Annotated in this window: 54 protein-coding genes and 3 pseudogenes (2 of these 57 only partly in view); 32 read left to right on the forward strand and 25 right to left on the reverse strand. The window is 73.0% G+C overall.

From position 1 onward, the window contains the following. The 6 genes and pseudogenes from ACIODU_RS06830 to ACIODU_RS06855 all read left to right on the forward strand — a co-directional run. Positions 1–461 carry the end of an LLM class flavin-dependent oxidoreductase gene (locus tag ACIODU_RS06830; RefSeq protein ID WP_401764732.1) on the forward strand. The gene continues 673 nt to the left of window position 1, outside the view, so 461 of the gene's 1,134 nt are visible here — the last part of the coding sequence; its start codon lies off the left edge, out of view; it ends in the stop codon at positions 459–461. Continuing rightward, complete coding sequence (locus ACIODU_RS06835; RefSeq protein WP_401764735.1) at positions 458–997, forward strand: flavin reductase family protein; 540 nt, start codon at positions 458–460, stop codon at positions 995–997. The genes ACIODU_RS06830 and ACIODU_RS06835 overlap by 4 nt, the downstream gene beginning before the upstream one ends. Beyond that, positions 994–1,824, forward strand: a complete 831-nt coding sequence (locus tag ACIODU_RS06840; RefSeq protein WP_401764738.1) for a DUF1684 domain-containing protein — start codon at positions 994–996, stop codon at positions 1,822–1,824. Before ACIODU_RS06835 ends, ACIODU_RS06840 begins: the two co-directional genes overlap by 4 nt. A 204-nt stretch (positions 1,825–2,028) precedes the next feature. After that, positions 2,029–2,298, forward strand: coding sequence for a DUF6059 family protein (locus tag ACIODU_RS06845; RefSeq protein WP_356419868.1), 270 nt, complete (start codon positions 2,029–2,031; stop codon positions 2,296–2,298). A 121-nt stretch (positions 2,299–2,419) separates the two neighbouring features. Beyond that, positions 2,420–2,884, forward strand: coding sequence for a MarR family transcriptional regulator (locus ACIODU_RS06850; RefSeq protein ID WP_356419865.1), 465 nt, complete (start codon positions 2,420–2,422; stop codon positions 2,882–2,884). 18 nt (positions 2,885–2,902) lie between these two features. After that, a pseudogene (locus ACIODU_RS06855) lies at positions 2,903–3,775 on the forward strand (haloalkane dehalogenase); the annotation flags it as partial. A gap of 29 nt (positions 3,776–3,804) precedes the next feature. Here the strand turns inward: ACIODU_RS06855 and ACIODU_RS06860 are convergent. The 4 genes from ACIODU_RS06860 to ACIODU_RS06875 are packed head-to-tail and all read right to left on the reverse strand — an operon-like array spanning position 3,805 to position 7,663. Then, positions 3,805–4,614, reverse strand: a complete 810-nt coding sequence (locus tag ACIODU_RS06860) for a succinate dehydrogenase/fumarate reductase iron-sulfur subunit (RefSeq protein WP_401764742.1) — start codon at positions 4,612–4,614, stop codon at positions 3,805–3,807. Next, positions 4,611–6,536 carry a fumarate reductase/succinate dehydrogenase flavoprotein subunit gene (locus tag ACIODU_RS06865; RefSeq protein WP_401764745.1) on the reverse strand — a complete coding sequence of 642 codons (1,926 nt, stop codon included), beginning with the start codon at positions 6,534–6,536 and terminating at the stop codon, positions 4,611–4,613. Before ACIODU_RS06865 ends, ACIODU_RS06860 begins: the two co-directional genes overlap by 4 nt. 22 nt (positions 6,537–6,558) lie before the next feature. Next, complete coding sequence (locus ACIODU_RS06870) at positions 6,559–7,380, reverse strand: hypothetical protein (protein ID WP_356419858.1); 822 nt, start codon at positions 7,378–7,380, stop codon at positions 6,559–6,561. Positions 7,381–7,432: 52 nt separating this feature from the next. Further along, positions 7,433–7,663: a hypothetical protein gene (locus ACIODU_RS06875; protein ID WP_356419855.1), complete on the reverse strand. Its 231-nt coding sequence runs from the start codon at positions 7,661–7,663 to the stop codon at positions 7,433–7,435. A gap of 209 nt (positions 7,664–7,872) precedes the next feature. Here ACIODU_RS06875 and ACIODU_RS06880 point away from each other — a divergent pair, with 209 nt between their 5' ends. After that, positions 7,873–8,625, forward strand: a complete 753-nt coding sequence (locus ACIODU_RS06880) for a GNAT family N-acetyltransferase (RefSeq protein ID WP_401764750.1) — start codon at positions 7,873–7,875, stop codon at positions 8,623–8,625. Between the two features lie 64 nt (positions 8,626–8,689). On the opposite strand, the pseudogene ACIODU_RS06885 reads toward ACIODU_RS06880, so the two are convergent. From ACIODU_RS06885 to ACIODU_RS06895, 3 genes and pseudogenes are all read right to left on the reverse strand, one after another. Then, positions 8,690–9,469 (reverse strand): annotated as a pseudogene (locus ACIODU_RS06885) (ABC transporter permease); the annotation flags it as partial. 166 nt (positions 9,470–9,635) lie between these two features. Further along, complete coding sequence (locus tag ACIODU_RS06890; protein WP_401764753.1) at positions 9,636–10,562, reverse strand: M56 family metallopeptidase; 927 nt, start codon at positions 10,560–10,562, stop codon at positions 9,636–9,638. 67 nt (positions 10,563–10,629) lie between these two features. Continuing rightward, positions 10,630–11,601: an acetylxylan esterase gene (locus tag ACIODU_RS06895; RefSeq protein WP_356419845.1), complete on the reverse strand. Its 972-nt coding sequence runs from the start codon at positions 11,599–11,601 to the stop codon at positions 10,630–10,632. A gap of 204 nt (positions 11,602–11,805) precedes the next feature. Here ACIODU_RS06895 and ACIODU_RS06900 point away from each other — a divergent pair, with 204 nt between their 5' ends. Further along, positions 11,806–13,107 (forward strand): alpha/beta fold hydrolase, encoded by a 1,302-nt coding sequence (locus ACIODU_RS06900; protein WP_401764756.1) that lies wholly within the window; start codon positions 11,806–11,808, stop codon positions 13,105–13,107. Positions 13,108–13,140: 33 nt separating this feature from the next. Here the strand turns inward: ACIODU_RS06900 and ACIODU_RS06905 are convergent, their stop codons facing one another. Beyond that, on the reverse strand, positions 13,141–13,839 hold the full coding sequence (locus ACIODU_RS06905; RefSeq protein ID WP_401764759.1) for an NADPH-dependent F420 reductase: 699 nt from the start codon (positions 13,837–13,839) through the stop codon (positions 13,141–13,143). A gap of 166 nt (positions 13,840–14,005) precedes the next feature. Here ACIODU_RS06905 and ACIODU_RS06910 point away from each other — a divergent pair, with 166 nt between their 5' ends. The 7 genes from ACIODU_RS06910 (at position 14,006) to ACIODU_RS06940 (ending at position 19,759) form a co-directional block, all read left to right on the forward strand. Next, positions 14,006–14,299, forward strand: coding sequence for a DUF5133 domain-containing protein (locus ACIODU_RS06910; protein ID WP_401764762.1), 294 nt, complete (start codon positions 14,006–14,008; stop codon positions 14,297–14,299). A gap of 66 nt (positions 14,300–14,365) precedes the next feature. After that, on the forward strand, positions 14,366–14,950 hold the full coding sequence (locus ACIODU_RS06915; RefSeq protein WP_356419836.1) for an XRE family transcriptional regulator: 585 nt from the start codon (positions 14,366–14,368) through the stop codon (positions 14,948–14,950). Between the two features lie 104 nt (positions 14,951–15,054). Beyond that, positions 15,055–16,029 (forward strand): NADPH:quinone oxidoreductase family protein, encoded by a 975-nt coding sequence (locus ACIODU_RS06920; RefSeq protein WP_356419833.1) that lies wholly within the window; start codon positions 15,055–15,057, stop codon positions 16,027–16,029. Further along, positions 16,026–17,210 carry an acyl-CoA dehydrogenase family protein gene (locus tag ACIODU_RS06925; protein WP_401764766.1) on the forward strand — a complete coding sequence of 395 codons (1,185 nt, stop codon included), beginning with the start codon at positions 16,026–16,028 and terminating at the stop codon, positions 17,208–17,210. The genes ACIODU_RS06920 and ACIODU_RS06925 overlap by 4 nt, the downstream gene beginning before the upstream one ends. Next, positions 17,207–18,364 carry an acyl-CoA dehydrogenase family protein gene (locus tag ACIODU_RS06930; protein ID WP_356419829.1) on the forward strand — a complete coding sequence of 386 codons (1,158 nt, stop codon included), beginning with the start codon at positions 17,207–17,209 and terminating at the stop codon, positions 18,362–18,364. The genes ACIODU_RS06925 and ACIODU_RS06930 overlap by 4 nt, the downstream gene beginning before the upstream one ends. A 186-nt stretch (positions 18,365–18,550) precedes the next feature. Further along, positions 18,551–19,444, forward strand: coding sequence for a phosphatidylinositol-specific phospholipase C/glycerophosphodiester phosphodiesterase family protein (locus ACIODU_RS06935; RefSeq protein ID WP_401764768.1), 894 nt, complete (start codon positions 18,551–18,553; stop codon positions 19,442–19,444). 120 nt (positions 19,445–19,564) lie between these two features. Further along, on the forward strand, positions 19,565–19,759 hold the full coding sequence (locus ACIODU_RS06940; protein WP_356419824.1) for a hypothetical protein: 195 nt from the start codon (positions 19,565–19,567) through the stop codon (positions 19,757–19,759). Between the two features lie 74 nt (positions 19,760–19,833). Here ACIODU_RS06940 and ACIODU_RS06945 read toward each other — a convergent pair whose 3' ends face one another. From ACIODU_RS06945 to ACIODU_RS06955, 3 genes are all read right to left on the reverse strand, one after another. Continuing rightward, complete coding sequence (locus tag ACIODU_RS06945) at positions 19,834–20,850, reverse strand: acetamidase/formamidase family protein (RefSeq protein ID WP_401764771.1); 1,017 nt, start codon at positions 20,848–20,850, stop codon at positions 19,834–19,836. A 204-nt stretch (positions 20,851–21,054) separates the two neighbouring features. After that, complete coding sequence (locus ACIODU_RS06950; protein WP_401764774.1) at positions 21,055–22,407, reverse strand: SWF or SNF family helicase; 1,353 nt, start codon at positions 22,405–22,407, stop codon at positions 21,055–21,057. After that, entirely contained in the window at positions 22,404–25,370 is a 2,967-nt protein-coding gene (locus tag ACIODU_RS06955; protein WP_401764777.1) for a DEAD/DEAH box helicase, read from the reverse strand. Before ACIODU_RS06955 ends, ACIODU_RS06950 begins: the two co-directional genes overlap by 4 nt. A gap of 274 nt (positions 25,371–25,644) precedes the next feature. Here ACIODU_RS06955 and ACIODU_RS06960 point away from each other — a divergent pair, with 274 nt between their 5' ends. Next, on the forward strand, positions 25,645–26,730 hold the full coding sequence (locus ACIODU_RS06960) for a fatty acid desaturase family protein (protein ID WP_401764779.1): 1,086 nt from the start codon (positions 25,645–25,647) through the stop codon (positions 26,728–26,730). A 70-nt stretch (positions 26,731–26,800) separates the two neighbouring features. Then, positions 26,801–26,983, forward strand: coding sequence for a hypothetical protein (locus ACIODU_RS06965; RefSeq protein ID WP_167022577.1), 183 nt, complete (start codon positions 26,801–26,803; stop codon positions 26,981–26,983). A 108-nt stretch (positions 26,984–27,091) separates the two neighbouring features. On the opposite strand, the gene ACIODU_RS06970 is transcribed toward ACIODU_RS06965, so the two are convergent. From ACIODU_RS06970 to ACIODU_RS06980, 3 genes are all read right to left on the reverse strand, one after another. After that, positions 27,092–27,976 (reverse strand): hypothetical protein, encoded by an 885-nt coding sequence (locus ACIODU_RS06970; RefSeq protein WP_401764782.1) that lies wholly within the window; start codon positions 27,974–27,976, stop codon positions 27,092–27,094. Positions 27,977–28,100: 124 nt separating this feature from the next. Further along, a complete protein-coding gene (locus ACIODU_RS06975; RefSeq protein ID WP_401764784.1) occupies positions 28,101–28,391 on the reverse strand; it encodes a hypothetical protein in 291 nt (96 codons plus the stop codon). Positions 28,392–28,468: 77 nt separating this feature from the next. Further along, positions 28,469–29,098, reverse strand: a complete 630-nt coding sequence (locus ACIODU_RS06980) for a class I SAM-dependent methyltransferase (RefSeq protein WP_401764786.1) — start codon at positions 29,096–29,098, stop codon at positions 28,469–28,471. Positions 29,099–29,308: 210 nt separating this feature from the next. On the opposite strand from ACIODU_RS06980, the gene ACIODU_RS06985 reads away from it, so the two are divergent. Next, entirely contained in the window at positions 29,309–30,040 is a 732-nt protein-coding gene (locus ACIODU_RS06985; RefSeq protein WP_401764789.1) for a 4'-phosphopantetheinyl transferase family protein, read from the forward strand. A gap of 12 nt (positions 30,041–30,052) precedes the next feature. On the opposite strand, the gene ACIODU_RS06990 is transcribed toward ACIODU_RS06985, so the two are convergent. Beyond that, positions 30,053–30,481 carry a PPOX class F420-dependent oxidoreductase gene (locus tag ACIODU_RS06990; protein WP_356419806.1) on the reverse strand — a complete coding sequence of 143 codons (429 nt, stop codon included), beginning with the start codon at positions 30,479–30,481 and terminating at the stop codon, positions 30,053–30,055. A gap of 140 nt (positions 30,482–30,621) precedes the next feature. Between ACIODU_RS06990 and ACIODU_RS06995 the strand changes: the two genes are divergently transcribed. Then, positions 30,622–31,035 (forward strand): roadblock/LC7 domain-containing protein, encoded by a 414-nt coding sequence (locus ACIODU_RS06995; RefSeq protein WP_356419803.1) that lies wholly within the window; start codon positions 30,622–30,624, stop codon positions 31,033–31,035. 99 nt (positions 31,036–31,134) lie between these two features. After that, a complete protein-coding gene (locus tag ACIODU_RS07000; protein ID WP_401764793.1) occupies positions 31,135–32,244 on the forward strand; it encodes a DUF6397 family protein in 1,110 nt (369 codons plus the stop codon). Positions 32,245–32,303: 59 nt separating this feature from the next. On the opposite strand, the gene ACIODU_RS07005 is transcribed toward ACIODU_RS07000, so the two are convergent. Next, positions 32,304–33,275 (reverse strand): NADP-dependent oxidoreductase, encoded by a 972-nt coding sequence (locus ACIODU_RS07005; protein WP_401764796.1) that lies wholly within the window; start codon positions 33,273–33,275, stop codon positions 32,304–32,306. Between the two features lie 162 nt (positions 33,276–33,437). After that, on the reverse strand, positions 33,438–34,415 hold the full coding sequence (locus tag ACIODU_RS07010) for a fibronectin type III domain-containing protein (RefSeq protein ID WP_401764799.1): 978 nt from the start codon (positions 34,413–34,415) through the stop codon (positions 33,438–33,440). Between the two features lie 210 nt (positions 34,416–34,625). On the opposite strand from ACIODU_RS07010, the gene ACIODU_RS07015 reads away from it, so the two are divergent. After that, positions 34,626–35,420, forward strand: a complete 795-nt coding sequence (locus tag ACIODU_RS07015) for an SDR family NAD(P)-dependent oxidoreductase (RefSeq protein WP_401764802.1) — start codon at positions 34,626–34,628, stop codon at positions 35,418–35,420. Between the two features lie 66 nt (positions 35,421–35,486). Here the strand turns inward: ACIODU_RS07015 and ACIODU_RS07020 are convergent, their stop codons facing one another. Further along, complete coding sequence (locus tag ACIODU_RS07020) at positions 35,487–36,242, reverse strand: carbonic anhydrase (protein ID WP_356420395.1); 756 nt, start codon at positions 36,240–36,242, stop codon at positions 35,487–35,489. 255 nt (positions 36,243–36,497) lie between these two features. Here ACIODU_RS07020 and ACIODU_RS07025 point away from each other — a divergent pair, with 255 nt between their 5' ends. After that, complete coding sequence (locus ACIODU_RS07025) at positions 36,498–37,352, forward strand: glycoside hydrolase family 19 protein (RefSeq protein WP_401764969.1); 855 nt, start codon at positions 36,498–36,500, stop codon at positions 37,350–37,352. Here the strand turns inward: ACIODU_RS07025 and ACIODU_RS07030 are convergent. Next, positions 37,295–38,287, reverse strand: a complete 993-nt coding sequence (locus tag ACIODU_RS07030) for a YihY/virulence factor BrkB family protein (protein WP_401764805.1) — start codon at positions 38,285–38,287, stop codon at positions 37,295–37,297. The genes ACIODU_RS07025 and ACIODU_RS07030 overlap by 58 nt on opposite strands. 349 nt (positions 38,288–38,636) lie before the next feature. Here ACIODU_RS07030 and ACIODU_RS07035 point away from each other — a divergent pair, with 349 nt between their 5' ends. Together ACIODU_RS07035 and ACIODU_RS07040 are read left to right on the forward strand one after the other, a co-directional pair. Next, positions 38,637–39,164 carry a tyrosinase family oxidase copper chaperone gene (locus ACIODU_RS07035; RefSeq protein WP_401764807.1) on the forward strand — a complete coding sequence of 176 codons (528 nt, stop codon included), beginning with the start codon at positions 38,637–38,639 and terminating at the stop codon, positions 39,162–39,164. Positions 39,165–39,218: 54 nt separating this feature from the next. Then, a complete protein-coding gene (locus ACIODU_RS07040) occupies positions 39,219–40,082 on the forward strand; it encodes a tyrosinase family protein (RefSeq protein ID WP_356419784.1) in 864 nt (287 codons plus the stop codon). A gap of 128 nt (positions 40,083–40,210) precedes the next feature. Here ACIODU_RS07040 and ACIODU_RS07045 read toward each other — a convergent pair whose 3' ends face one another. Further along, positions 40,211–40,480, reverse strand: coding sequence for a chaplin (locus ACIODU_RS07045; protein ID WP_356419781.1), 270 nt, complete (start codon positions 40,478–40,480; stop codon positions 40,211–40,213). A 130-nt stretch (positions 40,481–40,610) separates the two neighbouring features. Further along, positions 40,611–41,075: a DUF2000 domain-containing protein gene (locus ACIODU_RS07050; RefSeq protein WP_356419778.1), complete on the reverse strand. Its 465-nt coding sequence runs from the start codon at positions 41,073–41,075 to the stop codon at positions 40,611–40,613. A gap of 103 nt (positions 41,076–41,178) precedes the next feature. Between ACIODU_RS07050 and ACIODU_RS07055 the strand changes: the two genes are divergently transcribed. The 3 genes from ACIODU_RS07055 (at position 41,179) to ACIODU_RS07065 (ending at position 43,376) form a co-directional block, all read left to right on the forward strand. After that, positions 41,179–41,664, forward strand: a complete 486-nt coding sequence (locus tag ACIODU_RS07055) for an Lrp/AsnC family transcriptional regulator (RefSeq protein ID WP_401764812.1) — start codon at positions 41,179–41,181, stop codon at positions 41,662–41,664. 84 nt (positions 41,665–41,748) lie between these two features. Then, positions 41,749–42,600 (forward strand): oxidoreductase, encoded by an 852-nt coding sequence (locus tag ACIODU_RS07060; RefSeq protein ID WP_401764815.1) that lies wholly within the window; start codon positions 41,749–41,751, stop codon positions 42,598–42,600. Further along, complete coding sequence (locus ACIODU_RS07065; RefSeq protein WP_401764817.1) at positions 42,597–43,376, forward strand: TetR/AcrR family transcriptional regulator; 780 nt, start codon at positions 42,597–42,599, stop codon at positions 43,374–43,376. Before ACIODU_RS07060 ends, ACIODU_RS07065 begins: the two co-directional genes overlap by 4 nt. A gap of 67 nt (positions 43,377–43,443) precedes the next feature. Here ACIODU_RS07065 and ACIODU_RS07070 read toward each other — a convergent pair whose 3' ends face one another. After that, positions 43,444–45,231: an ABC transporter ATP-binding protein gene (locus ACIODU_RS07070; RefSeq protein ID WP_401764820.1), complete on the reverse strand. Its 1,788-nt coding sequence runs from the start codon at positions 45,229–45,231 to the stop codon at positions 43,444–43,446. 210 nt (positions 45,232–45,441) lie between these two features. Here ACIODU_RS07070 and ACIODU_RS07075 point away from each other — a divergent pair. After that, positions 45,442–47,139, forward strand: a pseudogene (locus ACIODU_RS07075) (SpoIIE family protein phosphatase); the annotation flags it as partial. A 94-nt stretch (positions 47,140–47,233) separates the two neighbouring features. Here the strand turns inward: ACIODU_RS07075 and ACIODU_RS07080 are convergent. Then, positions 47,234–47,590 carry a YciI family protein gene (locus tag ACIODU_RS07080; protein WP_356419761.1) on the reverse strand — a complete coding sequence of 119 codons (357 nt, stop codon included), beginning with the start codon at positions 47,588–47,590 and terminating at the stop codon, positions 47,234–47,236. A gap of 288 nt (positions 47,591–47,878) precedes the next feature. Here ACIODU_RS07080 and ACIODU_RS07085 point away from each other — a divergent pair, with 288 nt between their 5' ends. Both ACIODU_RS07085 and ACIODU_RS07090 read left to right on the forward strand, forming a co-directional pair. Continuing rightward, positions 47,879–51,496 (forward strand): phosphodiester glycosidase family protein, encoded by a 3,618-nt coding sequence (locus tag ACIODU_RS07085; protein ID WP_401764823.1) that lies wholly within the window; start codon positions 47,879–47,881, stop codon positions 51,494–51,496. A 112-nt stretch (positions 51,497–51,608) separates the two neighbouring features. Further along, positions 51,609–51,857 (forward strand): hypothetical protein, encoded by a 249-nt coding sequence (locus ACIODU_RS07090; RefSeq protein WP_401764826.1) that lies wholly within the window; start codon positions 51,609–51,611, stop codon positions 51,855–51,857. Here ACIODU_RS07090 and ACIODU_RS07095 read toward each other — a convergent pair. After that, positions 51,828–52,730, reverse strand: a complete 903-nt coding sequence (locus tag ACIODU_RS07095; protein WP_401764829.1) for an oxidoreductase — start codon at positions 52,728–52,730, stop codon at positions 51,828–51,830. The two genes, ACIODU_RS07090 and ACIODU_RS07095, sit on opposite strands and share 30 nt — an antisense overlap. Before the next feature lie 61 nt (positions 52,731–52,791). Between ACIODU_RS07095 and ACIODU_RS07100 the strand changes: the two genes are divergently transcribed. After that, positions 52,792–53,415: a TetR/AcrR family transcriptional regulator gene (locus ACIODU_RS07100; protein WP_401764831.1), complete on the forward strand. Its 624-nt coding sequence runs from the start codon at positions 52,792–52,794 to the stop codon at positions 53,413–53,415. 296 nt (positions 53,416–53,711) lie between these two features. On the opposite strand, the gene ACIODU_RS07105 is transcribed toward ACIODU_RS07100, so the two are convergent. Further along, positions 53,712–54,113 carry a peptidoglycan-binding protein gene (locus ACIODU_RS07105; RefSeq protein ID WP_401764834.1) on the reverse strand — a complete coding sequence of 134 codons (402 nt, stop codon included), beginning with the start codon at positions 54,111–54,113 and terminating at the stop codon, positions 53,712–53,714. 180 nt (positions 54,114–54,293) lie between these two features. On the opposite strand from ACIODU_RS07105, the gene ACIODU_RS07110 reads away from it, so the two are divergent. After that, on the forward strand, positions 54,294–55,037 hold the 5' portion of the coding sequence (locus ACIODU_RS07110; RefSeq protein WP_401764971.1) for an ArsR/SmtB family transcription factor. It continues 237 nt past the right edge of the window; the window shows 744 of its 981 coding nt (coding positions 1–744); it begins with the start codon at positions 54,294–54,296; its stop codon lies beyond the right edge, outside the window.

The raw sequence follows: 55,037 nt of genomic DNA on the forward strand, positions 1-55,037 counted from the left end.
CCAACGGCCTGCGGTTCGCGGCGAATTACCACGTCAGCCCGTCCAGTGTGCTGGAGGCCGCCGCCGGGTACCGCGCGGCGTTCAAGCCCTCCGCCGACCTGGACCGGCCCTACCTCAGCGTCTCCGCCGACGTCGTCGTCGCCGAGGACGAGGCCACCACGCGCGAACGGGCCGCCGGCTACGGCCTGTGGGTGCGCGGCATCCGGAGAGGGGAGGGTGCCATCCCGTTCCCGACACCCGAGGAGGCCAGGGCCCACGTCTGGTCCGACGCGGACCGGACCCTGGTCGCCGACCGTCTGGAAACGCAGTTCGTCGGCTCGCCGGAACAGGTCGCCGACCAGCTGGAGATCCTCCGCGACGCCACGGGCGCCGACGAACTGATCGTCACCACCATCACCCACGACCACGCGGACCGGGTCCGCAGCTACGAGCTGCTGGCCGGCGAATGGAACCGACGATGAGCACCAGCCGTACGCAATGCCTCGAAAAGACGCCCGCACGCCACGGCCTGCGCCCGACCGATCTGCGGAAGGTCTTCGGGACCTTCCCCACCGGGGTCACGGCCGTCGCGGCGCTCGTGGACGGGCGGCCGGTGGGCCTCGCCGCCAGCTCCTTCACGTCCGTGTCCCTCGACCCGCCGCTGATCTCGGTGTGCGTCGCCCACAGCTCGACCACCTGGCCCGTGCTGCGCGACCGGCCGCGGCTCGGGGTCTCCGTGCTCGGCGCCCACCAGGAACGGGCCTGCCGGCGGCTCGCCGCCCGCGAGGGCGACCGGTTCGCCGGCCTCGACTGGCGCGCCACACGCGACGGGGCGGTGCTGATCGAGGCCACGAGCGCGTGGTTCGACTGCACCGTGGAGCGGCACGTCGAAGCCGGTGACCACGACATCGTCCTGCTGCGGATCCACGAGCTGGACGCCGACCACGGGGTGCCCCCGCTGGTCTTCCATGCCGGAGGTTTCCGGCGCCTCGAAGAGAACGTGAGGGAATCACTGTGACGGTCCAGGACATCGACCGGGTCGACCGGGCGGCCTTCGCCGAGGAGTGGCGGCGGTGGCGTGACGCGCATGAGCGGGTGCTCGCGGGTCCGCACGGCTTTCTCGCGGTCACCAGCCTGCGCTGGCTGGACGCCGAGCCGGCCCGGTTCCCCGACGCGCCGGGCGCGTGGTCCAGTACGGCGGACGGCGTACGGGTGGAGCTGGACGAGGGCGAGGAGCTGACCGTCGACGGCGCGGCCGTGCACGGCACGTACAGCTTCGGGATCCTCGCCGAACGCTCCAGCGTGTACGCCGGGGCGGGCGACGCGGTGATCGAGGTCGCCAAGCGCGGCGGGCACGACATCGTGCGCCCGCGCCACCCGGACAACGCACTGCTCACCGCCCACGTCCCCGCCCCCGCGTACGAGCCCGACCCGCGCTGGGTCCGTACGGGCCGCTTCGTGCCGTACGGGACACCGCGCGCGGTGACGGTGGGCGCGGCGGTGGAAGGACTCCAGCACGTGTACGACTCCCCGGGCCAGGTCGAGTTCGAGCTGGACGGCGGGACGCACCGGCTGACCGCGTTCGACGGCCGTGAGCCCGGCAGCCTGTTGGTGCTCTTCACGGACGCCACGTCCGGCGTCACGACCTACGCGGCGAACCGTACGGTCTCCGTCGCGGCACCCGACGCCGGGGGCGGGGTGCGCGTCGACTTCAACCGGGCGGTCAACCTGCCCTGCGCGTACACCGATCTGGCCACGTGCCCGCTCCCCCCGGCGGAGAACCGCCTGCCGTTCGCGGTCGAGGCCGGCGAGAAGATCCCCCACGAACGGCTCGGGGGACAGTAGGCCGCCGGCGCGCGGATGCCTCCTGGACGGCCTCACTCCTCACCCCTCACGCCGGGGCGACGAGTGGGGCCGTCGTCCATGACCGGCGAGAAGCGGCCGGGCCCGTCGTATACAAGTCCCCGCGCATGGACCGGTCCTGAGCGGAACCGGCCAGTCCTGTCAGACCCCTGGCGTGGTAGCGGCGACCGGGGGCATCCTCCCCGTATGCGTCTCCTTCTGGCCCGGTGCCTGCGGTCCGCGGTTAACGCGCTGGTCGCTTTCGGGCACCTCTGGGTCTACATCCCCCCGCTGCCCGCCTCCCCGACCGCACAGACGCTGCCGAGTCCCCCCGCCCCGCCCGGACCGCGGGAGCTGACGGGCCCGGCGCCGGGACATCCCGAGCGGCTGTGCCCCGAAGTCCCGCTCAGCGAGACCGAGATGATGCTGCGCCGCCAGCTGCTCGGGGCCCATGGGGCGGAACTGTCCGGGGACTGACGGCTCACCCGCCGCCCGATCACCCGCCGCCGATCGCCCGCCCCCGATCACCTGTCGCCTGGTCATCCGCTGCCCGAGGAAATCAATAGCCATGGCGATAGTAGCCATGTACGCTAAATCCATGAGCAGTGAGGCACCGCACGGACCCACGCCCGGCTATCTGGTCTGGCGGCTTTCCACCAAGTGGCGCGTCGCCGTCGACCGGGCGCTCGCGCCGCTGGGACTCACGCACGCCCAGTACGCCCTGCTGTCCTCGTTGTACGGGATGCGGCGCGCCGGACTGCACCCCAGCCAGCGCGAGTTGGCCGACCACACGGGCCTGGAGGCCCTGTACGTCTCCAAGCTGGCCCGCGCCCTGGAGGCCGACGGGCTCGTCGGGCGGGTCCGTGACGCCAGGGACTCCCGCGCGGTGCGGCTCACCCTCACCGAGAGCGGGCAGGAGGCCGTGCGCCCCGCCATGGCCACCGTCCAGGACCTGATGGACCGTCTCCTGGCCCCCCTGGGCGGCCGGGACGACTCCCGTACGGCCGCGCTGGTGCGCGACCTCACCGCCCTCCTCGACGCCCCGCTCGAACCTCCGTACTGACCCTCGGCGGAAGGACCAACGACCATGCCCTCGATACCCGTGCTCGACTCGACCCTCCACTACGAGGACTCCGGCAGCGGAACGCCCTTCGTGTTCCTCCACGGCAACCCCGGCTCCTCCCACGTCTGGCGCCACGTCCTGCCCCGCGCCGGCCGGGGACGGCTCCTCGCGCCCGACCTCATCGGGATGGGCCGCTCCGGCAAACCCGACCTCCCCTACCTCTTCGCCGACCACGCCCGCTACCTCGACGCCTGGTTCGACGCCCTCGGGCTCGACCGTGTCGTCCTGATCGGCCACGACTGGGGCGGGGCACTCGCCTTCGACTGGGCCGCCAGACACCCCGAGCGGGTCGCGGGCATCGCGTTCCTGGAGGCCGTCGTCAAGCCGCTGGCCCTGGAGGACCTGACGCCGCAGGCGCGCGAGCGCGTCGAGCGGCTCCGTACCCCCGGCCTCGGCGAGGAACTGGCGCTTGACCAGGACCTCCTGGTCCGGCAGGCGTTCACCGGGGGAGTGCTCACCCCGGTGGCCGAGAAGGACCTCGCCGCGTACCTCGCCCCGTACCCCACACGTGAGAGCCGCCGCCCCCTGCTCGCCTGGGCGCGCCAGATGCCGGTCGGCGGCCGGCCGCCCGAACTGGTCGCCCGTATCGAGGCGTTCGACTCCTGGCTCGCGACCAGCACGCACGTGCCGAAGCTCCTCATGACCTTCGAGGGCTCGCCCACCCTGCTCATCGGCAAGGAACTGGCCGACTGGTGCGCGGACCACATCGCCGCGCTCGAATCCGTCGCCTGCGGCGAGGCGGGACACCACGCCCCGGAGGACCGCCCGGAGGAGATCGCCGCCGCCCTCTCCGCGTGGGCGGACCGGCACGGGCTGCGCCACGCGGCCTGACGGGGGCGGCGGGAACCCGTACCGCCCCCCTACGCGCCCCGCCGCCTGATCCTGCTCCCCAGCCACACCAACGGGTCGTACTTCCGGTCCACCGCCCTCTCCTTGAGCGGGATCAGGGCGTTGTCCGTGATTCTGATGTGCTCGGGGCAGACCTCCGTACAGCACTTGGTGATGTTGCAGTAGCCGAGACCGTGCTCGTCCTGCGCCGTCACACTCCGCTCGACACCCGACTCCCCGGCCGCGTCCAGCGGATGCATGTCCAGCTCCGCCACCCGCATCAGGAACCGCGGGCCCGCGAACGCGGTCTTGTTCTCCTCGTGGTCCCGCACCACATGGCAGGTGTCCTGGCAGAGGAAACACTCGATGCACTTGCGGAACTCCTGCGAGCGGTTCACGTCCACCTGCCGCATCCGGTACTCACCGGCCGCCACCCCCGGCGGCGGCACGAACGACGCGACCTCCCTCGCCTTCGTGTAGTTGAAGGACACGTCCGTCACCAGGTCGCGGATCACCGGGAACGCCCGCAGCGGGGTGATCGTGATCGTCTCCTCGCGCGAGAAGACGGACATCCGCGTCATGCACAGCAGCCGCGGGCGTCCGTTGATCTCGGCGCTGCACGAACCGCACTTGCCCGCCTTGCAGTTCCAGCGCACCGCCAGATCCGTGGCCTGCGTGGCCTGGATACGGTGGACGATGTCGAGGACCACCTCCCCGTCGTGCACCTCGACGGCGAAGTCCGTCAGCTCCCCGCCCGCCGCGTCACCCCGCCAGACCCGGAACCTCGCCTCGTACACCGTCGACACATCAGCGTCCGCCTCGCGGCTCACGTCCGGGCTCATTCGTGCAGCTCCTCTTCGGCCAGGTACTTGACCAGCTCTTCCTTGTCGAACAGGGCGAGCAGATCGGGACGTATGGGCTCGGTCGTGTGCCGCGTGAGCGTGATCTCCCCCGCCGGGGGCCCGGCGGCCGGATCGCCCGCCGGGCCGGTCAGCCGGCAGTGCAGGTTGATCCGGCGCCAGGCGGGATCCATCGCCGGCCAGTCGTCCCGGGTGTGCCCGCCCCGGCTCTCCGTACGCTCCAGGGCCGCCCGCGCGACACACTCGCTGACCAGCAGCATGTTGCGGAGGTCCAGCGCGAGGTGCCAGCCGGGGTTGAACTGCCGGTGCCCCTCGACCCCGGCCCGCCGCGCCCGCACGCGCAGCGCGGCCAGCTTCTCCAGCGCGTCCTCCATCTCGTCCTGGCGCCGGATGATGCCGACCAGGTCGTTCATCGCCTGCTGGAGTTCCTGGTGGAGTGTGTACGGGTTCTCCGGGGGCAGGCCCGCCCCCGCGTCCTCCGCGCTGAACGGGCGCAGCGCCTCGGCCGCCGCCGCGTCGATCTCCCCCTCGTCCACGGCCGGACGCGCGCCGAGCCCGGCGGCGTACTCCGCCGCGTGCAGTCCCGCCCGGCGGCCGAACACCAGCAGGTCGGAGAGGGAGTTGCCGCCGAGCCGGTTGGAGCCGTGCATCCCGCCCGCGACCTCACCGGCGGCGTACAGCCCGGTCACCCCGGGGGCGGCCGCCGTCTCCGAGTCGACGGCGATCCCGCCCATCACGTAGTGGCAGGTCGGGCCGACCTCCATCGCCTCCGTCGTGATGTCCACGTCCGCCAGCTCCTTGAACTGGTGGTACATCGACGGCAGGCGGCGCTTGATCGCCTCCGCGGGCATCCGCGTCGACACGTCGAGGAACACCCCGCCGTGCGGCGAGCCGCGCCCCGCCTTCACCTCGGCGTTGATGGCCCTGGCCACCTCGTCGCGGGGAAGCAGCTCGGGCGGCCGCAGGTTGTGGTCCGGATCGTGGTACCAACGGTCGCCCTCGTCCTCCGAGTTGGCGTACTTCTCCTTGAACACGTCGGGGATGTAGTCGAACATGAACCGCTTGCCCTCGGCGTTGCGCAGCACCCCGCCGTCGCCGCGGACCGACTCGGTGACGAGCAGCCCCTTGACCGACGGCGGCCAGATCATCCCGGTCGGATGGAACTGCACGAACTCCATGTTCAGCAGCGGCGCCCCCGCGAGCAGCGCCAGCGCGTGGCCGTCGCCGGTGTACTCCCAGGAGTTCGAGGTGACCTTGAACGACTTCCCGATGCCTCCCGTGGCGAGCACCACCGCCGGCGCCTCCAGCACGAAGAAGCGCCCGGTCTCCCGGTCGTAGCAGAAGGTGCCCGCGACCCGCTCGCCGTCCTTGAGGATCCGGGTGACCGTGCACTCCTGATAGACCTTCAGCCGCGACTCGTAGTCGCCGGTCTCCCGGAAGTCCTCCTGCTGGAGCGCGACGATCTTCTGCTGGAGGGTACGGATCAGCTCCAGGCCCGTCCGGTCGCCGACGTGCGCGAGGCGGGGGTACTCGTGCCCGCCGAAGTTGCGCTGGGAGATCCTTCCGTCGGGCGTACGGTCGAACAGGGCGCCCCAGGTCTCCAACTCCCAGACCCGGTCCGGTGCTTCCCGGGCGTGCAGCTCGGCCATGCGCCACTGGTTGAGGAACTTGCCGCCGCGCAGTGTGTCGCGGAAGTGCACCTGCCAGTTGTCGCCCGCGTTCACGTTGCCCAGGGAGGCGGCGATCCCGCCCTCGGCCATCACCGTATGGGCCTTGCCGAACAGGGACTTGCAGATGACAGCGGTCCTCGCGCCCCGCTCGCGCGCCTCGACGGCGGCCCGCAGCCCCGCTCCTCCCGCGCCGACCACGACGACGTCCCACTGCCGGCGTTCGAGTTGCGTCATGGGTGAAGGCTCTCCCTGGTCCCTAGAAGAAACGCGGATCGTCGAAGGCTCCGGACGCGAGCAGATAGACGTAGAAATCGGCCGCGGCGACACTGATCAACGAGGCCCAGGCGAGCTGCATATGACGGTGATTCAGCCTGCCGACCCATCCCCACAGCCGATACCGCACGGGATGTTTCGAGAAATTCCGCAGCCGGCCGCCGATGACGTGCCGGCACGAATGGCAGGAGAGGGTGTACGCCCAGATCAGCGCCACATTGACGACAAAGATCACACTTCCGAGCCCCATGTGGCCCCAGGCGTATTCCTCGTCCCGGAAGGAGAGAACGGCGTCGTACGTGAGAATGCCCGCGACCAGCAGGGCGGCGTAGAAGAAGTAGCGGTGGAGGTTCTGGAGGATCAGGGGAAAGCGCGTCTCGCCGCTGTACTTCGCGTGCGGTTCGGCGACCGCGCAGGCCGGGGGAGAGGCCCAGAAACTCCGGTAGTAGGCCTTGCGGTAGTAGTAGCAGGTCATCCGGAAGCCGAGCGGGAAGACCAGGATCAGCAGTGCCGGTGAAAGGCCCCACCAGCTTCCGAACACATCCCAGTTGGGACCCTGACGCATCGACAGGCAGTTGTCCGCGAGGCACGGCGAGTAGAACGGCGAGACGTAAGGAGCCGCGTAGTAGTGGGAATCGGCGAAGGCCCGCCAGGTCGAGTACACGACGAAGAGGAACAGGCCGGCCGCCGTCGCGGCGGGCGCGAGCCACCAGCGGTCCGTGCGCAGGTGCCGCGCGGCGATGGCGGCACGTCCCGCGCCGCGCACGCCCGTACTGAGCGGGGGAGGTTCCGTACCGGTGGCCAACAAGATCTCCTCGGGAGAAGGACGCCGCCGACAACAGGTCCGTGCGCCCCCCTCAGGGGGCCCGGCGGTTGCGTGCGCCCAGTCCCTCGTCGTCCGAATCCGTCCAGAGCGCGCTGTCGTACGGCGTGTCGGGAATCGGGATGAGGTCGGGCACGCGGCCGGGCGCGGGGGGAGGGGAGCGTTGTTCGCGCAGCTCGGCGAGACCGCGCTCCAACCGTTCTACCGTGCGAATGAGGTCGTCCAGACGTTTCCTGACAGCTGCCAACTCGTCCTGCGATGACATCTCACCCTTCCGTCGCACGGCCTGGGGTGGCATGGGATGTACGGTCCCAGCAGTTGAGTATGCGCTTCGCATTGCGGATCGTCACGACCTCGCGCACGCCCTTTTCCGCCGCGGACAGCGGATGGGCGGTGAATCGGACACCGGGTCGGACACCGGATCGGCAGACATTCGGCACCGCACCGGCACTGCCCTGGGCGCACACTTCCCAGGTGACTGCGTACCCGCCCTCCGGTGTGAAACGGACCGTCCCCGCCCACGAGCGGAATTCCGCGATCAGTGATCCGCTGCTCGCGATCCACTTCCTGGGAGGATTCGAGATGCGCCCGCCCGAGATCGAAACGGATCTGTTGCCCGTCGAGGCCGGGGCCGACCGTCATCTCGTCGGTGAACTCACCGCGTTGATCAATGACGTCCACGCGGTGGAGGAAAGCGGTTTGTGGGAGGAGGGCACCGTACGGACGACCACCGGGGAAGTGGCCGGAATGATCGCGGCGGGAGAGATCGCCGTCGCGCGGGTGGACGGCCGGGTCGCCGGATGTGTCCGCGTGCGGCGGATCTCCGGGGAAACAGGTGAATTCGGGATGCTCGCCGCCTCGGCCGACCACCGGGGGATCGGGGTGGGGCGCGCTCTGGTCGCGTTCGCGGAGGATCTGGGCCGGCGCAGCGGCCTCACCGAGATGGGGGTCGAACTGCTCGTCCCCTGGGCGTGGTCCCATCCGTCCAAGGACTTCCTGTTCGACTGGTACACCCGGCGGGGCTACCGCGAGGTCGGCTCCCGCGAGATCGCCACGGACACCCCCGTCGCGTCCCGGTCGCGTCCGGCCTCGCTGCTCGCGACTCCCTGCGACGTCCTGATCCTGCGGAAGGACCTCGGGAAGCACCGGGATCTCACGGGGCGGCCGGATCCCGGGGAGCGGCGGGATCCGGGGGAGCGGCGGGATCCTGGGCGCGCCCGCGCCTGACCGCCCAGGGGCGCGGCCATCCGCCCGCGAGGCCCGGCCGAGCCCCGGGCGGCCCGTCCCCGGCGCCCCGCGCCGGACGGTGGAGGTGGTGGCGGGCGACCAGCTCGATCGTCACCGTGACCGCGAGGGACTGCACGACCATCAGCGCGATCAGGACGAACAGCTGGACCGCCCCGGCGACCAGCGGGCTGGCACCCCCCAGGAGCACGCCGACGAACGCGCCGGGGAGCGTCACGAGACCGACCGTACGGGTCTGGTCGAGCCCCGGCAGCAGCGCGTCCGAGGCCGCCGGGCGGACGACCTCCAGCCGCGCGTCCCGGTCGGGGAGACCCAGCGCCATCGCCGCCTCCACCTCACCGTGGCGCAGGGCCAGCTCGTCCAGCGACCGGCGTCCGGCGAGCACGGTCACGGTGAGCGCGCCCCCGATGAGGATCCCCGTGACCGGGATCAGCGCGATGCCCTTGAGCGGCACGAGCCCCGTCAGCAGGAGAGCCGCGACCACGGGCACCACCCCGGCGGCGAGGGGCGCGGCCGTCAGCCACCACGTGTGGTTGCTGGTGATACGCCGCCCCGCGGTCCGTACGGCCACCGCGAACATGACGGCCAGGAACGCCAGCAGCGCCGGGAGCGACTTCACCACCCAGACGATCACGAACGAGACGGCGGCGAGCTGGACCGTGGCACGCACCCCGGCGACCAGGATCTCCCGGGACCGGCTCCGGCCCGCCTCGGGGGTGAGGTGCGCGACGGCCGCGACACCGGCCGCCACCAGGAGCAGGACGGCGAGCAGGATGCCGAGGGTGAGGTTGACCGGGACGAGGGAGGAAGCCGCGCTCGAAGTCACGTGCTCACCTTAGGAGCGGGCCCGGCACGGGCGGCGGGACCGCCCCCGGGAGCCGGCTCCCGGAGCCGAGCCGGGGGTCCGGCGCTCTGGTCCGGCTCCCGGGGTCCGGCGCCCGTCGCCCGAGATCCGGCGCCCCTGGTCCGGCGCCCGGGGCACGGCCGGAAAATCAGCGCCCGGCCGTCGACAGCGCCGCGTGCCCGGGCGACGCCAGGTCGAAGAGCTGGTCCATGCCCTGGGCGGACAGCGCCAGGCTGACGCAGCAGACCAGCATCAGCACCGCGTGCGCCACCACCAGGTGGTGACGGAGCCGGGGCGGCGGGGCCAGCAGGGCCCGTACCCGCTGGGGCACAGGACCGCCGGTCACCGCCAGCGCGTGCCGGGGCGCGTGTCGCGCCGCGAGCGCGGCCCGCGCCACCGCCCGCGCCACCAGCGGCCGGTCCGCCACCTCCGTGGCGGCGTCCTCGTCGGCCCACCGCTCCAGCGCGAAGGCGCCCGCTCCCGCGACCGGCCGCAGCAGCGGGTTCACGACCGCCGCCAACTGCATGACCAGCAGGAACACATGATGGTGATGGCGCAGATGCGCCCGCTCATGGGCCAGCAGGGCGCTCCTCTCCCGGGCGTCGAGGGCACGCAGCATGCCGGAGGAGACCACGATCCGCCCGGGGGAGCCGGGCACGGTGAACGCGGTGGGCACGGGATCGTCCACGACGGCCAGTTCGCCCCCCGACGGCAGCGCGCGGCTCTCCCGCCGCGCGTCGAGGAGCGTACGGGTCCTGCGGTACGCGGACACCGCGAAGGCCACCGCGCACCCGGCGAGGACCACCCCGCAGGCCAGGGCCACCGACCGGGCGACCGGGGTGTGCGCGGCCACGACACCGGGGGACCACTGCCCCTCGGCGGCCACCACCGGGATCTGTCCGACGAGGGTGAAGGCGAGCATCGCCAGCGCCGCCGCCCAGCCGCCGCCCGCCACCACCGAGGCCGACGTCAGCAGCCAGGCCGCCATCCTCGGGGGCAGCCTGCGCCCGGCCCACGGCGCCGCAGCCCCCAGCACGGCGCTGACGGCGAAAGGCGTGAAGAGAGTGATCCGCACCGCTCGGCCCTTCGTGTGTCACGCGGCCGCTCCGTGAGCGACCGCTTTTCCTCGAACCGCCGTACCGTCAGGCGGTCAGATGCCCCGGCAGCCAGTCCAGCTGGACGGCCTCCTGGAACGGGCCGCCTCCCTCATGGTCGTTGAAGTCGTACTCCTCGATCGTCTTGTCCGCGCCCGCGTAGGCGTTGAACGCACCGAAGACCGTCGAGGGCGGGCACGTACGGTCCTCCAGGGCCACCGAGAACAGCGCCGGCGCCCGTCCGCGCGACGCGAAGTGCACGCCGTCGAAGTAGGCGAGCGTCCGCCCCACCCGTTCGGTCCTGCCCCGATACGTCTTGAGGTAGTTGCCCACCTCACGGTACGGGTCGCGGTCGGTGAGCGTCGTCGCCCGGGGGAAGTCGCAGAGGAACGGCACGTCCGCCGCCACGGCCGCCAGGTCGGGCACCAGCCCGCCGACCGCGAGCGTGATCCCGCCGCCCTGGCTGGTGCCGACCGCCGCCGTGCGCGAGGCGTCCACCAGCGGATGCGAGCGGGCCGCCTCCACGGCGCGCACCGCGTCCGTGTACACGCGACGGTAGTAGAAGGCGTACGGATCCTCGATCCCCCGGGTGAGGAAGCCGGGATACGAGGAAGCGCTGCCCACGGGGTCGGGGGTGTCGCCGCCGTTCCAGCCGCTGCCCTGCCCCCGGGTGTCCATCACGAAGTGCGCGTAGCCGGCCGACGCCCAGAGCAGGTGGACGTGCGGGAGGCCGCGCCCGCCGCCGTACCCGAGGAACTGCACCACGACGGGCAGCGGCTCACGCGTCCCGGCGGGCAGTACGAGCCACCCCTTGACCGGGTGTCCGCCGAAGCCGGCGAAGGTCACGTCGAAGACGTCGAGGGTCCTGAGCGCCGTCGGTACGGGCTCGAAGCGGGCGTCGAGCGCGTGGCCACGCGCCTCGGCGAGGGTCTTCGCCCAGAACGCGTCGAAGTCCTCGGGCTCCGTGGACGCGCTGCGGTAGGCGCGCAGCTCGTCGAGGGGCAGGTCGAACAGGGACATACGGACCACCTTGGTCGGGAAAACCGGTGATCACACCGTACGGCCGCCCGAGCGGCGGTTGAAGACCGGCCACCGATCCGTCCGGCAGCGCGCGGGAGGACGCCGGTACGCGCGGGGACCCGGGCGGTACGCGTACGACCCCGGGCCCGGTACTGTCCCGGGCGTGAGCGTCCCGGCGGGGGCGATCGAGAAACAGGAGCGTCCGTGACCAGCTACACCCAGCCCGGAGTTGTCCTCACCGACCACCGCTTCACGGTCCCGCTGGATCACGGCGACCCGTCGGGCGAGCGGATCGAGCTCTTCGCCCGCGAGGTCGTCGCCGGGGCGAAGGCCGGCGAGAACCTGCCCTGGCTGGTCTACCTGGAGGGCGGCCCCGGCTTCGGCGTCCGCCGGTTCGTGGGCCGGCAGGCGTGGCTCGGCCGGGCGCTCCAGGAGTTCCGGGTGCTCCTCCTCGACCAGCGCGGCACCGGACTCTCCACCCCCGCCAACCGCCAGACCCTTCCCCTGCGCGGCGGCCCCCGCGAACAGGCGGACTATCTGGCCCACTTCCGGGCCGACGCGATCGTCCGTGACTGCGAGGCCATCCGCCCCCGGCTGACCGGCGACGCGCCCTGGACCGTCCTCGGCCAGAGCTTCGGCGGATTCTGCGCCACCCACTACCTCTCCGCGGCGCCCGAGGGCCTGCGCACCGTCCTGATCACCGGCGGCCTGCCCTCCCTGGACGCGACGGCGGACGAGGTCTACCGCGCCGCGTACCCCCGTATCGCGCGCAAGGTCGAGGCCCACTACACCCGCTACCCCCAGGACATCGGCCGGGCCCGCCGGATCGCCGAGCACCTCGCCGAACACAGCCCCGTCGTCCTGCCCACCGGCTACACGCTCACCCCCGAGGCCTTCCAGTCCCTCGGCCACCAGCTCGGCGGCGCGGACGGCAGCCACCAGCTGCACTACCTGCTGGAGAACGCCTTCGTACGGGCGCCGGGCGGCCAGGTGCTCTCCGACGCCTTCCAGGAAGGCGCCGCCTCGGCCCTCTCGTACGCCGCGCACCCGCTGTACGCGCTGATCCACGAGGCCGTCTACGCCCAGGGCGGTGAGCCCACCGGCTGGGCCGCCGAACGGACCCGCGGCGAGTTCGCGCGCTTCGACGCCGCCACCACCCTGGCCGGCGACGGGCCGCTGTACTTCACCGGCGAGAGCGTCCACCCGTGGAACTTCGCGAACGACCCCGCGCTGCGCCCGCTGCGGGAGACCGCCGACCTGCTCGCCGCCCGCACCGACTGGGCGCCGCTGTACGACACCGACCGCCTCGCCGCCAACGAGGTCCCGGTCGCCGCCGCCGTCTACCACGACGACATGTACGTCGACACCGAACACTCGCTGCGGACGGCGCGCTCGATCCGGGGGCTGCGGACCTGGGTCACCGACGAGTACGAGCACGACGGCCTCCGCACCAGCGGCCCGCGTGTGCTCGACCGCCTGCTGGCCCTCACCCGGAACGAGATCTGAGCACGCGCGCCCGCGGTGCCCGTACCTCCGTGATCAGCTGCCCGGCCGCTTCGCCGCGTCCAGGGCCACCTTCAGCCCCGCCACGTCGAACGGCGCGCCCGGGTCGTCCCCGGAGGAGCCGAGCCCCAGCGGGTTCTTCGCGTACGGGATGACATAGGCCGGGGTGTCGCGCTGGAAGCGCCAGCTGTCGGCGAGCACCCCCGTGTCGAACGTGTCGTACCCGAGCTGATCGATCAGCCGCGCCGCCGTCGCCTTGGCGTCGGCGTGGTCACCGGCGATCGGCAGGACCGACCGGTCCGGTGCGCCGGAGGGCCGGGCGAGGGACGCCAGGTGCGTGTACATGATGTTGTTGAACGCCTTGACCACGTACGACTGCGGAAGGTGCCGCTGGAGCAGTTCGCTCGTGGTCGTCCGCTCCTCGTCCAGCTCCGGGATCGCCCCGTCGCGCTGGGGATAGTAGTTGTTGGTGTCGATGACGACCTTCCCGGCCAAGGGCTTCACCGGTACCTGGTCGTAGTGCTTCAACGGGACCGTCACCACCACCCAGTCACCCGCCTCGGCCGCCTCCTTCGCGGTCGCGGCGCGTGCGCGCGGTCCCAGCTCGGCCACCAGATCCGTGAGGGTTTCCGGGCCTCGGGAGTTGCTCAGGACCACATCGAGACCCGCCGCCACGCCGAGCCGGGCGAGGGTGCCTCCGATGTGTCCACTGCCGATCAGTCCAAGAGTGCTCATACAGGTGCGAGCGGACGGGACCCGGGCCGTATTCCCGGAACCGCCTCCCCGGCCGCACCCTCCGCCGTCGCCGAGCGGAAGTGCGGCGGCGGAGGGAGAATGGAGGGCCGGGGCGCGAGATCCCCTGTGCGGAGGCAGGCCCCGCCCACCTCACCACTCCGACTCATTGCCCCACCGGATTCCGCTGCTGGAGGTGGTCGACATGCTGCTGCCGGACAGGCATCTGGTCGCCGATCTGTTGAGCCGTTACCGGGCCTGGGAACGGCTGGTCCTGGCCGACCCGCTGGACACGACCACACGCGGCCGGTTCGAGGACGTCGCGTACACCCTGTGCGTGCTGATGGGCCAGCGCACGGCGCGCGAGGCGATCATCAAGGCGGAGGCGTACCTGCGCCGGATCAAGCCCGTCCCGATCTTCCCGGAGGGCGCGGAGAGCGTCACGCCGGGCGTCCGCGACTGACGGGCGCGCGCCCCTTCGCGCAAGGGCGGAATTGACAAACGCGCTTGCCGTTTCTGCAATGGGGGCATGGACGACGACGCGGGCCTTGAAGCCGTACTGAACGAAGTCGGACCCCGGCTGCGCCGGATCAGGCGCGAGCGCGGGGCCACGCTCAACACCCTCTCCACCGCGACGGGAATCTCCGTGAGCACCCTGTCGCGGCTGGAGTCCGGCCTGCGCCGCCCCAGCCTCGAACTGCTGCTTCCCCTGGCCCGCGCCCACCAGGTCCCGCTGGACGAACTGGTCGGCGCGCCGCGCGTCGGCGACCCCCGGATCCGGGCGGAGGCGATCGTGCGCGGCGGCCGGACGATGCTTCCCCTCACCCGGCGGCCCGGTGGCCTCCAGGCGTACAAGGTGGTGCACCGGCCCGACGGTGAGGTGCCCGAGGCGCGCATCCACGAGGGGTACGAGTGGCTCTACGTCCTCGCGGGCCGGCTGCGGCTGATGCTCGGCGAGCACGACGTGGTGCTGGGGGCGGGGGAGGCGGCCGAGTTCGACACGCGCGTACCGCACTGGTTCGGGCCCGCGGCGGACGAACCGGTCGAATTCCTGAGCCTGTTCGGGCCGCAGGGCGAGCGGATGCACGTACGGGCCAAGCCGAAGGTGTCGTGAGGGAGGGGCGGGGAGAAGGCCGGGGAGAGACGGTTCCCAGGTGGGCAAGCGACCGCTTAGTATGCGGAACGTAGTGCTACTGCCCATCGTGTGGAGGCCCTGGTATGCAGGCATGGCGAGTGCACCGGAACGGTGAGCCGCGCGAGGTGATGCGGCTCGACGAGGTGGAGCGGCCGGTGCCCGGGGAGGGGCAGGTCCTGCTGCGGGTCCTCGCGGCCAACATCAACTTCCCCGACGCGCTGCTCTGCCGGGGCCACTACCAGGTGCGTCCGCCGCTGCCCTTCACCCCCGGCGTCGAGATCTGCGGCGAGACGCAGGACGGCCGCCGGGTGATCGCGACCCCGAGCCCCGGACTGTCGGACGGCGGTTTCGCGGAGTACGTGGCCGTGGACGCGGGGAGCGTCCTGCCCGCGCCCGGGGCGCTGGACGACGCCGAGACCGCCGCCCTCCACATCGGGTACCAGACGGGCTGGTTCGCCCTGCACCGCCGCGCGCGGCTCCAGCCGGGCGAGACCCTGCTGGTCCACGCGGCGGCCGGCGGGGTCGGCAGCGCCGCCGTCCAGCTCGGCAAGGCGGCGGGCGCCACCGTCATCGGCGTCGTCGGCGGCCCCGACAAGGCGCGCGTCGCCCGCGAGCTGGGCTGCGACGTCGTCGTCGACCGCCGTACGGAGGACATCGTCGCCGCCGTCAAGGAAGCCACCGGGGGCCGGGGCGCGGACGTCGTCTTCGACCCGGTGGGGGGTGACGCCTACGCCAAGTCCGTGAAGTGCGTGGCCTTCGAGGGCCGGATCGTCGTGGTGGGCTTCGCGGGCGGGGAGGTCCCCGCTCCCGCCCTCAACCACGCGCTGGTGAAGAACTACGCGATCCTCGGCCTGCACTGGGGCCTCTACACCAGCAAGGACCCGGCCGCGGTCCTGCGCTGCCACGAGGAGCTGACCGCGCTCGCCGCGCGGGGCGCGATCAAGCCGCTCGTCAGCGAGCGGGTGCCGATGAAGGACGCGGCGGACGCCGTCCAGCGGGTCGCCGACGGCGTCACCACCGGACGGCTCGTCGTGATCCCGGAAGGCGGCACCCGATGACCGACGCCGCCGGACTCCTCTCCCGTACCCGCGCGTTGCTCGCCGCGCATCCCCCGGCCACCACGGACAGGACCGACTTCCTCAAGGCCCGCTTCGACGCGGGACTCGCCTGGGTGCACTACCCCGCCGGGCTCGGCGGCGTCGGCGCGCCCCGCTCCCTCCAGGCCGTCGTGGACGCCGAGTTGGCCGCCGCCGGAGCGCCCGACAACGATCCCAGGCGCATCGGCATCGGCCTCGGCATGGCCGCTCCGACGATCCTCCGGTACGGCACCGACGAGCAGAAGCGGCGCTTCCTGCGGCCCCTGTGGGTCGGCGAGGAGGTGTGGTGCCAGCTGTTCAGCGAACCGGGCGCGGGCTCGGACCTCGCGGCGCTCGCCACCCGCGCGGTCCGCGCGGACGACGGCGGGTGGGTGGTCGACGGGCAGAAGGTGTGGACCTCCGGCGCCCACCTCGCCCGTTGGGCCATCCTCATCGCCCGCACCGACCCCGACCTGCCCAAGCACCTGGGCATCACCTACTTCCTCTGCGACATGACCGACCCCGGTGTCGAGGTACGGCCGCTGCGCCAGATCACCGGCGAGGCCGAGTTCAACGAGGTCTTCCTCACGGGCGTACGGATCCCCGACGCGCACCGCCTCGGCGGCGTCGGCGAGGGCTGGGAGGTCGCCAGGACGACCCTGATGAACGAGCGGGTCTCCATCGGCGGCGCCCGGCTGCCCCGCGAGGGCGGCATGATCGGCCCCGTCGCCCGTGCCTGGCGCGAGCGGCCGGAGGCGCGCACCCACGACCTGCACCAGCGCCTCCTGACCCTCTGGGTGGAGGCCGAGGTGGCCCGGCTGACCGGCGAGCGGCTGCGCCAGCGACTCGTCGCGGGCGAACCGGGACCCGAGGGCGCCGGCATGAAGCTCGCCTTCGCCCGGCTCAACCAGGAGATCAGCGGCCTGGAGGTCGAACTCCTCGGCGACGAGGGCCTGTTGTACTCGGACTGGACTCTGCGCAGGCCCGAGCTGGTCGACTTCACCGGGCGCGACGCCGGATACCGCTACCTGCGCTCGAAGGGCAACTCCATCGAGGGCGGCACGAGCGAGGTACTGCTCAACATCGTCGCCGAGCGTGTCCTCGGCCTGCCCGTCGAGCCGCGCAACGACAAGGACGTCGCCTGGAAGGACCTCGCCCGATGACTTCTCCGACTCCTGCTGCTCCGACGACGCCGACGTCACCGACTTCACCGGCCGGGGCGCCCGGCGCCGCACCCGACCTGCTCTACTCCGAGGCCGAGGACGACCTGCGCGCCGCCGTACGGTCCCTGCTCACCGACCGGGCCGACGTCCCGGCGGCGCTCGTACGCGCGGAGGGGGGCGACCCGTACGACAGCGGGCTGTGGACAGCCCTCGCCGGCGGGATCGGCGCGGCCGGCCTGCTGATCCCCGAGAAGCTCGGCGGCCAGGGGGCGAGCCACCGGGAGGCCGCCGTCGTCCTGGAGGAACTGGGCCGGTACGTCACCGCCGCGCCCTTCCTGACCGGTGCGGTGGTGGCCACGGAGACCCTGCTCGCCTGCGACACCGGCAGCCCGGCCGTCGCCGGCCTGCTGGAGTCCCTCGCCACCGGCGGCCGGGTCGCGGTGCTCGCCGTACCCCTCGCCACCGCGCCGGACGCTCCCCTCCCGACCGGCACCGGACCGGTCGCCGGTGTCGCGGAGGCCGCGCGCGCCGACGTTCTGCTGGTCCTGCGGGACGACGGCCTGTACGCGGTCGGTACGGACGAGCCGGGCGTCGCGGTCGCTCCCCTGACGCCCCTCGACCTGACCCGCCCGCTCGCCACCGTCACCGCCGACCCCGGGGCGGGGACACGGATCGCCGACGCGGCGACGGCCGGGGCCGCCGTACGCCGGGGGCTGCTGGCCGGGGCCGGACTGCTCGCCTCCGAACAGCTCGGCATCGCCGAGTGGTGCCTGGAGGAAACCGTCAGGCACACGCGGGAGCGCCACCAGTTCAACCGCCCCATCGGCTCGTTCCAGGCGCTCAAGCACCGGATGGCGCAGCTGTGGCTCCAGGTCGTCTCGGCCCGCGCCGCCGCCCGCAACGCGGCCGACGCCCTCGCCACCGGCAGCCCCGACGCACCGCTCGCCGTGGCCGTCGCGCAGGCGTACGCCGGGCGGGTCGCGGTCCACGCGGCCGAGGAGTGCGTGCAGTTGCACGGCGGTACGGGCATGACGTGGGAGCACCCCGCCCACCTCTCCCTCAAGCGGGCGAAGGCCGACGAGATCGCGCTGGGCACCCCGGGCCACCACAAGCAGACCCTGGCGCGGCTGACGAACCTCCCGGCGCCTCGCTGACCCGCCGGCCCGGAGCGCGGAACCGGCCCCTTCCGGCCCCGCGCTCCGGCGGCGCGCGTCCCTCCACCGCCCGCCACCCAACGGGCAGTTGTCGAGCGGCCGAACACTTCACGCTCCGTGTTTTCCGCCCCGCCGCAGGAGCCGATACTCACCGGGACCGCCCCACCGCGTCCCCACGGAGCCCCCATGCCCCTCACCACGCGCCGCAGAGCCGTCACCACGTTCGCCGCCGCACTCACGGCGGTGGTCGCGGCCCCCGCGTACGCCCACGCCGCGCCCGAAGCAGCAGCCGCCACCGAGAAGGACATCCCCCGGACCGGCGCCGGAGCACGGCCGTTGGCCCACGCCCACGCCCACAACGACTACCTCCACCCCCGTCCCCTCCACGACGCGCTGGACCACGGCTTCACCAGCGTCGAGGCCGACATCTTCCTCGTCGACGGCGAGCTGCTGGTCGCCCACGAGGCGACGGACCTCGACCCGGCCCGTACGCTGCGCTCGCTCTACCTCGACCCGCTGCGCTCCCGGGTCCGCGCCCACCACGGTTCCGTGTACCGGGGCTACCACCGGCCCGTGCAGCTGCTCATCGACATCAAGAACGACGGCGCCGCCGCCTACACCGAACTGCACCGCCAACTCACCGCGTACCGCTCCCTGTTGAGCACCTACGCATACGGTGTGGTGCGCCCCGGCGCCGTCACCCCCGTCATCTCCGGCGACCGGGCCGCCCGGGTGCCGATGGAGGCGCAGCGCGTGCGCCACGCCTTCTACGACGGCCGCCTGGACGACCTCGGGACGGCGGCGGGCGCCGACTTCGTCCCGCTCATCAGCGCCAACTGGACCCAGACGTTCAGCTGGTCGGGCACCGGCCCGATCCCCACCGCCGAACGCGCCACGCTCCGCACCCTCGTGGACACCGCGCACCGGCGCGGCCAGCGGGTCCGCTTCTGGAGCACGCCCGACCTGCCGGGTCCCGCCCGGGACGCCGTATGGACCGAACTGCTGTCCGCCGGCGTCGACCACCTCAACACGGACGACCTGGCGGGCCTTGAACAGTTCCTCAGGAACCACCGTAAGTAATCACGGTCACCCCAGGTCAATCACCCGTTCGGCGGGCACGCCGGTCGGCCGCCGGGACCGTCTCCTCCGCCACACTGGCGGCCGAATGCCGCAATCGCGCTGCGGCGGAGGAGGTTGGCCATGGCTATTTCGATCTCACTGGTGCTGCTGCTGGTGGTCCTCGCGGTGATCTTCGTCCGTACCGGCGGACTGAAGATGTCACACGCCGTGACCTGTATCCTGCTCGGATTCTTCCTGGCGGGCACGAGCATGGCGCCGAGCATCACGGAGGGAATCTCCGCCACCGCGAACGTGGTGGGCGACCTGCGGCCCTGATCGGGCCTGGTCCGGCCCGATCAGGACGCGCGCCCCGCGCGGCGGCGGGTGCCGGGCCACGGCCTTCGCCGCCGTCACGCGGTGGGCAGCACCGCCGCCGTCTCGCGCAGGTGGCGGTGCAGGCCGCGGTGCGGGTCACCCGCGGGCAGCCACTCCTTGCGGATCTTCGCCACGCACGTGTAGTTCGTGTCGCACACGTTGGCCAGCGGCGCCTCACCGGCCTGCGTCACCAGCTGGTACGCGTCCAGCTCGGAGAAGCCGTAGTCGCGGGCCAGCCAACGCACCAGATCCAGCTGGGAGATGCGGAACGCGTCCTCCAACGGGCGCGCCGAGCCGGTCGAGATGAGGTGGGTGTCGGACTCGATACGCGGCCAGGGCGTCGACACGCCCTTGAGCAGCTCCACGATCACCACGGTGTTCATGGCGCACTCGACGGCCACCCCGCACGTCTCGCCCTCCCCCTGCCGGGCGTGCCCGTCGCCGAGGCTCAGCAGCGCGCCCTCCACGTTCACCCCGAGATAGCAGGTCACACCGGCGCGCATCTCGGGCGTGTCCATGTTGCCGCCGTGCGCGTCGGGGACCAGCGCGGACCGTACCTCCAGGTTGGCCGGCGCCACCCCGACCGTGCCGTGCATCGGATCCATCGGCAGCTCGATCCGGATGTCGCTGTCGCGCGCGCTGAACAGACAGGTGCCGCGCTCCCGGTCGAGCTGCCACATCCACACGACCTCCGGCAGCGGCGGCTGGAGCGTCGCCGTCGTGGTGGTGGAGGTCAGCGCGCCGAAGAGCGGCACGGTGGAGGACGCCGCCCAGTCCCGCGCGGGCCGGATCGACACGAAATGCACCGCCAGCGTGTCACCGGGCTCCGCGCCCTCGACGTAGAACGGGCCCGTCTGCGGATTGAGGAACGGGAACTCGCACACCTGGGAGACCAGATCGTCGACGGACCGTACGCGCCCGGCGAAGCAGTCCTCGGTGAACAGGTCCAGGACCGTGCCCGGAGTGATGCGCGCGACGGGCGCGACGCCGCCGAACGTCCAGGCGTACTCGCCGATCTCCGGGCGTACGGTCAGGATCCTCGGGTCACTCATGGGGCGCGCCTCTTCCTCTGTCGGTCGTCTGACGTGCGGACGTGCGGACATGCGTCGGTACGGATGTGCCGGTGCGGCTCCACGGTCGCACCGGCGATCACCGTACGGCGCCGCCCCGGCGGGGCGGAAGACGTGGCCGGGCGGACCACGCGGCCCGGTGGACAACGCGGCCGGGTGTGATGCCGGGCGGAAGGCGCGCCCCGGTCACACCTCGCCCAGCGCACCCGCCAGCGCCGCGGCGGGGTCGTGGTCCCCCGGCCCCGCCGGGGCCCACCGGCCGCGCTCTTTACGGAAGGGCCACCACCGCCCGTCGGGCCCCAGGCGCAGCTGCGCCCCGCCGCCCTCCACCGTCCAGCGCGCGGGCCCGCCGGACCGCAGCCGGGGCCGGTCGCCGTCCTCCCACGCCCCGTCGAGCACCGCCCCGGCGCGGGCGAGCGTCCCGGGCTCCGGTGTCCACTCCTCCTCCAGGGCGGCGAGCGCGGGCGCGCCGCCGTACCGCCACGCCCGTACCGCGAGGTCCAGCTCGGCGCGCCGCCGGCCGGAGCCCTCGGCGAGCCGCGCCAGAAGCGTCTCGTCCCCGGCCGACACCGCCAGCCGTACGGCGTCCTGCCCCAGCGTCAACTCCGCCTCCGGCGGCCGCTGTTCATGACCGGGCGCCAGCGCCTCGGACAGCAGCCGCAGGGCCCGCGCCGCCGCCTCGGCGGCCAGGAACTCCACCGCGCGGGCGTCGGTCCCGGAGGGCGGCGGTGCGTCGGTGTCGAGCGCCGGCGGCTGTCCCGCCCCGGGCGGCGGCGGTGGGGGAGCCGGCAGCGGCGGCAGGATGTCCCGCGCGGCGAAGGCCTCGGCCGCGGACACCCCCTCCGGCGCCCCCGGCCCCGCGGGGGTGCCCTCGGCGGACTCCCCGGCCGCGCCGCCCGGCTCGTCCGCACGAACCGCGCGGGCCGCACTCCGTACCTGCAACTCGTCCAGCAGCCGCCGCTCGCCCCGGCCCCGCATCAGCAGCAGCACGAACGGGTCCTGGTCCAGCAGCCGCGCCATCTGGTAGCAGAGCGCCGCCGTGTGCGGGCAGTGGTCCCACGCCTCGCAGCCGCACCGCGGCTCCAGATCGCCGATGCCGGGGAGCAGTTCGACCCCCGCGCCCGCCGCGTCCTCCACCAGATGCGGCGGCATCTCCCGGTCCAGCAGCGCGGCGATGTGCCCCGCCCGGTCCACCGCCATGTCGAGGAAGCGGTCCCACTCCTCCTCGCTCAACCGCCGCCACAGCACGTCACTGCGCTGCGCCGTGCCGTCCCGGTCCCGTACCACGGCGGTGATCCGGCCCGGCCCGACGGACACCGCCCCGACGGCCCCCTCGCGGGCCTGCCGCCGCCCCTTCTTCAGCTGCCGGCCGTCCAGCGCGGAGTCCTCCAGCGCCTTCAGCCAGGCCAGGCCCCACCAGGACCGGGCGAAGCCACGGCCCTGGGCGGGCGGCAGAGCCGCGAAGACCCGCGCGTCCCCGTCCGTGCCGCCGCCGCCGTCACCATCGCCGCCGTCGTGCGCGCTCGCGTTCCCGGTCATCGGGCACTCCCTCGCAGCTCCACCAGATCCGCCAGTTCGGCGTCGGTCAGTTCGGTCAGCGCGGCCTCGCCCGCGCCGAGCACCGAGTCCGCCAGCTTCCGCTTGCGCGCCAGCATCCCGGCGATGCGGTCCTCGATCGTTCCCTCGGTGATCATCCGGTGCACCTGCACGGGACGGTGCTGCCCGATGCGGTACGCGCGGTCCGTGGCCTGCGCCTCGACGGCGGGGTTCCACCAGCGGTCGTAGTGCACGACGTGTTCCGCCCGGGTGAGGTTGAGCCCGGTGCCCGCCGCCTTCAACGACAGCAGGAACACCGGCACTTCACCGTTCTGGAAGCGGTCGACCATCGCCTCGCGCTCCGGGACCGGTGTGCCGCCGTGCAGGAACTGCGTCGGTGTGCCGCGCGCCGCCAGATGGGCCTCCAGCAACCGCGCCATCCGCACGTACTGCGTGAAGACCAGCACACTCGCGCCCTCCGCGAGGATGGTGTCGAGCAGTTCGTCGAGCAGTTCCAGCTTCCCCGACCGGCCCGCGAGGCGCGGTGTCGTCTCCTTGAGGTACTGCGCCGGGTGGTTGCAGATCTGCTTGAGCCCGGTCAGCAACTTCACCACCAGGCCCCGGCGTTCCATGCCCTGGGCCCCGGCGATCGCCGCGAGGGTCTCCCGTACGACCGCCTCGTACAGTCCCGCCTGCTCCGTGGTGAGGGAGACGGCCCGGTCGGTCTCGGTCTTCGGCGGCAGCTCCGGAGCGATGCCCGGATCGGACTTGCGGCGGCGCAGCAGGAACGGGCGGACCAGCGCGGCGAGCCGGTCGGCCGCCGCCGGGTCGCCCCCGCTCTCGACGGCCCGCGCGTAGCGGGTACGGAACGTCCCGAGGCGGCCGAGCAGGCCCGGGGTGGTCCAGTCCAGAATCGCCCACAGCTCGGAGAGGTTGTTCTCCACGGGCGTGCCGGAGAGCGCCACCCGCGCTTTGGTGCCGATGGTCCGCAGCTGCCGGGCGGTCGCGGAATACGGGTTCTTGACGTGCTGCGCCTCGTCGGCGACCACCAGGCCCCAGCCGGCGCCGGCGAGCCGCGGCGCGTCGAGCCGCATCGTGCCGTAGGTGGTGAGGACGAACTCCCCTGCCCGCAGGCCCTCCAGGGTGCGGGAGGCGCCGTGGAAGCGGCGGACCGGAGTGCCGGGCGCGAACCGCTCCACCTCGCGCTGCCAGTTGCCCATCAGCGAGGCGGGGCAGACCACCAGGGTCGGTCCCGCCGCCGAGGTGTCGGTCTGCCGGTGCAGATGCAGGGCGATGAGGGTGATGGTCTTGCCGAGCCCCATGTCGTCGGCGAGACAGGCGCCGAGACCGAGGGACGTCATGCGGTGCAGCCAGTTGAGGCCGCGCAGTTGGTAGTCCCTGAGCGTCGCGTCGAGCGCGGCGGGCTGGGGGATCCCCCGGCCGTCACCGGTGTCGGCGGTGGATTCGGGGTCCGCGAGCCGGTCGCGCAGTTCGGCGAGCCGGCCCGACGCCGTGACGTCGACCCGGCGCCCGTCGACCTCGGTGGAGCCGGTCAGTACGGCGCCGAGCGCGTCGAGCGGGGTGACGTGGCGGTCCTGGCTCTCCCGGGCGCGCCGCGCCTCGGCGGGGTCGATGAGCACCCACCGGTCGCGCAGCCGGACCACCGGCCGTCCCGCTTCGGCGAGTTGGTCGAGTTCGGCGCGGGTGAGCGGCTGATCCCCCACCGCGAAGCGCCAGTTGAAGGCGAGGAGCGCGTCGGCCGAGAGGAAGGACGGCAGATCGCTCCCGGTCCGCCCCGGGGCGCCGCCGGCGGGGTCCGTACCGCCGGGGCCGTCCTCGTGCGCACCGGAAGCGTGAGACCCGCCCCCCGCCGGCGGCGGGCCGATCACCGCACGGGCGGTGAGCGTCCGCGCCAACTCCTTGGGCCAGTGCACCTGGACACCGGTCGCGGCGAGCGCCCCGGACGCCTCGCCGAGCAACTCGCCGATCTCGTCGTCGTCCAGCTCCACGGCGTCCGGCACGGCGGCCGCGAGCAGCGGCGCCAGCGGCGGCCAGGCCCGGGCCGCCCGGCGCAGCGCGAGCAGGGCGTCCATCCGCGCACGCGGTCCGAAGGCGGCCGCCGAGCCCCCTGCGCCGGCGGGAGCCGCCCAGAACTCCGCCGCGTCGGCGACGACCGCCGGGTCGCCGACACTGTGCATCTGGACCACGGCCCGGAAGACAGGACCCGGCCCCGCGACGCCGCCTCCGTCCACGACGTCCGCGGCGGGCAGGCCCGTCACCTCGACGCGGAGGGAGAGCCGTACCCCCGCGTCATGGCCCGCCGCCACGTCGCCCGCCCAGCCCCGGAGTTCGGGGAAGCGCCGGGCGGGCACGGCGGCGAAGGCGTCGCCACCGGCGGCGAGCGGCGCGGCGGGGGTGCGCGGCAGGGTGTCGGCCACCGCGTCGAGGAAGTCCCTCAACAGCCCTTCCTGCTCGGGCAGAAGAACAGTTCCGGCCAAACCGCCTCCGCCGAGCGGAACCGCGTGCGCGGTGGGAGGCATGGAGGCGGCGAGCGTACGGACCCGCTCCACGTCCTCGGCCGTCAGCGGTCCGGCCCGCCACGCGTCGTGCCCGGTTCCGGTGAGACCGGGCAACATCCGTCCGCAGGCGGCCAGTTGCAGGGCGAGCAGCGCCGCCGCACCCCAGAAGGCCCCGGACGGTGACACATTCTCCGCCACACGGGCCCTGGTCAGCGACGGAAGAGCGTCCCGCAGGGGCACCAGCAACGCCCTGACCATGAGAGGGTGGGCCTCGGTGTCGACGACGGCCAGCTCCTCCACGGAGCCCGGCGCGGACGGCGGTTCCGCGCCGTCGGGATGCCAGTAGGCGATCCGGCCGGTGCGAGCCGGGTCCCCCGGGAGAAAGACCGTGGAACAGCGGGCGAGTTCGGAGACCCGGGAGAGCGTTGCCGCGGGGAGCGTGTGCACAGCGAAGACGCATTCCTCAACTTTGACTACTGCGGGTGAGCCGCCGATGGTACCCGACCGCGAAGCCACGCGGTCCCGGAGCCGCCGTGACTCGACTCATACCGACGCGGCGGGGTGTAGCCAGCACCACTGCCGACCCCCGGGGAGCCTCCCCCGTTTCCGGGGGGGTGGCGTCATGGTCGCCGGCATCGCCGGGCCCGTACGTTTTTTCCCAGGTCAGCGCAGACGGCGCGACCCCCTTTCCCGCACATCGGCCGACAGACCGGAGACCGACATGCCCCAGGCCACCACCGCACCCCCCGCTGTGGAGTCCATACCCGAACCGGCCACCGGCCGCGGCACCGGCAGCGACTTCGCGCCCTTGCTGCGGGTGGTCAGGGAACAGGGACTCCTCGAGCGCCGGGTCGCCTGGTACGCCCGGGGCATCACGGTCAACCTGCTGCTCGTCGCCGCCGTCGTCACCGGCATGGCGCTCCTCGGCCCCTCCTGGTGGGCGATGCTCCTCGCACCCCCGCTGGCGGTCCTGTCGGCCCGGATCGCGTTCATCGGCCACGACGCGGGACACGCCCAGATCACCGGCGACCGCGGCAAGGGCCGCGTCATCCAGCTCGTCCACGCCAACCTGCTGCTCGGGATGAGCCAGGAGTGGTGGAACGACAAGCACAACCGGCACCACGCCAACCCCAATCACATCGACAAGGACCCGGACGTCGCCGCCGACATCTTCGTCTTCAGCCCGGAGCAGACGGCCGGCCGGACCGGATTCCGCGGCTGGCTCACCCGCCACCAGGCGTGGATGTTCTTCCCGCTGACCACCCTGGAGGGCATCGCCCTCAAGGTGTACGGCTTCCAGGCCGTCTTCTCCCGTCAGAAGGACACCCGCATGCCCGGCCGCCGCCGCGCGGTGGAGGGACTGCTGCTGGGCGCGCACGTCGCCGCGTACGTCACCCTGCTGCTCACCACGCTGACCGTCGGCCAGGCCGTCGTCTTCGCGGTGATCCACCAGATGCTCCTCGGCCTGCACCTGGGCATGGCCTTCGCGCCGAACCACAAGGGCATGGAAATGCCCGACCCCGAGAACAGCGCGGGCTGGGGGCACCTGCGCCGCCAGGTCCTGACCTCGCGCAACATCCGCGGCGGTGTGCTCACCGACTGGTTCCTCGGCGGGCTGAACTACCAGATCGAGCACCACCTCTTCCCCAGCATGCCCCGCCCCCACCTGCGGCTCGCCCAGCCCCTGGTGCGCGCGCACTGCCAGGCGCTGGGCGTCTCGTACACCGAGACCGGACTGGTCGACTCGTACCGCCAGGCCCTCGGACACCTCCACGACGTCGGCGAACCGCTCCGTACAGGCGCATAGTGGAACTGGCGGACGCTCCTACGCGTTCACCGAGCAGTGAGCGGCCCTGGGCCGCGAAGGAGGCGTCGGGATGTCGACACAAGCAAAGATCGCTGTCGGGGGAGTGGCCGTCGGCCTGATCCTCTGGGCGTTCGTACCGTTCTGGGTGGCTCTGCTGATCGTGGTGGGTGTGCCGGCGGCCACCTACCTGATGCTGGACCCGTCGCAGCGCCGCAGGCTGCGCCGGATCAACCGCAAGCAGATCGGCCGCTGACCGGGCCGGACAGCTGACCGGAGGGACCACCGGGTCCCGCCGGTCAGCTCTGCCGTGCGCGGGGGCCTGGCGCTGTCACGTGCAGGCCGGGCTCGGTGGTCCGGCGGCTCACGCCGGACGTACGGCCATGGCGTCGAGGGCCGCGAGAAGCGCCGGGAGCTCCGGGCCGCGGGCGATCGGAAGCACTTCGTCGGGCTCGTCGTCCATCAGGACGAAGGCCATGTCGTCGGTCCTGGCGACGAAGGACCAGCCGGGGCCGTCCGCGCGCAGGGTCCGCGCGTCACCGGGGGCGAAGCTGGAGCGAACCCGGCCCGGGGGCGGGGCCGTCTCCACATAGCCGCGCAGCTCGGCGAGGACGCGCAGCAGCTCCGGAGGGGGCGGCTCGGTCCCGGCGGGGCTCGCGGAGGCCTCCGCCGTACCACCGCTCCGCGCGCCCGACCCGCCGTGCGGCTCCTCCGCCGGGGGCGAGTCCTTCACCGCGGCGTCGTACTGCTCCCGCCACGCCGTCCAGTGCGCGGCGACCTCGTCCGCGCCCAGGCGCCGCTGCGCCGGGCCCCAGACCGTGGTGTCCGGCGGCGCGAGCGGCGTCCGCGCGATCCCGCCGGGCTCCCCGTCCTCCGGTACGAGGTCCGGATCCGGGTCGTGCGGGGCGGGCACGCCGGGAGCCGACACGGCCAGGTCGAGCGGCCAGCCGGGCAGCGCGCACACCACGGACCGCTCCTCCGGCGAGAGGTCGTACTCCATGCCGCAGTCCCAGGACGCGATCGCGACGGCCACCAGCGACACGTCGTCCACCGCCACGGTCCAGCGCGCACCGTCGCCGTCCTGGCCCAGGACCAGCCCGTAACCCCGGGTCCACGGTTCCAGCCCGAGGGCGGCGCACGCCTCCGGGTAGTCGTCCCCGAGGACGCCGGGGAACTGCGCCGGGGTCAGCAGAGCGGCAGTGAGCACGTACAGGGTGTCATCATCGATGGAATCGTCCGCTACGGACACGACACCTCCCGATTCGAGCGGTTGTCGGCGCACCCTAGCCAGTGGACCACCCGGACGTCGAGAGTCTGCTACGGCCCGCCCGCCGCGCGGCCGCCACCGGCACCGCCCCTGGCCTGCGGCGTTCTCACGCGGCGGGCAGCCCGAGGAGGCTGCGGGCCACCGTCTGCGGTGACTCGTCCCGCTCCCGCGCCAGCGCGATCACGGCGCGGCACGCCAGCTCGCTGACGCCGAACGAGAGCGCCTCCGGCGAGACCCACCCGGCGGCCTCGTCCCCGCGCTGCTGATCGTCCTCCGCGCACGCCGCCACGTAGGTGGCCGCCGCTTCGAAGAGGTTGTGCTGTCGTGCCCGGGGCTGTGATCCGGACGGTGCGGCGGGGCGGTCCGAGACAAGGATCCTGCGCAGTCGGTCGAACACCGGGTCCACCTTCCCCTGCTGACGGGCGCTGCCTGGCCCTCCAACGTACGGTCCGGGGCGTCCGGGCAGAAGAGGACCTACGCGCTCAGCGGCGGGTTCGGGAGGATTCGGTCCTGACGGGCCGCCAGCGCGAGGAAGCGGGTCTCCTCGTCCACGTACGACTCCAGCCGCCACCCCGAACCGGCCAGCAACCGGCGGAGGTTGGGCTCGGCGCGCAGGTCGTCGTCGGTGAGGTTCCGGCCCTGCCGGGCGGCCAGTGCCGCGCGGCCGATGGGGTGGAACAGCGCCAGCCGCCCGCCGGGCCGCACGACGCGCGCCAACTCCGCCAGACCTTCCGCCGGTTGCGGCAGGTGCGCGATCAGTCCCGCGGCGAACACCGCGTCCAGCGCCCCGTCCCGGACCGGCAGTACGGCGACGTCGGCGCGCACCAGCAGGCCACTGCGGTGACGGCCCGCCCGTACGGCCGCGTCGAGCATCGCGGCCGTCAGGTCGACGCCCAGCACCGTACCCGCAGGTCCCACCGCGTCGCGCAGCGCGGGCAGGGCGCGGCCCGTCCCGCACCCGGCGTCCAGCACCGCGTCCCCGGGGCGTGGCCCGAGGTCCGCCACGGCGGCCGCGTAGGCGGGGCCGTCGTCGGGGAAGCGGCGGTCCCACTCCGCCGCCCTCGCGCCGAAGAACTGCTGCACGTGCGTGTGGTCGTGGGCCATGCCCCCATGATCCCCCAAGGGCCGCTCCGAGGCGCATGGGTGTACGGGACGGTGTACGGGCCGGACGCCGGACGCGCGACCGGGTGTTCGCCCGATGCGGTTACGCTGGTCGTTCCACCGATCCGCACGTCCCGGGAGACCGCCCTGTCCGAGATCCAGCGCCGCGAAGCCCCGCCCGCGGGGCCGCTCGGCGCCCCGCGCCCGGGAGTGGTGGACCTCTGGCTGCTGGACATCTCGCGGCAGGCCGAGGAGACCCTCGACCTCTCCGTACTGAACGCGGAGGAACGCAGGCGGGCGGGGGCCTTCGTGCACGGCCGTGACCGGATCCGGTACGGCGTCGCGCACGCCGCGCTCCGGCGCGTACTCGGGGCGTGTGTGGGGCTCGCGCCGGAGGCGATCGTGCTGGGCAGGGACACCTGCCCGTGCTGCGGAGGCCCGCACGGCAGGCCCGTACTGACCGATCCGCCGTTCCCGGTGCACTTCTCGCTCTCCCACGGCGGCGACGCGGTCATGATCGGTGTCGCGTCCGAGGCCATCGGCGTCGATGTCGAGCCGGTCGCCCTGCGGCGGGCGGTCGGCGATCTCGCCGCCGCGCTGCACCCGGCCGAGCAGGCCGAGCTGGCGGCGCTTCCCGCCGAGGAGCGGCCGGCCGGATTCACCCGCGTGTGGACGCGCAAGGAGGCCTACCTGAAGGGCATCGGTACGGGCCTGGGGCGCGACCTGGCCGCCGACTACCTCGGGACGACGGAGCGGGCGGCGCCGCCCGCCGGCTGGACCGTCGTCGACGTGCCCACGCTCCCGGGCCACGCGGCGGCCTGTGCCGTACGGGGCCCCGCGTTCACGACCCGGACGCGGCAGCTGCCGACGACGGTCCAGCCGGCCGGGGGCGTGTCCTCGCCGCGCCGGGGACGGAACGAGGACACCGCCGGTCCGCTCGTGTGAGTGGTCCTCAGGTCAGCCCGCGATGTCCGCCACGTTCACGACCTTGTCGACCCGTACCCGTACCAGCACTTCCCCGGGCCCGGAGTTGCGCTCACCGACGGCCTGCGCCTGCTCCTCGCCCATGTACCGCGCGCCGAGCCTGACCGCCCACTCCAGCACCTCCCCGGGGTCCTCGCTGAGTTCGGCCCGGCCCTCGATGAGGACGAAGGAGAACGGCGGCCGCTCGTCGTCCACGCACAGCGCGACCCGGTTGTCGCGGCGCAGGTTGCGGCCCTTCACCGTCTCCTTCCCGGTGTTGAAGATCAGGTCGTCGCCGTCCAGGAGGAACCAGACGGGCGCGATGTGCGGCCTGCCGTCCGCCCGTACCGTGGACAGCTTCGCGGTCCGGGTGCCCTCGCTGACGAACGCGTGCCATTGGTCCTTGCTCATGTGTGATGCCATGACGGCATTTTCGGCCTCCGGGGCGGCGGGAGCGCGGCGACGCCCCGGAGGTGTGCCGATCGCTTGCCCACGTGCGGTGGGTGAGGAAGGCTACGGGCGTAGCGGGGCATCGGGGATCACAGGAACGCGGAGGACCGGCAATGCCGCTGGACGAGGGACTCGACGGACTGCTGAGCGAGCTGACCGAGCGGGTGGACCACATACGGCATGCGCTGGTGTTGTCCAACGACGGTCTGGTGACAGGCGTCAGTTCAGGTCTGGCGCGTGAGGACGCGGAGCACCTGGCCGCGGTCTCCTCGGGTTTGCAGAGCCTGGCGAGGGGATCGGGGCGTCACTTCGGCGCGGGCGGGGCCCGGCAGACGATGGTCGAGTTCGACGAGGCGCTGATGGTGGTCTCGGCGGCCGGCGAGGGCAGCTGTCTGTGCGTGCTGGCCACCGCCGACGCGGATGTCGGCCAGGTCGCGTACGAGATGACGCTGCTCGTCAACCGGGTCGGGGACCGCCTCGGCGTCGCCGCCAGGCAGCCGGGTACCGCCACGCTGAGCGGTCTCTGAGCCCCCCTCACCGAGAGTTATCCACAGGCTGAGCGGGAGGGGCGCGGATCGCGCTACGGTCGTCACCGAGAGTAATGAACGCTCACGGGGGAGACCGTCATGGACATCAGGATGTTCGCGAAGCAGGAAGCGGCAGCGGGGGCGGTGGTGACCGCCGCGCCGGCAGCGGTGGCAGAGGAGGGGGCGCGGGGGAGCGGGCCGGACACCGCGCCGGAGACCGTGGCCGTCGCGCGGGCCGCGCGGGAGCTGGAATTGAAGCGGGGCGAGTTCGAACTGGCCGCCCAGCTGGGACACGTCCGCACCACGGTCGTGTCGGGCGCGGGGCGGCGGGTGCCCGGCCGGCGCGAGGTCGAGTGGCGGGAGATCGAGCGGCTGCGGTCCGCCGAGGGGTTCCCGGACGTATTGCGTGAGCGGGTACGGACGGTGGGGACGGCCGAGGGCGCGGGGCTCATGGCCATCAGCACCGGGCGCTTCACCCGGCTCGCGAAGGCCGGATACCTCACGCCGGTGAAGTTCTATCTGAACCGCTACCGCGCGGTGGTGTGGCTGTACCTGGCCGACGAGCTGACGGCGTTCGCCGCCCGGGAGGAGGCCCTCCTGGTCGGCCGGTTCCCGAGGACGCTCACCGCGGGACGGGACCCGGACGACGACGTACGACCGCGCAACTGGCGCGGCCGGCGCATCGGCCACCTCCTGCACCTGAGCGAGGACCCCTGGGAGCGGGCGGCGATCACCGGGTCGGTGCTGGACCCGGTGCAGCGGGCCGAGCTGGTGGCCGATCCGTACGAGCGGGCGTATCTGAGCAGCCTTCAGCCCGACCTCGCCCACGGCCGCTCCGACTCGGAGGCGGCGCTGGCGGCGGTGCGTCCGCTGCTGCTGGCCGACCATCCGGACGAGATCAGCTGGCACCGCGCCAGCCTCACCGCGCTGCTCGACGAGGCCCGACGCACCCGTCCCGCCCCTCGTCCGGACCGGCACGGTGACGTCCCGTCCCGGCCCCTTCCCGAGGCCGTGCGCGACCCCGAGCCCGAACCCGATGCTGGCTTCGGCTTGTTGGCCCCGGGGAGTGACGGCGACCGGGTGTTCCGGCCGGCGGCTGTTCACGAGCCGCTGCGGCGGGGCTCCGGGAAAGGGCTGCTGACACGGCTGCGCCTCAGGAAGGAGAAGGAGAGAGACCCGGGGCGGCCGGCCGGCCGGGAGCGGCCGTGAAGCGCGGTGAACGGCTCGGGGACGGCCGCCGGCCGCCGGCCGGCGGTGGGGCCGCCGTCTCAGGAGGTGACGTGCAGGACCAGCTTGCCGCGGGTTTCGCCGGCCTCGCCCCGGCGGTGCGCCTCGGCCGCCTGTTCCAGGGGGAGGACGTCGTCGAGTCCCACCGTGACCGCTCCGCCGTCGATGAGCCCGGCGATCCGGCTCAGGGTGTGGCCGTCCGGCTCGACCAGGAAGTCGCTGACACGCACCCCTTGCTCGTGTGCCGCCCCGGCGAGGTCGGGGGAGACGCCCGACGGGACGACGACGAGGTGACCGCCGGGGCGCAGGGTCCGGAGCGAGCGGCTGCTGGTGGAGTCGTGTCCGTCCCCGACGAGGTCGATCACGGCGTCCACGTCCTGGACGACGTCCTCGAACCTGACCGTGCGGTAGTCGACGACCTCGTCGGCGCCGAGCGTGCGCAGCCATTCGTGCTTGGCCGCGCTCGCGGTGCCGATGACATACGCGCCGAGGTGCTTGGCGATCTGCACGGCGAAATGGCCCACGCCCCCGGCGGCGGCGTGGACGAGGACCCGCTGTCCCGCCTCGACCTCCGCCGTGTCCACGAGCGACTGCCAGGCGGTGAGACCGGCCAGCGGGACCGCGGCGGCCCGATCGTGGTCGATCGTCGCGGGCTTGCGGGCGAACTGCCGGGAGGGGGCGGTCACATATTCGGCGTAGGCCCCGGCCTGGCGGGGGAACCACGGCATGCCGTACACCGCGTCGCCCACCTGGACGGTGGTGACACCGCCCCCGATCTCCGACACCACCCCGGAGACGTCCCAGCCCAGTACGAAGGGAGGCTCGCCCAGGACGCCGCTCATCCCGCCGCCCGCGCGGGTCTTCCAGTCCACGGGGTTCACCCCGGCGGCGTGGACACGGACCTGGATCTCGGTCGGCAGCGGCCGGGGCCTTGCCACCTCGCCGAGCCGGAGAACCCCGGGGCCGCCGAGGCTGTCCTGGGTGATCGCGCGCATCGTGTCGTCGCTGCTCATGGCTGGTCGCTCCTGTGGGTGCGTGCCGGGGCCCGGGCCGCTGCCCCGCCGGTGGTCGGTCGACACCAAGAAGCTAACTCCGAGGCGCGCTGTCGCCGCCGCGACGTGCGGGATCCGCGCACCGGCAAACGGTCCGGCACCCGCGCCGGTCGCCCGACCGGGTCAGGGGGCCTCGCGGGTGACGACGGGGCGCTCCTCCGAGAACCGGCCCCACGTGCCGTCGGGCAGCTTGGCGCGGAGCTTCACCCGGTAGGCGTCGCCCGCCCGCTTGCCCACGTACACGCTGTACGTGGCCCGGCCCTTCGGGGTTTCGCCGCCCCAGATGAGGGTGGTGGCGAACTTCCCGTCGAGATAGATCTCGTACGTGGTGACCTCGGCCCCCGTCTTCGGGGCCACCCACGACAGGTCGACGTAGTAGGCGCCGTCTGCGGCGTGGCTCGCGGCGCGGAACGCCGTCGGGGCGGTGTCGGGGTCGTCGCCGGGCCCCTTCGGCGTGGTGATCTCGACGGCGCGGCTGACGGGCGAGGTGTTGTCCGCCGCGTCGCGGGCGGCGAGCGTGAAGGAGTAGTGGGTGCCCGGCCGCAGCCAGGTGATCCGCGCGGAGGTCGCGCCCCCGGCGACACTGTGGATCTTCGAGCCGCCCTGGTAGATGTCGTAGGACGTGATGCCCTCGTCCTTGGCGGACCTGGTCCAGTTCAGCTGGGCGCCGCGCGGGCCGGCGCTCTTGCCGGTCAGCCCGGCCGGGCGGGCGGGCGCCTTCTTGTCCTCCGCGACGGCGGCCGGGGTGGTGGCGGACTTCTCGGCGCTGTACGGCGAGTACGTGCCGTCGCCGTCCTTGGCCCGGACGGTGAAGGTGTACGGCGTGGAGGGGGTGAGGCCGGTGATGTCGACCATGCTCTGGTTCGCCGGGACGTCCTTGACCTTGGTCCCGCCCCGGTAGACCTCGTAGCCGGTGATGCCGGAACGCTCCGGCGCCGGCCGCCACATGACATGGACGGAGGTGGCGGTACCCGCCTGGACGGTCACCCCGGCCGGGGCGGCGGGCGGGGCCTCGTCGGAGCCGCACGCGGTGAGCCCGAGGGCGGCCACGGACGCGAGCGCGGCAAGGGGGAAGATCCTTCTCAAGGCCGTGTCCTGCATGCCGTGTCCTCCATCCGGGGGGCAATGGTCTAGACATATATGACACAGGTGTCGGGTTCACATCAAGAGGCAGACGCATACCGGTGGCGGGCTGCCCGGTTCCTCCCCTCGTCGGCCGCGACACACCGCCGGTAATCCTCCCGCCCGGCGGGGGCAGGAGCCTGACGCACAATGACGTGCTCACAGCGGGCGCGAGGAAGGGCGTGGAGCGTGCGGATCGACCTGTCGGGAAAGACAGCTCTGGTGACGGGGTCCACCCAGGGAATCGGCGCGGCCATTGCGGCCGGGCTCGCCGCCTCCGGGGCGCGGGTCGCCGTCAACGGACGCGGTGCGGAGTCCGTGGACCGGGCGCTGGAAGGACTGCGCGCGCGGGTGCCCGGCGCCGAGTTCGTCGCCGCGCCCGGTGACCTCGCCTCCGAGGACGGCGCGGCGCGGGTGCTCGGCGTCCTGCCCTCGGTGGACATCCTCGTCAACAACCTGGGCGTCTACGGGTCGCGGCCCGCGCTGGACATCGGCGACGCCGAATGGCGGAGGTACTTCGAGGTCAACGTCCTGGCCGCGATCCGGCTGACCCGCGCGTACCTGGGCGGCATGATGGAGCGGTCCTGGGGCCGGATCCAGTACATCGGCAGCGACTCCGCGATCGTCACCCCCGCCGAGATGATCCACTACGGAGTCTCGAAGACCTCGCTGCTCGGGGTCTCCCGGGGCTTCGCCAAGGCGGCGGCCGGCAGCGGGGTGACCGTCAACTCCGTGCTGGCGGGGCCGACCCACACGGGTGGCGTCGAGGACTTCGTCTACGAGCTGGTCGATTCCTCGCTGCCCTGGGACGAGGCCCAGCGGGTCTTCATGCGGGAACACCGCCCGCAGTCCCTGCTCCAGCGCCTGATCGAGCCCGAGGAGATCGCGCACATGGTCGTCTACCTCAGCTCGCCGTTCGCGTCGGCGACCACCGGCGCGGCGGTCCGGGTCGACGGCGGGTACATCGACTCGATCGTCCCCTGATCCCCCCCCCGGCCCGGAACGGCACCCGGCCACGGCTGCGACGCCGTGGCCGGTGCGGACGAGGGGTCAGATCTGGTGGACGAGCTGGGTGGTGAGTTCGTAACGGGCACCGACGATGGCCAGCGAGCCGTCGGCTATCTTGGCCGCCAGGTCGGGATCGGCGGCGAGGCGCCCGCGGATGAGCGAGACGTTCGCGTTGATGGTGGAGTCCTTGCGCGCGGCGCCCGTCTTGGTGTGGTCGATCGCGGGCTTGATCTCGTCCGCCAGGTACTGGATGTGGGCGGGGAGCAGCGATCCGGACTCGTCCGCGTCGACGGCCGCGGAGACGGCGCCGCAGGACTGGTGCCCGAGCACGACGACGAGCGGTATGCCCAGCTCCAGTACGCCGTACGCGATGCTTCCGCGGACGGCCTCGTCCAGGACCTGGCCGGCGGTCCGTACGGTCATCAGGTCGCCGAGGCCCTGGTCGAAGACCAGTTCCGGCGCGACCCGCGAGTCGATGCACCCGAGGACGATGGCGAAGGGGTGCTGGCCGTCGACGAGCGTCCGGCGGACGACCTCCGTCTCGTGCGGGTGCTGCTCCCGGAAGGTGCGCCAGCGGCGGTTGCCCGCGTTGAGCGCGAGAAGGGCCTGGGCCGGAGTGGACGGACGGGGCTCCTCGGGACGGGGCCTCGCGCCCGCGGCCGGAGTGGCGCCCGCGACCGGAGCGGCCAGGGCCACCGCGGTGGTGGCCGCGGTGCCCGCGACGGCCGCGCGCAGGACGGAGCGACGCGTGGCGGCGCTGTGAAGGGAAGGGGGTGTTTTTGCAAGTCTGGTGAACATCACGGCCGGAGACTATCCGTGACATCGTTGGCCATTGGTTGGCATTGGTGTTTTGTTGACCTGCTCTTTAATCAGCCATGCCTTTTCGGCCGCGCGGGCGCCCGCCAACTCCCCACCTTGGTCTAGACCTTGACAGGGCGCACGCCCTTCCGCTTTGGTTCCCTCACCCCCCATGACGGCCGGACGGCCTCCGCCGCCCGGCCGTGGACAGGAGTCACTCCCTTGAAACAACGCGTCTTGGCACTGCTCACGGCGATGGTCTCGGCCCTCGCCCTCGCGATATTCCTCCCCGCCACCTCCGCCTCCGCCGCGGCCTGCGCCGCCGGGTGGAACGCCTCCACCGTCTACGTCGGAGGCAACGCCGCCTCGTACAACGGCCACAACTGGTCGGCGAAGTGGTGGACCCAGGGCGAGATCCCCGGTACCACCGATGTCTGGGCCGACCAGGGCACCTGTGGTGGCAACACGACCCCGCCGCCGACCAACCCGTCGGGATTCGTGGTCTCCGAGGCCCAGTTCAACCAGATGTTCCCGAGCCGGAACTCCTTCTACACCTACAGCGGCCTGACCGCCGCGCTGAGCGCCTACCCGGGCTTCGCGAAGACCGGCTCCGACACGGTCAAGCGCCAGGAAGCGGCCGCCTTCCTCGCCAACGTCAGCCACGAGACCGGCGGCCTCGTCTACATCGTGGAACAGAACACCGCGAACTACCCGCACTACTGCGACACCAGCCAGTCCTACGGCTGCCCGGCCGGCACGGCCGCGTACTACGGCCGTGGTCCGATCCAGCTGAGCTGGAACTTCAACTACAAGGCCGCGGGCGACGCCCTCGGCATCGACCTGCTCCGTAACCCCAACCTGGTGCAGACCGACGCGGCCGTGGCCTGGAAGACCGGTCTCTGGTACTGGAACACCCAGAACGGCCCCGGCACGATGACCCCCCACAACGCGATGGTCAACAGCCGCGGCTTCGGCGAGACCATCCGCAGCATCAACGGCAGCATCGAGTGCAACGGCGGCAACCCCGCCCAGGTGCAGAGCCGGATCAACCTCTACCAGCGCTTCGTCGGCATCCTCGGGACCACCGCGGGATCCAACCTGAGCTGCTGAACCCCCGACAGTGCGGGCCGGGTGTCCGCACCCGGTGAACCGGGCCGGTCCGACGAGGTCGTCGGACCGGCCTTCGCACGTGGCCCGGCACCGCCCCGGGCCAGCTCCGCGTTGAACTGCGCCCCCGCCAGGAGCGAGAGGTTGGTGACCCACAGCCAGACGAGGAACACGATGACCCCGGCGAGCGAGCCGTAGAGCCGGTTATACGTCCCCGCGTGGGCCGTGTAGAGCGCGAAGCCCGCCGACGTCAGCAGCCAGAGCACCACCGCCAGGATCCCGCCGGGCAGCGAGCGCCGCAGCCGGCGGGTGCCGGGCGGGCCGGTGCGGAACACCAGCAGCACCAGGACGGCGGCCAGCGCCAGCAGCAGCGGCCACTTCAACCCGCCCCACACCGCGTCCACCGCGCCCTTCATCCCCAGGATCCGGCCGAGCGCGGCCGCGGCCTCCCCGGTCAGCACCAGACTGAAGGCACTGGTCACCAGCAGCGCCAGCAGGGCGCAGGCGGTGAGGGCGATCCGGGGCGCGGTCCGCCACGGCGGCCGGTGGTCCACCGCCCCGTGCATGGCGTGCAGGGCCCGCCGGAACACCCCCAGGTAGCTGGACGCCGACCACAGCGCGCCGACCGTCCCGAAGGACGCGAGCAGCCAGGCCGCGGACCGCTGCCCCGCCATCTCCCGCAGCGCGTCGCTCACCAGGACACGCGACTGCGCGGGTACGAGCGCGGTCACCTGGGCGGCGAGCGTGCCCCCCGCGTCCGGCCCCGCGAGGCCGATCGAACAGACCGTCACGAGCAGGGCGGGGAAGATGGCCAGCACCGCGTAGTAGGTGAGGGCGGCGGCCACGTCCGTCGCGTCGCCGTGCCACATCGCGAGCGGCGTCCGCCGCAGGGCACGGCCGAACCGGCGTGCCGTCGGTGCGGATTCCTCGGCGGACACGCTGCCTCCTGCGTTCGTACGGTACGACCGTCGTCTGCCGGCCCCCGGCCCATCCTGCCCTGTCACCGGACCCGGCTCCGACCGTCGCGACGGTGCGTCGCCCGACCGGGCTCCGTTCCCCTCGTGTACCCCGTTCCGGCGCCCGCAGGGCCCCGTGGGCGGGACACCTGCCGGGGTGACCGCGCAGGGGGCCGAACGGCCGTACGGGCGCGGGGCCAACCCCCGTGCGCGGCAGGGGAGTTCGTCAGGCCCGGGCGACGCCGGATAACTGTTTTGTCCCCGTCTCGTTGTCCGGTCGGGGCCGTGGCCCGTCTTCTGCCGCGCCCTCACCGACGAGCGGAGGTCCTTCATGCCACGTGGAACCCAGGCCGGACGCGGCGCCTTACGGCAGACGGCGCCACCGGACGGGGCCGGCCCGCGCGGCCGCACCCGCCGGAACTTCCTGCGGTCGCTCTTCACGCTGGGAGTGGCCGGCGGCACGGCCACGGTCCTGGCCCCCGTCGTCCGCGCGGGCCGCCGCACGGATGCCCCGGCGACCCCCGGGGCCGAGTCGGCCCGCGCCGTGCGGGACGCGGCGGGCCGGGCCTTCGAGGAGATGTACCAGGGGCGCCGGATCGAACTCGGCGCGGGCACCGGCGCGATGGGCGCGGGCCCCATGGGGGGCGGCGCCGTCACCGCCGCCGCCCCCGGCGGCTCCGCCTTCGACATCCGGATCGACGGCCGCCCCCTGCACGTCATGCGCCGCGCCGACGGCAGCTATCTGAGCGCGGTCAACCACTACGAGTCGTTCCCGACCCTGCTCGACGCCGCCCGCGCGGCCGTCGACGACCTGCGGGGTGCCCAGCTGTCGCTCTCCGGGCCGGTCCACCACGTCTGACGGTCCGGTCCACCACGTCCGACACCACCAGCGACCTCGGGAGGGCCCTCACCGGTGTACACCAGAAAGAACCAGCGGAATCTCAGCGGCGCCGAGAAGAAGAGGTTCGTCGGCGCCGTCCTGGAGCTCAAACGACGCGGGACGTACGAGGAGTTCGTACGGCTGCACACCCGGTACTACGTCTCCGACGCCGAGGGCGGGGTGCGCGCCGGGCACATGGCCCCCTCGTTCCTGCCCTGGCACCGGCGCTACCTGCTGGACTTCGAGCGCGCGCTCCGCCAGATCGACCCCGCGGTGACGATTCCGTACTGGGACTGGACGACCGACAACACCCCCGCCGCCGCCCTCTGGCGCGACGACTTCCTCGGCGGCACGGGACGGGGGAGGGACCAGCAGGTCATGACCGGCCCCTTCGCCTACAGCGCGGGGAACTGGACCATCAAGGGCGGGGTGACCGACGACCGGTTCCTCACCCGGGACCTGGGCCGTCCCTCCGCCCCGATCGCCCTGCCCAGCAAGGCGGAGCTGGCCGCGGCGATGAACGAGAAGGTCTACGACGCGGCGCCCTGGGACTCGACCGTCACCTCCGGTTTCCGCAACCGCCTCGAAGGCTGGACGTCCGGCGGCAGAGAGCGCTGGCGCAACCACAACCGGGTGCACCGCTGGATCGGGGGAGCCATGCTGGGCGCGGCCTCGCCGAACGACCCGGTCTTCTGGCTGCACCACGCCTTCGTCGACCTGCTGTGGGACCGCTGGCAGCAGAAGCACCCGAAGGCGACCTACCTGCCGAAGAAGAAGCTGCCCTCCGGGGACCCCCAGCGCGGCCGGGCGATCAGCCTGGAGGAGCCGCTGCCGCCGTGGAACGTCAAGCCGTCCACGCTGCTCGACCACCGCAAGATCTACCGGTACGAGACCTGAGACGGCGGCCCGGAAGGGCGGCCCGACGCGGCGCCCCGACGGACGACGGCCCCCCGCGCCGAAGCGCGGGGGGCCGTCATTATTCAACGGGAACGTGCGGCCCGGGGGCCGGACACGTCAGTCCGTGTTCAGCCGCCGTAGCCGCCGGTGTGGGGGGCCGAGACGTTGGCGCACGTGTTGCCGAACGCCGGGTTGAGCAGGCCGACCACGTCGATGGTGTTGCCGCAGACGTTGAGCGGGATGTGCACGGGCACCTGGAGCACATTGCCGGACAGGACACCGGGCGAGCCGACGGCCGCGGCCTCGGCACCGGCGTCGGCAGCGGCCATTCCGGCGCCACCGGCCAGCACGGCGCCCGTGCCGGCGAGAACAGCAGCTGCCTTCGCGATACGCGACATCAAGTTTCTCCTTGAACGTTTTGAGCACAGCCGCACGTTGTGCGGCCTTCACGCACGTTCAACGCCGCGCATCACGCCGGGTAACGGATATCGGCCCAATCGATGTGGAATCCACCGGATCACCCCCCGGTCAGCGCAGCAGAGCCAGCCCGCCGACCAGTTTGTCCACCCGGTTCCGGGGCCCGACGAGGCTCACGGCGCAGTAACCGAGGGTGTCCTGCCCGGTCGCGGCGAGCACTCCGAGGTAGTCGTCGTACACCCGTGCGGTCTGGGCCGGTTCGGGCATGTCCACGATCAGGATGTCCTCCTTCGCGGCGGCCCTGGCCCGCAGCGCGCGCAGCGCGTCCGCGTCCGTGGCCAGGACGGTGCAGCCCGCCCACGGCAGGCCCGCGTGGGCGACGCCCGACGCGTCCTCGCCGCCGGGGCCGAGGAGATCGGGCAGGGCCTTGCCGACGGCGGCGGCCATGCAGGCGGCGGCGTTGGCCGCCCGGCCCGCCGGGAGGCTCTCGTCCACGACGACGACCCATTTGAGCCTGGCCTGCCGCGTGGGCCGGTCGGTGGTCACGTCGTCGCCGGTCAGCTGGGGGAGGGACATGGTGCTCCTGCTACTCGTTCGTGTACGGACACCCCGATACGCTAGGCACACGTTCCGAATCTGTCGCCGGGTGCCGTACGTCATGCGGTCCGAGAGGTGTTCCATGAAATTTGATGCGGTCGACCTGGCCCTGCTGCGGGAGTTGCAGAACGACGCACGGCAGACCAACCGCGATCTCGCGGCCAAGACCGGCGTCTCCCCGTCCACCTCGCTGGAGCGCGTGAGGCTGCTCCGCGAGCGCGGAGTGGTCACCGGCTACCACGCGGCCGTCGACCTCGACGCGATCGGCCGCCCCGTCCAGGCACTGATCTCGGTCCGCATCCGGCCGCCGGCCCGTCCGGTCATCGAGGGGTTCCGGGAGTGGGCGGCGCGGCTGCCCGAGGTGATCGGCCTGTTCGTGACCTCCGGCGCCCACGACTTCCTGCTGCACATCGCCGTCCCGGACGTGAACGGCGTCTACGCCTTCGTCATCGACCGGCTCACCGAGCGTCGTGAGGTCGCCGACGTCCAGACGACGATGGCGTACGAACACGTCAGGCCGCGCCGGATCGACCCGGCTGCCGGTGGCGACGGCCAGGGGCCGCGCTGAGAGCCACCGTGTTAGCGTGAAGTGAGAGATGGTCTATCGCTTATCGCTTATCGCTTATCGCTTATCGCTCATCGAGGAGCCGACATGTCACAGACCTGGCTCATCACCGGAAGTTCCCGCGGATTCGGGCGGGAGCTGGCCCTGGCCGCTCTGGAGTCCGGGGACCACGTCGTCGCGACGGCCCGCCGCCCCGAGCAGCTGGACGACCTCGTCCGCACGTACGGGGACCGGGTGCGGGCGACCGCGCTCGACGTCACCGACCCGGTGGCGGCCCGCGCGGCCGTACAACTGGCGCTCGACGTCTTCGGCCGGCTCGACGTGGTCGTGAACAACGCCGGGTACGCCAATTCCGCGCCGATCGAGGAGACGTCCGAGGCGGAGTTCCGCGCCCAGATCGAGACGAACCTGTTCGGCGTCATCAACGTGACGAAGGCGGCGCTGCCCGTGCTGCGGCGGCAGCGGTCCGGCCGCTTCGTCCAGTTCTCGTCCGTCGGCGGCCGTGTCGGCGGTTCCCCCGGGCTGGGCCCGTACCAGACCGCCAAATTCGGCGTCGAAGGCTTCTCCGAGGTGCTCGACAAGGAGGTCAGGCCCTTCGGCGTGCGGGTGATCATCGTCGAGCCGGGCGCCTTCCGCACCGACTGGCAGACCACGACCATGCGGCGCGCCGAGGTCGGCCCGGACTACGAGGCCAGCGTGGGCGCGATCCACCGCTACCGCGACCACACCGACGGGGTGCAGGAGGGCGATCCGGCGCGTGGCGCGCGGGTCATCCTGGACGCCGTACGGCGGGACGAGCCGCCGCTGCGGCTGCTGCTCGGGGCGGACGCGGTGGACGCGGTGGAGAAGTCGACCGAGGCCCGGATCCGCGAGACCCGGGAGTGGGCCGAGGCCAGCAGGTCGACGGCGTTCCCGGCGGAGTCCGGACAGCCGGAATGACGCGCGACCCGGGGACGGGCGCGCCCCACCACGACACAAGCGACACCGTAGAGACCGCAGAGGCAGGCGACACCGCCGAGACCGCCGACACCGCCGAGACAGGCGACAGCCCCGACACCCGAGGCCCCCGAGACCCCACCTCCCCGTCCAAACCGCGCCGCCCGGCGCTGCGCCGCGACGCCGCCGAGAACCGCGCCCGGATCATCGACGCGGCCGGCCGCGCCTTCGCCGCGCGCGGCCCCGCCGCCGGCATGGAGGACATCGCCCGCCTCGCCGGAGTGGGCCCCGCGACGCTCTACCGCCGCTTCCCCACCAAGGAGGCCCTGGTCACGGAACTGGTCGAGGTCTTCTACGACAAGCTGGTCACCCTCGCCGAAGAGGCCGCACGGCAGCCGCCCGGCGACGGCCTCGACCGGTTCCTCCGTACCGTCGGCCGGCTCATCGCCGGCAGCCGGGGCTACCTCCCGGCCGCCTGGGGCGAACTGGCCCGCCCCGCGCAGGTGGCGCACCTGCGCGGGATCACCGACCGCCTGCTGGCCGAGGCGCGGCGGGCCGGCGTGGTCAACGACCAGGTCACCGTCACCGACATCGCGATGGTCGTGTGGGGGATACGCGGGGTGGTGGAGACGACGGGCGCCGCCGCCCCCGACGCCTGGCAGCGCCACCTCGACGTCGTCATGGCCGGGCTCCGCACCCCGCGCATCGCCTTCAGCCGGCCGCCCCTGGACACCGGCCAGGTGGACCGGATGACGTCGGAGCCGCACGACTCCCCCTGAACCCGTACGACTCCCCCTGAACCCGCACGGCGTCACCCGGGGCCGCACGACTGCCCAGGGAGCGAACTCACCCCGACCGCCGGGGCTGGAGCGTCGTCGCGTACGACCCGCCCCGCGCCAGCAACTCGTGGTGGCTGCCCATCTCCACGATCCGGCCGTGCTCCATCACCACGATCCGGTCCGCGTTCTGGATCGTGGACAGCCGGTGCGCCACGACGAACACCGTCCGGCCCGCCACCAGCCGCGCCAGCGCGTCCTGGATCAGCGCCTCCGACCGGTTGTCCAGCGCGGACGTCGCCTCGTCCAGGACCAGGATCCGCGGATCCCTGATCAGCGCCCTGGCGATCGCGAGCCGCTGCTTCTGGCCGCCCGACAGCCGGGCGCCGCGCTGCCCCACCACCGTGTCCAGGCCGTCCGGCAGCCGGTCCACGAACTCCGACGCGTTCGCCGCGTCCAGCGCGTGCCGCAGCGCGCTCTCGTCCTCGCCGCCCGCCAGGCCGTACGTCACGTTCTCCCGGATCGTCCCCTCGAAGAGGATCGACTCCTGCGGTACGACCGACAGGAAACGCCGGTACGTCCGCAGATCGAGCGACGCCATGTCCGCGCCGTCCAGCAGGATCCGCCCCTCGGTCGGCCTGATGAACCCGATCAGCAGGTTCAGCAGGGTCGACTTGCCCGCCCCCGACGCGCCGACCAGGGCTATCGTCTCGCCGGGCCGCACCGACAGGTCGAAGCCGCGCACCGACGGCTCCGCCGCCTCCGGGTAGCGGTATCCCGTCCCCTCGAAGTCGATCCGCCCCTCGACGCGCTCGACGGACGTCTTGCCCTCGTTGCTCTCCAGGTCCGGCGCCTGGAGCACCTCGCCGACCGAGCGCACCGACTCCAGCCCCTTCGCGATGATCGGCGTCAGGTTCATCAGGGTCATCAGGGAGGCGGTCAGCGCGGTGAAGAACGTACTGATCATGACGACGTCGCCCGCCGATATCCCCATCCAGCCGTAGTACGCGACCACCGCCGAGCCCGTCAGACAGCCGACCGCCAGCGTGTTCAGCAGGATCCAGGACAGCGAGCCGAAGCGCCCGTTGAGCACGTCCAGCCGGAACCCGGCGGTCAGTACCCGCTCCAGCGTGTTGTCGACGCGGTGCAGCGCCGTACGCTCCAGGCCGTGGGCGCGGGTGATCGGGATCAGCGTGGTCATCTCGCCGACGCGCGAGGACAGCCGCTCGATCTCCAGCCGGAACTCCTCGTTGTTCGTACGGATCCGCGAGCGCAGCCGCCGTACCAGCAGCGCCGCCAGCGGCACGACCACGAGGAACACCGGCAGCACCACCGGCGTACGGAACCCGATCACCACCAGTCCGCCGAGCAGCGTCATGATGGCGCCCAGCCCCAGGTCACCGCTCTGCTGGGTCATCTGCTCGACGGCCTCGACGTCCCGTACCACCTTGGTCTGGAGGACCCCCGCGCTGACCCGCGCGTGGTAGCCGAGGGACAGGTACTGCATCCGGCGGCAGAGCGCGGACCGCAGCTCACGCCCCATCCGGCGGATGCTGGCGCTCATCAGGCGCGCGTAGAGCAGCGCCATCGGAAAATTGAGGGCGAGGACGAAGACGAGGGCCCCCGCGTTGTACCAGAGCTCGGAGACGGGCCGGTGCTCCACGACCACGTCGATGATGTTGGCCGTGATCAGCGGGAGCAGCCAGACCGGGATGTGCTTGACGGTGAACACCGCGACGACGAGGAGCAGCCTGCCGCGGTCGGGACGGAAGAGGTAGGCGAGGGTACGGAGCGGATGCTCCCCCGAGTAGTGGTGGTCCAGCGGACCGGGACGGTGAGCGGCTTCGGGTTTCTGCATGGAGAGCGGAGTCCTTTTCGGCAGCGGTCGCACGCGCTCGACGTGCGGCCGCAGTCTCCTCCGACCGGCCCCCGGACCGGAAGCGCTTTCCGGAGCGTGGACGGGGGGCCGGGGAAGCGGCGGTCCCCGGCCCCGGAGGCGGACCGCGGACACCGGTCCGTACCGGCCGCTCGGCGCGTGCGGAACGGCGATCGGTGAGAGGGTGGCTGCATGGCTGATCAGGGCGCTCGGCCGGGCGCCGGGTCGCTGCCGGACGACTGGCCCGCCGATCCGGGACTGGGACTCGCCCTCAACCGCATGGGCGGTTTCGACTGGAACCTCGTCAGCGGAGCACTCCATCTGGACGGCCCCGCCCTCGAGGTGTTCGACCTGCGCGAGGACGAGTACGACGGCAGGGGCGAGTCGCTGCTGTCCCGCATCCCGCAGGACGAGGCGGCGCGGGTGAACGCCGTCGTGGGACAGGCCGTGGAGCAGGGCACGGACCGCTACGCCACGTACTTCCAGATCCGCTGCCGCGACGGGTCCATGCGCTGGACCCACACCCAGGCGCGGATCCTGCGCGACGAGCGGACGAACGCCGTCCGGGTCATCGGCATCGTCCGGATCGCCCACCACGACCTCGCCGACGCGGCCGCCAGGAACGAGCTGGACGCGGGCCGGCGGCGGCTGACGGAGATGGTGGAGCGCACGACCACCCTGCTGTCCCACGCCGAGACCGTGCACGACGTCATCAAGGTCCTGGAGGACGAGGAGGCGCTCGGCCACCTCCGGGCGGAGAGCGTGTCGCTGGGGGTGGTCGAGGGGACGCGGATCAGGCTGGTCGCGCAGGGGCGCAACGGCCCCTTCGCGACGGAGCTCCAGTACACCCGGATCGACGAGCCCTACCCGATGAGCGAGGCGGTACGGACCGAGCGGCCGCGCTTTGTCACCTCGCGCGAGGAGTTCCGTAACGCCTACCCGCTGCTCTGGCCGCACATCGAGCCGCTGGTCGTCTCCTCGGGGGCGTATCTGCCGCTGATCGCCCAGGCCAGGCCCATCGGCGTGCTCGCGATGCTCTATCCCCGGCACGGCGACTTCAGCGACTCGGAGCGCGCCCTGCTGGTCGCGCTCGGCAGCAGCATCGCGCAGAGCCTTCAGCGGGCGATGCTCTACGACCAGGAGCACGACCTCGCCGAAGGTCTCCAGCAGGCGATGCTCCCGCGCCACATCCCCGACATCCCGGGCGCGCTGACGGCCGTCCGCTACCGCCCCGCGCGGATCGGGCGGAGCGTCGGCGGTGACTGGTACGACGTGCTCCAGCTGCCCGGCGGCCGGGTGGGCCTCACCATCGGCGACGTCCAGGGCCACGACACGGACGCCGCCGTGGTCATGGGCCAGCTCCGGATGGTGCTCTGGGCGTACGCGGCCGAGGGCCACCCGCCCGCCACCGCCATGGCGCGCGCCGCCGCCTTCCTGCACGAGCTGGACACCGACCGCTTCGCGACCTGCACGTATGTGGAGGTCGACCTGGCGACGGGAGGCTTGCAGATCGTACGGGCCGGGCATCTGGACCCGATGGTGCGGGTCGCCGACGGCACCTGTGGCTGGATCACGACGACCGGCGGGCTGCCGCTCGGCCTCGCCGCCGAGTTCGCCGGCGACGGCGGGATCGACTACCCGGTCACCACCGGGACGCTGGGCCCCGGCGACACGCTGCTGCTCTGCACGGACGGCCTGGTGGAGGAGCCGGGCACGGACCTCGGGGACCGGATGAAGGTGCTGGCGGAGGCGGTCAGGACGGGCCCGGAGGAGCTGCCGGACCTGGCCGACATGCTGTTCGACCGGCTGGGCACCCAAGGCGGCGGTGACGACATGGCGCTGCTGCTCCTGCGCAGGGACGCCCGGGCCGGGGCGTCGCCCCGGTCCCGTACGCGGCCCGGCGCCATCTCGTAGGAGCGGCGCGCGGGGACGAAGCGGGGCGCGGACAGGACGGCGCGTGGTCCTGTCCGCGCGGCCGGTCCGGTCAGCCCTCGGCGATCTCGCGGACCTCGGCCGTGATGCTCCAGTGGGCCGGGTGGATCTCCAGGAAGCGCCTGGCCCACTCCAGCGCCTCGGCCTTGTCCCTGGCCTGGATCAGCGAGTAGCCGCCGATGACCTCCTTGGTCTCGGTGAAGGGGCCGTCCGTGTACCGGACCGCGCCGTCGGCCCAGGTGAGCCGGGTGCCGTCGGAGGTCGGCGTCAGACCGGCCGTGTCGAGCATGACCCCCGCCTTGGTGATCTCCTCCAGCAGCGCGCCCATGCGCGCGTCGAACTCGGGGCCGGGGGGCTCGGTCGGGGGGTTCTGCTCATCGACGCGGATCATCGTCAGGAAGCGCGGCATGGTGACTCCGTACGTGGGTGGGCGGACCGGAGCGGGGTGGTCCCCGCCTCTCATCCTTACGTCGAACGGGAGGCGCCCGGATCGACACCTCCCAGGAAGTTTTTCCGGGATACGTCATGATCGCCGCCCGAGGGCCACGACGAGAGGGGCCGGCCGGTGGCCTTCGGGGCTGTCATCGCGTGTTCTTCCCGGCGTTTCCCCGAACCCCTGGTTCATTGGTGTGCGCACGGCAATGCTGGCGGCAGACAGTCCTCACCCATGCGAATTCACCGTCTTCCAGGAGAAGTTGTGGGCCCAGGCAACGCCTGGCGGTCCGTCGTGCTGTTCACGGCGGCGACCGCCCTGACGGCGGGGGCGGTCTCCCCGTCCTTGGCCGACTCCACCTCCGACCCCGGCCCGCTGACCGCCGCCGAGATCCTGCGGCCGGTCGCGCCCCCGCCGGCGAGCGCGGCCGGCGGGACACCGGGGACGGTGACCGCCGGGGGAGCGGGTGACGGCCTGAGAGGCGAGGCTCCGGACGGCGGAGGACTGGAAACGGCCCGTGCCTCCCGGCCCGTCGCCCCCGGGGTCACCCTCACCTCGTACGACCGGCTCGAAGCCGCCGCGTGGCTGCGGGTCGACGCGCTCTCCGTGGACCTCGACGGTGGTGCCCGCGCCGACTACCTGTCCTCCGGCCAGGTCTCCGACCGGCGTACGGTCTCCGAACTCGCCGCGCTCCACGACCCGGGCGCGGGGCGCCGTACCGTCGCCGCCATCAACGCGGACTTCTTCGACATCAACGAGACGGGCGCGCCGCAGGGCCCCGGTCTCAGGGACGGCCAGGTCGACCACTCCCCGGCGGCCGGCGCCGAACGGGCCGTCGGGATCGGCCCCGGGAACGCGGGCCGGATCCTGCGGCTCTACTTCGAGGGGACGGTGACCCTGCCCTCGGGACCGCGCCCCCTGGCCGCGTACAACGCCGCGAACGTGCCGGCCGGTTCCCTCGGCGTCTACACGGCGGGGTGGGGCCGCGCCGACCGTGCCCTGACCGTGGACCGGGCGACCCCCGTCGCGGAAGCGGTCGTCCGGGACGGCGCGGTCGTCTCCGTGACGGACCGGCCAGGCACCGGGCCCATCGCACCGGGCACCACCGTCCTGGTCGGCCGGGAGGCGGGGGCCGAGGCCCTCGGGGCGCTGCGCCCCGGTGACCCGGTGACGGTCGCGTACCGTCCGCGCACCGACAGCGGGCCGGTGCCCCGTACCGCCGTCGGGGGGCGGGAGTTGCTCGTGGTGGACGGGGTGGCGCAGAACCACGACGGCGAGGGCAACAACACCGCGGCCCCGCGCACCGCCGTCGGTTTCTCGCGCGACGGCTCGACGATGCAGATCGTCACCGTGGACGGGCGGCAGGCCGACAGCGGCGGGGTGACCCTCACCGAACTCGGCGGGATGATGCGGCGCGCCGGGTCGTACAGCGCCCTCAACCTCGACGGCGGCGGTTCCTCGACCCTGCTCGCCCGCGCCCCCGGCAGTGACACGCTGACGGTGGAGAACAGCCCCTCCGACGGCAGCGAACGCGCCGTCCCCAACGGCCTCGCCCTCACCGCCCCGGACGGCAGCGGACGGCTCGACGGCTTCTGGGTCTCGACCCGTACGCCCCCGGCTAGCGCGCCGACCGTCGACCCCGTCAGGGGCGGCCACCCGGAGCGCGTCTTCCCGGGTCTGACCCGGCAGTTGACCGCCGCCGGCCACGACGAGACGTACGGTCCGGCCACCGGTACACCCCACTGGCGGGCGGTACGGTCCTCCGTCGGCCGGGTCGACGCGCGCGGCCTGTTCACCGCACGCGCGAGCGGCACCACCGAGGTGAGGGCCGAGCGCGGCCGGGCGGGCGGTGGCACGGAGGTGACGGTCCTCGACCGGCTCGACCGGCTCGTCCCCACGACCCAGCGGGTCGGACTCGCGGACGCGGCGGCCTCCGGCACCTTCGGCATCGTCGGGCTCGACGCCCACGGCACCAGCGCCCCGGTCGAACCCCGCGACGTCACCCTGGACTTCGACCGCGCGCTCTTCTCCGTCACCGACGACGGCGCCGGGAACTTCACCGTCCGTTCCCTCACGGGCGCGGGAGCCGGCCGGATCACGGCCACCGCCGGCGGGGTCACCACCGCGCTCGCCGTCACCGTCGGCCTGGAGGAGCGTCCGGTCACCGGCTTCGACGACGCGGCGTCCTGGACCTTCTCCCAGGCGCGGGCGAGCGGTTCGGTCGGCGCCGTGCCGGACGGCCGTACCGGCACCGCGCTGCGCCTCGGCTACGACTTCACGCAGTCGACGGCGACCCGCGCCGCGTACGCGCTGCCGCCCGTACCGCTTCCTGTCCCGGGCCGCCCGCAGTCGTTCGCGCTCTGGATCAAGGGCGACGGCCGGGGCGCCTGGCCCACGCTGCACCTCAAGGACGCGGCGGGCTCGGACCAGTTGCTGCGCGGTCCGTACGTCACCTGGACCGGCTGGCGGCAGGTGACCTTCACCGTGCCCGAGGGCGCCGCGGCCCCGCTGAGTGTGTACCGCTTCTACCTCGCCGAGACCGCGGCCACGAAGCAGTACACCGGGGAGGTGGTGCTCGACGACCTGACGGCGCAGCTGCCGCCCACCGTGGACCTGCCCGAACAGCCGCGCCCCGCCGACCCGTTGATCGCCACCGCGGCCCGTACGGAAGGGCGGGACTGGCGGTTCGCGGTGATGTCGGACGCCCAGTTCGTCGCCCGCGACCCGGACAGCGCGATCGTCGTCCAGGCGCGCCGTACCCTGCGCGAGATCAGGGCGGCGAAGCCCGCCTTCCTTGTGATCAACGGGGACTTGGTGGACGAGGGGTCGCCCGAGGACCTGGCGTTCGCGCGCCGGGTGCTGACGGAGGAGCTGGGGGACGCGCTGCCCTGGTACTACGTACCGGGCAACCACGAGGTGATGGGCGGGACGATCGACCACTTCACCGCCCAATTCGGCCCCGCCCACCGGGTGTTCGACCACCGGGGGACCCGCTTTCTCACTCTCGACACGTCGAGTCTGTCGCTGCGCGGCGGCGGTCTCGCCCAGATCGAGGAGGCGCGTGCGCGGTTGGACGCGGCGGCGCAGGACGACCGGGTGGGCTCGGTCGTGGTGATCGAGCACGTACCGCCGCGCGACCCGACCGTGCAGAAGGCCAGTCAGCTGGGCGACCGGAAGGAGGCGGCGCTGCTCGAAGGGTGGCTCGCCGACTTCCGCCGTACGACCGGCAAGGGCGCGGCGCTGATCGGCGGCCACGTCGGGGTCTTCGACGCCTCGCGGGTGGACGGTGTCCCGTATCTCGTCAACGGCAACGCGGGGAAGGCCCCTTCGGCCCCGCCGGACGAGGGCGGCTTCACCGGGTGGTCGGTGGTCGGTGTGGACCGGGTGTCCCCGGGCGCGTGGGCCGCCGCCCGGCGGGCGCCGTGGGCGGGCGGGCCCGACTGGATCTCGGTCCAGACCCGCGCGCACACCGACGCGCTGACGCTGGACGTCCCGGCGGTGCTGACCCCGGGACACGACGCGAGAGTCGCGGCGCAGGTCACCCAGGGGAGCAGGCGGGTGCCGGTGGCCTTCCCACTGAGCGCGGACTGGACCGGCTCGCCGAACGTGCTGATCGGGGACGGGCGGCAGGGGGTGCGGGACCGGCACGACGCAGGGGATCGGCCGGGGGTACGAGACCGGCCGGGCGTACGAGATCGGCACGGCGTACGGGACCGGCACGTGGCCCACTTCGACCCGGGCACGGGCATGCTCACCGCGCTGCGGCCGGGGACCGTGACCCTCGCGGTGACGGTCAACGGGGTGACCCGCTCGGCCCGGACGGTCATCGAGGCGTCGGCGGCCTCGGCCGCCCCGGCAGCTGTCCGTACCGGAACGGGCTGACGAGGGGCGAGACTTCGGTAGGCCGGCTGCCCGGCCGCCCGCGACTTTGGTCAGGGCGGCCGCTCCCGATGGCCGATGGTCCCGCACCACCGCTCTCCCTACCCTCGGAGAGGTGAAGACCTTCTTCGGTTTCCTCTGCTTCGTCCTGCTGGCCCAGGGGGTCGGCGGCCTCCTGTACGAACTGACCGGCGGGTGGTTCAGGCTCTGGTCCCTGGTGGCCAGGTTCGACGTCTTCGACGGCTACGAGATCTACGTGTCGGTCGTGCTGATCGTCGCGGGTGTCGCCATGGGCGCGGCGGCGGAGGCGGTCGAACGGCGCGTCGCGCCCTCGTCAGGGGACCAGGAGGGGAAAGGCAGTTGAGGTGAGCCGCTCCGACGCGTCCCACAACTCCCGTGCGAGGACGGGATCCTGGGCCGCCGCGCTCCGCCCGACGAGGGTGGGACGGCCGCGCTGCTCCCCTCGCCCGTCCGGGCCGGCGTAACTCGCCCCGGCCAGCGGCGCGGTGGCCGCGAAGAGCGTGGGCAGCGCCCCCGCCGCACCGCTCTGCTGGATGATCCGCCCGACGGTGGCGGCCACGAAGGCCAGGGCGGGACCGAGGTGGCGGTTCAGCCCGGTGGTGGCCGCGCCCGGATGCGCCGCGACCGCGAGGACCGGCGATCCGGCCTCCGTCAGGCGTCGTTGCAGCTCCAGCGTGAAGAGCAGGTTGGCGAGCTTGGACTGTCCGTAGGCGGCCGGGGCGCGGTACGGGCGCCGCCGCCAGTTCAGGTCGGTGAGGTCGAGCGTGGCCCCTTTGTGCGCGTTGGACGCGACGGTGACCACGCGGTCGGTGATCCGGGGCAGCAGGAGGTTGGTCAGCGCGAAGTGGCCGAGGTGGTTGGTGCCCAGGTGCGTTTCAAAGCCGTCGGCGGTCCGCCGCAGGGGGACGTTGGCCACCCCCGCGTTGTTGACCAGGACGTCGAGGGGCCGGTCCCAGGCGGCGGCGAACCGCCGTACCGAGGAGAGATCGGCCAGGTCCAGGGGAAGCACCTCGGGGTCGCCCGGCAGGTCCGAGGCCGCCGCGCGCGCCGCGTCGAGGGCGCGGACGGCCAGCGTCACCCGGGCTCCGGCGGAGGCGAACGCCCGGGCCGTCTCCAGCCCGATGCCGCCGCCGGCGCCCGTGATCACGACCGTACGACCGGTCTGGGCGGGGAGGTCGGAGAGGGACCACCGCGGGGTGTGCGAGGAAGGGCTCATGCCTCCAATGTAGGCAATGGATACAATGTAGTCAACGACAACATGGGGATAGGGTGAGCCGATGAGCACCCCCCGGCCCTACCACCACGGCGACCTGCGGACGGCCCTGCTCCGGCAGGCGGAACGGACGCTGGCCACCCACGGCGCCGACGGCCTCTCGCTGCGGGAGCTGGCGCGGGAGGTCGGCGTCAGCCACGGCGCCCCGAGGCGCCACTTCGCCGACAAGCAGGCCCTGCTGGACGCCCTGGCCGAGGACGGGTACGACCGGCTGGGCCGCCGCCTGGACGCGGCGCTGGGCGGATCCCCCGAGGTCTACGAGGACGGCGGCTTCACGGCGCGACTGGTGACCTTCGCGCAGGCGTACGTCGCGTTCGCGGTCGAGCACCGCGCCCTCCTCGGTCTGATGCACACCTCGAAGGACGCGACCCGCGCCGCACGGCTCCGCGAGGCCAACGACCGCGCCTTCGCCGCCCCCGTCGCCCTCCTCGCCCAGGCCCGCGCCCGGGGCGACATCGACGCCGACACCACCGGCCGCGTGGACCTGACCGTCCTCGCCGTCCTCCAGGGCCTGGCGGTCCTCGCCACCACGGGCGTGAACGGCGACCTCCCGCTGGAGGAACTGGTGTCCCGAACGGTCGACACCCTGGTGGAGGGCCTGCGCCCACGCGAGAACGGTACGTCCTGAGCCGACCGGTCGGTGACCCGCGCGACCTCGCGGTCGATGACGGCCCCGGCCCTCGTCGGGCCCTGGGGACGCATGGCTGATCGGGGGGCTGAGAACGTCGCTGTCGCGTCGTGCGCCGAAGAGCGGGTCACCACCAGCCGGTGTCCTTGCTCGCTTCTCCCACTACGAAACCGTTGGTGCCGTTGGTGCCGTTGGTGCATTCGGCGGCGGAGGTTTGTGCCGGGCCGGCCGTGCTGACGCTGATGCCCGTCAGCGCGGCGCCGGGCCTTCGCGGCGCTGATGCGGGTCGGAGTTGGTCAGGGGACGCGGACGCAGTTCGTGCTGCCGTTGAGCGGCTCGTGTCTGATGGCCGCACGGGTGTTCGGGCCGTACTCCCCGTCCGCCGGTGTGCCGGCGGCTCGCTGCGCCGCGACCAGCGCGCTTCGCGTCGCGGGGCCGAAGGACTTGTCCACCGTCAGACGGGCCCCGTAACACTTGTTGAGGGTTGTCTGTAGTTGTCGGACAGCCTCTCCGTACGTGCCCTGCACCAGGTTGCACGTGATGTTGCCCGATTGCAGCGACGGCACCCACGCTCCGCTGTACGAGGCGACCCAGTTGCATGTGGGGGTCGCGGCGGCGGCCGGGCCCGCGGGCACCAGTGCGATCACGCCTGCTACGAACGTCGCGGCCGCGGCAGCCGCGGCCTGGACTCTGCGCATGAGTTCTCCTCCGGTTGGGGCGGATCTGAGGCCTCTTCGTACGACCAGACTGCCGGGAGAGGGAAAACCCGGGCCACGACTTTTCGTCCGGTGGCAACAACCGTGGTCACGGTCATGCTCCCCATGCAGAATCGTGAGGCGGGGAGCGGTGACGACGGGAGGGGGGACCTCTTGCTGAGAGTGCACTTCACCAGGGACGATCTGCTCCGTACGAGAGTGGCGCCGGGGCCGGACCCGCTGTGGGAGGTGGTCCTCAGCGCCAACTTGCTCGGCAACCGTGACGGGCAGGCGGTCTTCGACTCCTGGCGCGCGCGGACGCGCTCCCGGTTGCGCCAGCTGGCCCCCGGACAAGCTCGGTTGGTCCGGGCGCTCGCCCCGCCGCGAAGTGACTTTCCGGACTTTCTCACCCCACCGGAAGCGCTGCACGGCCTGGAGGCGGGCATCGACGCCGTACTGGCGACCACGGCCCGGCGATTACGCGCTGAGCTGGCTGTCCTTCCCGCCGTGCCGCTGTGGATGCATCCCCTGGCCGACGGAGACCCGGCCGCCGTCTCCGGTCTCGGGGAGGCACTGCACGGCTACCACCGCGCGGCGGTGGCCCCCAGCTGGGCCCGCATCCGGTCCTTCGTCGACGCGGACCGGGCGGTGCGCGCACGCGCCTTGCTCGACGGGGGAGCGGACGGCCTGCTGCACAGCATGCGACCGGTCCTCCGCTGGAACCCGCCCGTGCTGGAGGCCGACTACCCGGCGAAGCGGGACATCCACCTGGACGGCCGCGGCCTGCTCCTCGTCCCGTCGGTCTTCTGCTGGCGCGTTCCCGTCACCCTCATCGACCCGGCCCTCGACCCCGTCCTCGTCTATCCGGTCTCCAGAGGGCCGGGTTGGTGGACGGTCACCGGTCCGGTCCGGAGCGGTGACCGCGCC

The sequence above is a fragment of the Streptomyces sp. NPDC088261 genome (genome assembly GCF_044740805.1).
Taxonomy (GTDB): Bacteria; Actinomycetota; Actinomycetes; order Streptomycetales; family Streptomycetaceae; genus Streptomyces.

Bases quoted from the DNA above. Each gene is read 5' to 3' on its own strand.
- ACIODU_RS07005 (WP_401764796.1), bottom strand. From the start codon at position 33,275: ATGAGCAGCGACGACACGATGCGCGCGATCACCCAGGACAGCCTCGGC.
- ACIODU_RS06895 (WP_356419845.1), bottom strand. From the start codon at position 11,601: ATGTCCCTGTTCGACCTGCCCCTCGACGAGCTGCGCGCCTACCGCAGC.
- ACIODU_RS06905 (WP_401764759.1), bottom strand. From the start codon at position 13,839: ATGAGCACTCTTGGACTGATCGGCAGTGGACACATCGGAGGCACCCTC.
- ACIODU_RS06960 (WP_401764779.1), top strand. From the start codon at position 25,645: ATGCCCCAGGCCACCACCGCACCCCCCGCTGTGGAGTCCATACCCGAA.
- ACIODU_RS07100 (WP_401764831.1), top strand. From the start codon at position 52,792: ATGAGCACCCCCCGGCCCTACCACCACGGCGACCTGCGGACGGCCCTG.
- ACIODU_RS06865 (WP_401764745.1), bottom strand. From the start codon at position 6,536: ATGACGCAACTCGAACGCCGGCAGTGGGACGTCGTCGTGGTCGGCGCG.
- ACIODU_RS06965 (WP_167022577.1), top strand. From the start codon at position 26,801: ATGTCGACACAAGCAAAGATCGCTGTCGGGGGAGTGGCCGTCGGCCTG.
- ACIODU_RS06930 (WP_356419829.1), top strand. From the start codon at position 17,207: ATGACTTCTCCGACTCCTGCTGCTCCGACGACGCCGACGTCACCGACT.
- ACIODU_RS06845 (WP_356419868.1), top strand. From the start codon at position 2,029: ATGCGTCTCCTTCTGGCCCGGTGCCTGCGGTCCGCGGTTAACGCGCTG.
- ACIODU_RS07105 (WP_401764834.1), bottom strand. From the start codon at position 54,113: ATGCGCAGAGTCCAGGCCGCGGCTGCCGCGGCCGCGACGTTCGTAGCA.
- ACIODU_RS07070 (WP_401764820.1), bottom strand. From the start codon at position 45,231: ATGCAGAAACCCGAAGCCGCTCACCGTCCCGGTCCGCTGGACCACCAC.
- ACIODU_RS07050 (WP_356419778.1), bottom strand. From the start codon at position 41,075: ATGTCCCTCCCCCAGCTGACCGGCGACGACGTGACCACCGACCGGCCC.
- ACIODU_RS06990 (WP_356419806.1), bottom strand. From the start codon at position 30,481: ATGGCATCACACATGAGCAAGGACCAATGGCACGCGTTCGTCAGCGAG.
- ACIODU_RS06945 (WP_401764771.1), bottom strand. From the start codon at position 20,850: ATGAGTGACCCGAGGATCCTGACCGTACGCCCGGAGATCGGCGAGTAC.
- ACIODU_RS06995 (WP_356419803.1), top strand. From the start codon at position 30,622: ATGCCGCTGGACGAGGGACTCGACGGACTGCTGAGCGAGCTGACCGAG.
- ACIODU_RS06980 (WP_401764786.1), bottom strand. From the start codon at position 29,098: ATGGCCCACGACCACACGCACGTGCAGCAGTTCTTCGGCGCGAGGGCG.
- ACIODU_RS07025 (WP_401764969.1), top strand. From the start codon at position 36,498: ATGGTCTCGGCCCTCGCCCTCGCGATATTCCTCCCCGCCACCTCCGCC.
- ACIODU_RS06835 (WP_401764735.1), top strand. From the start codon at position 458: ATGAGCACCAGCCGTACGCAATGCCTCGAAAAGACGCCCGCACGCCAC.
- ACIODU_RS06935 (WP_401764768.1), top strand. From the start codon at position 18,551: ATGCCCCTCACCACGCGCCGCAGAGCCGTCACCACGTTCGCCGCCGCA.
- ACIODU_RS06950 (WP_401764774.1), bottom strand. From the start codon at position 22,407: ATGACCGGGAACGCGAGCGCGCACGACGGCGGCGATGGTGACGGCGGC.
- ACIODU_RS06875 (WP_356419855.1), bottom strand. From the start codon at position 7,663: ATGTCATCGCAGGACGAGTTGGCAGCTGTCAGGAAACGTCTGGACGAC.
- ACIODU_RS07035 (WP_401764807.1), top strand. From the start codon at position 38,637: ATGCCACGTGGAACCCAGGCCGGACGCGGCGCCTTACGGCAGACGGCG.
- ACIODU_RS07095 (WP_401764829.1), bottom strand. From the start codon at position 52,730: ATGAGCCCTTCCTCGCACACCCCGCGGTGGTCCCTCTCCGACCTCCCC.
- ACIODU_RS06915 (WP_356419836.1), top strand. From the start codon at position 14,366: ATGGACGACGACGCGGGCCTTGAAGCCGTACTGAACGAAGTCGGACCC.
- ACIODU_RS07055 (WP_401764812.1), top strand. From the start codon at position 41,179: ATGAAATTTGATGCGGTCGACCTGGCCCTGCTGCGGGAGTTGCAGAAC.
- ACIODU_RS07080 (WP_356419761.1), bottom strand. From the start codon at position 47,590: ATGCCGCGCTTCCTGACGATGATCCGCGTCGATGAGCAGAACCCCCCG.
- ACIODU_RS07010 (WP_401764799.1), bottom strand. From the start codon at position 34,415: ATGCAGGACACGGCCTTGAGAAGGATCTTCCCCCTTGCCGCGCTCGCG.
- ACIODU_RS07020 (WP_356420395.1), bottom strand. From the start codon at position 36,242: ATGTTCACCAGACTTGCAAAAACACCCCCTTCCCTTCACAGCGCCGCC.
- ACIODU_RS07000 (WP_401764793.1), top strand. From the start codon at position 31,135: ATGGACATCAGGATGTTCGCGAAGCAGGAAGCGGCAGCGGGGGCGGTG.
- ACIODU_RS06860 (WP_401764742.1), bottom strand. From the start codon at position 4,614: ATGAGCCCGGACGTGAGCCGCGAGGCGGACGCTGATGTGTCGACGGTG.
- ACIODU_RS07060 (WP_401764815.1), top strand. From the start codon at position 41,749: ATGTCACAGACCTGGCTCATCACCGGAAGTTCCCGCGGATTCGGGCGG.
- ACIODU_RS06920 (WP_356419833.1), top strand. From the start codon at position 15,055: ATGCAGGCATGGCGAGTGCACCGGAACGGTGAGCCGCGCGAGGTGATG.
- ACIODU_RS06850 (WP_356419865.1), top strand. From the start codon at position 2,420: ATGAGCAGTGAGGCACCGCACGGACCCACGCCCGGCTATCTGGTCTGG.
- ACIODU_RS06925 (WP_401764766.1), top strand. From the start codon at position 16,026: ATGACCGACGCCGCCGGACTCCTCTCCCGTACCCGCGCGTTGCTCGCC.
- ACIODU_RS06940 (WP_356419824.1), top strand. From the start codon at position 19,565: ATGGCTATTTCGATCTCACTGGTGCTGCTGCTGGTGGTCCTCGCGGTG.
- ACIODU_RS07045 (WP_356419781.1), bottom strand. From the start codon at position 40,480: ATGTCGCGTATCGCGAAGGCAGCTGCTGTTCTCGCCGGCACGGGCGCC.
- ACIODU_RS07065 (WP_401764817.1), top strand. From the start codon at position 42,597: ATGACGCGCGACCCGGGGACGGGCGCGCCCCACCACGACACAAGCGAC.